Source organism: Corallococcus aberystwythensis (genome assembly GCF_003612165.1).
GTDB classification, from domain to species: Bacteria; Myxococcota; Myxococcia; order Myxococcales; family Myxococcaceae; genus Corallococcus; species Corallococcus aberystwythensis.
Genome location: NZ_RAWK01000055.1, coordinates 1 through 41,548 on the forward strand (window position 1 = coordinate 1; position 41,548 = coordinate 41,548).

A 41,548-nucleotide genomic window follows, 5' to 3' on the forward strand; every position below is an offset into this window, starting at 1 on the left:
CGGCGCAGGGCTACCAGTTCCGCGCGACGAAGGACGCCACCGGGACGCCCATCACGCTGCGCGCGGCGTTCGGGCCGGATGGCTCGGCGTTGAGGATTCCGCAGGAGATGCAGGAGCACCGCTTCCTGGCGGCGCGGCCGGTGGAGTTGCTGACGGACGTGCTGGCGGACGAGGCGGCGCGGGCGCCGGCCTTCGGGTTGGACAATGCGTTGCGGCTGCCGTTCCGCGTGGCGGCGAAGACGGGGACGAGCCGGGCGCACGTGGACAACTGGGCGGCGGGCTTCACCCGTGAGCGCACGGTGGCGGTGTGGGTGGGTAACTTCGACGGCACACCGATGCGCGGCGTGTCCGGCATCACGGGCGCGGGCCCGGTGTTCGCGCGGGTGATGGCGCTGGCGATGCGAGGCATCCGCGCCGCGCCGCTGGTGGACCGGAGCCACTTCGAGGCCGCGGAGATCTGTCCGCTGTCCGGCGAGCGCGCGGGCCCGAACTGCCCCGGGGCGATGAAGGAGGTCTACCTGCCGGGAACGGCGCCGCGCCACGACTGCAAGATGCACCGGAGCGACGGCGCGCTGGACGTGGGCCCGGCGTACCTCGCGTGGGCGCAGGCGGAGGGCCTGGCCTCCAACTCGCTGAGCAACGAGGGCGGCCCGGGGATGGAGCCCGGCTTCATCCTGCCGGCCAACGGAGACGAGTTCCTGGTGGAGCCGGAGCTGCCCGAAAGCGCCCAGGCCGTGCCGGTGCGCGTGATGGCGCCGCGGGGCGCGAAGCTGCTGGAGCTGCGCACGGACGATGGGCGCCGCATCGAGCTGCGCCCGCCCTTCGTGACGCGGCTGCCCGCGGTGGAAGGGGAGCGCCGGCTGGAGCTGTGGGCGCCCGGTGGCTCCGCGCCGCTGGCGGTGACCCGGTACCGTGTCCGATGAACGCGGCGGGCGTGGCCGTGCTCATCGCCGCGCTGGTGGCCGGCACCGGGCGCACGAGCACGTTGGATGATGCCGTGCATGTCCCGGGTGCCCAGAACCCGACAACGGCCGCCGCTCACGCCCGGTCGTCGCCCGCTGCTTCCGGACCGGCCCATCGCGCGAGCATGTCCCCCAGGCCCGCGGCCAACGCGCGTGAGGCGAAGCCGAAGCCCGCGTCCGGCACGCAGGTCGCCGTCCGGATCCTCTCCAAGCACCGGCCCGCGCGGCTGCGGTTGGAGGGCCCGCGCTCGCTGGAGGTCGTGGCGTCGGGGAACACGCTCATCGTGGAGGGCCGTCCGCGGCCCTCCGCGCTGCGGTTGGATGCGGGCCGCTGGCATGCCCGGGGCCGGGGCTTCGACCGGCGTTACGAGGCAGCGCTGTCGCTGGAGGCCCGGGACGGAGAGCTGCTCGTCGTGGCCACCTTCTCGCTGGAGGACTACGTCGCCGCTGTCACCGCGAGCGAGACCGAGGTCGACACTCCCTTCGAAGCGCTCCGCGCCCAGGCCATCACCGCGCGCAGCTACGTGCTCGCTTCCGGCAAGCGGCATGACGAGGCCCGGGCCTGCGACCTCACCCACTGTCAGGTCCTTCGCGGTGAGGGCTTCGCCCGCCACCTGCGCCGCGCCCGCGATGCCGCCCGCTCCACGGAAGGCACCGTGCTTCGCCTTCGCGGTGGAGCCATCGCCCTGACTCCCTTCCACGCAAGCTGCGGCGGACACACCGCCGAGCCCGTGGCCGTGTTCGGCGCCCCGGACCTCTCCGGTGCCGCCGCCGTGCCGGACCGCTGCCCCGCATCGCCGTGGCGCGCCGTCGTGCCTCGCGCGCTGGTGACGTCCGCCGCGACGGAGGTGCTCGGTGGCCGCGCGCAGGCGGAGGACCTGCTGCTGGACCGGGACTCCAGCGGCGCGGTGGTGCGCATCGTGGACCGCGCTTCGGGCCGCACTGCCCTCGGTGACGCGTTCTTCCGCGCGCTCGGAGCCCGCGCCGGGTGGGATCGGATCCGCAGCGCACGATTCACGATGACGCTTGGCGGTGACCAGGCCCTCCTCGAAGGGCAGGGCCACGGTCACGGCGTCGGCCTCTGTCAGGCCGGCGCGGCCCTGCTCGCACGGCAGGGATGGACCGCGGAGCAGTTGCTCGCGCACTACTTCCCGCACGCCCTCCCCGGGAAGCTCCAGGACAAGTGAACGCGGGGGCCGGGATGGCCTCCGGTTCGCAGTCGTCCGCGAAGGTGACGGCCTGCCAGGGGCTCTCCTCCGGCCTCTCCGCTAGGGCTTATCAGCACCCGGTCCGCTCCGTATCGATTGCACCAGAGCCCTCAGCCCCGCGCGGTCCGTGGGGAGGTGGCTTCGCGCACCGGCCATCCCGGTGCGGGACCCGACCGGGAGGCATCACATGGCGTTCAATCTCATCGAGGCAGTCGGCTCACAGTTCATGCAGAAGGGATTGCTCCAGAAGATCAGTGGCTCGCTGGGCGAGGACCCGCAGGCGACCACCAAGGCGTTGCCGGGCGCCATCGCCGCCGTGGCCGCGGGCGTCGCGGAGCAGGGGGGAAACGAAGCCGGCGCCCACCGCCTGCTGTCGAAGCTCAACGAGGGCGGCTTCACCGGGCCCGACGCGCCCACCCGCGCGAGCGGCGTCAGCGAGGGGCTGATGGACGAGGAGGAGCGCGGGAAGGGGATGCTGAGCGGCATCTTCGGCAACAAGCTGGGCGGCATCACCGAGGGGCTCACGCGCTTCGGCGGGATGCGCAACTCCGGCTCGGCGACGCGGCTGTTGTCCCTGGCCGCGCCCATGCTGATGGGCGTCCTGGGCAAGCAGGTGCGCGACCAGCGCATGGGGTCGTCCGGGCTGATGCAGCTGCTCAACGGCCAGCGCAACAACATCGCCGCGGCGCTGCCGGCGGGGCTGGGCGGCATCCTGGGTTTCGGCGGTGCGCGCCACGCGGTCGCGGAGGTCATCGAACCCCACCGCGAGGTGTCACAGGTCCGTGAGGTGGGCCCCATCCGGGAGGCCCACACCGTGCGCGAGACGACGTCCCGGCCGACCTACAACCGTCCGCCGGAGCGCAAGAAGAGCATCGCGGGCTGGGCCGTGCCGCTGGCGCTGCTCGCCCTGGTCGCGCTCGCGTGGGGCGCCCTGCGCGGACGCCGGGACGAGCGCCGGGCCCCGCAGGTGACCCGCACCACGCCGCCGCCCAATCAGAACCGCGTCGCGCAGGCCCCCCAGCCCATGGAGCCCGAGCCCGCGAAGCCCCCCGCGGCCCCGCCGCAGCAGGCCGTGCAGCCGCCTCCGCCCGCGACGGGCGGCTCCGGCGACGTGGAGAATGAAGGCACCGGCGGCTCCGGGACGCAGCCGGGCGAGAGCGCCAACATGGCGGCGGACTCGGGCACCGGCGGCTCCGGCGACGTGGAGAAGCAGACCGCGGGCGCGGCGAGCGCCGACATGGCGGCGGACGCGGGCACCGGGGGCTCCGGCCAGGAGAAGGCGCGCGTGAGCGACCCCAGCAGCCTGCGTGAGGCCATCGACGGCCCGGGGGCGGCGCAGGGCATCGTGCTGGAGGGTGTGGCGTTCCGCACGGGCTCGTCGCAGCTCACCTCGAAGAGCCAGCGCATGGTGGACGAGCTGGGCAACGTGCTGAAGGAGAAGTCCGAAACGCGCGTGCGCATCAAGGGCTACACGGACTCCACCGGTAACGCGGACACCAACCGCCAGCTGTCGGAGACCCGCGCGGAGAGCGTCCGCAGTGAGCTGGTGCGCGACGGCGTGCCGGAGGATCGCATCGAGGTCAGCGGCGAGGGTGACGCGGATCCCATCGCCTCCAACGACACTCCCCAGGGCCGCGTGCAGAACCGCCGCATCGAGGTGCAGGTGCTCGGTCAGTGATCCCCCGGGCACGCGGTCCCGGCGGCGTCCGGCCCTGACGCAAGGGCCGGGCGCCGCTGTCTACGTCACGGCGGACGGCTCCGGCCGGTGCAGCGGTTCACCCAGCAGGTCCGCCAGGTCGAACGCGTCCAGGAGCGCATGGCCCTGGAGGTCGTTGTTGAAGAACACCCAGGCCGTCCGCCCCGAGTCGCGCCAGGCGCGCAAATCGTCCGCGACCCGCCGGAGCGTGCGGCGTCCATAGCGGCCTTCGTAGCGCCCGGACGTGCCGTGGAAGCGCAGGTAGCGGAAGCCGCCAGTGGGGTGGGGCACCGGCGCTTCCACGAGGTCGTGCTCGCACACCGCCGCGCCGTAGGACTCCAACACCGCCAACACCTCCAGGTGGTACCAGTCCGAGTGGCGGAACTCGAAGACGTGCTGCACGCCGCCCGGCAGGTGGGCGAGGAAGCGCTCCAGCCGTTCGGGGTCCGGCTTCTTCATCGTGGGCGGCAACTGCCAGAGGATGGGCCCCAGCCGGCCGCCCAGCCGGAGCACGCGCGAGTGGAAGTGCGCCACGCCTTCCCCCACCTCCGTGAGCCGCTTCAGGTGCGTGAGGAAGCGGCTGCCCTTGCACGCGAAGCGAAACCCCCGCGGCACCTGCTCACGCCAGCCGTCCACGGCGGCCTCCGTGGGCAGGCGGTAGAACGTGGCGTTGAGCTCCACGGTGGAGAACACGCGCGCGTAGTAGGGGAGCCAGCGGCGGGCCGGCAGTCCGTCCGGATAGAAGAGCCCCTTCCAGTGCTTGTAGACGTACCCGCTGGTCCCCAGGTGGATGGCCGCCATGTGCTGGAGGATGGGCATGGCCTCCCCGCATGGCCGCGCCCTGTCCACCGCGTTACACCTCCCGGAAGTTGTCCTCGGGGCTGGCCCGCGCTAACGCGAGGCGTTAGGGCTTCACGCTTGACCCTGCTTTCACCCACCCTCTAGAAGGCCCGCGACCCATGGCGACTCCCGACCGGTTCCCCCTCCCACAGGTCTCAGACAGCACCCGGAAGCCCGAGTGGTTGAAGGTGCGCCTGCCGCATGGCGAGGGCTATGAGCGGGTGAAGGCCATCGTGAAGCGGGTGGGGCTGACCACGGTGTGCGAAGAGGCGCGCTGCCCGAACATCGCCGAGTGCTGGGGCGGAGGCACCGCCACGGTGATGCTGATGGGCGAGGTGTGCACGCGCGCCTGCCGCTTCTGCCACGTGAAGGTGGGGGCGCCCCCGCCGCTGGACCCGATGGAGCCCATCCATCTGGCGCAGGCGGTGAAGGAGATGAACCTCGAGTACATCGTCGTCACGTCGGTGAACCGCGACGACCGTCCGGACGGGGGCGCCAGCCACTTCGCGTCCGCCATCCGGGAGCTGCGCAAGGAGAGCCCGCGCACGCTCGTGGAGGTCCTCATCCCCGACTTCAAGGGCAAGGAAGAGGACCTGGCCACGGTGGCGGAGGCGAAGCCGCACGTGGTGGCGCACAACGTGGAGACGGTGGAGCGGCTGACGCCGACGGTGCGCGACCGCCGCGCCACGTACCGCCAGTCCCTGCGCGTGCTGGAGTACCTCAAGAACCGCCCGGAGAAGGTCTACACCAAGACGTCCGTCATGGTGGGCCTGGGCGAGACGGACGCGGAGCTGGAGCGCACGTTCAAGGACCTGCGCGACGTGGGCGTGGACGTGCTCACGCTGGGCCAGTACCTGCAGCCGTCGCAGTACCACCTGCGCGTGGAGCGCTTCGTGACGCCCGCGCAGTTCGAAGCGTACAAGGCGCTGGCGGAGTCCTTCGGATTCCTCTACGTGGCGTCGGGGCCGCTGGTGCGCTCCAGCTACCGCGCCGCCGAGTTCTTCATGAAGGGCCTGATGGAGCGCGAGCGCGTCGAGCGACTCGGCTGACCTGACGCACCCCTTCCCCAACCCACAGAGAGACACTCCCCCTCATGGCGACTTTCGAATTCAAGCTCCCGGATCTCGGCGAAGGCGTGGCGGAGGGCGAGCTCGTGAAGTGGCACGTCAAGGAGGGCGACCTGGTGAAGGAAGACCAGGTGCTCTGCGAGGTGATGACGGACAAGGCCACGGTCACGGTGCCCACCCCCCACGCCGGCCGCGTCGTGAAGACGCACGGCCGTGAGGGCGACATGGCGAAGGTGCACCAGCTGCTGGTGACGATGGAGCTGGAGGGGAGCGCCCCCGCGGCGCAGGCCCCGGCGTCGCATGGCGCCCCGGCGGCTCCGGCTTCGAGCCCCGCGCAGGCGGCGGCGCCCGCGGCTCCGGCTTCGGCCACGAAGGTGCTGGCCACGCCCGTCACGCGCCGCATGGCGCGCGAGCACGGCCTGGACCTGGCGGAGATCTCCGGCTCGGGGCCGCAGGGCCGCGTGACGAAGGCGGACGTGGTGGCGGCGCTGGAGGGTGGCAGCGGCGCGCCGAAGAAGAACGAAGTCGCCGCGGCTCCCGCGCCCCAGGCCGCGCGTCCGGCGGCGCCGCTGGCGGCGGGGAAGGGCGACGAGCGCATCGCGCTGCGCGGGCTGCGCAAGAAGATCGCCGAGAAGATGGTGCGCTCGAAGTTCACGATGCCGCACTTCGCGTTCGTGGAGGAGGTGGACGCCACGGACCTGGTCGCGCTGCGCACGCGGCTCAACAGCCAGCTGGCGGCGGCCGGGGACGGCACGAAGCTGACCTACCTGCCGTTCATCGTGAAGGCGACCATCGCGGCGATGAAGAAGTTCCCGCACCTCAACGCGAACTTCGACGAGGCGTCGCAGGAGCTGGTGGTGCGCGGCGAGTACAACATCGGCATCGCGGTGGCCACGCCGGACGGCCTCACGGTGGCGGTGGTGCGCAACGCGGATCAGCTCACGCTGGGCGAGCTGGCGAAGGAGATCTCCCGCCTGAGCGTCGCGGCGCGTGACCGCAAGCTGAAGATGGAGGAGCTGACGGGCGGCACCTTCACCATCACCTCGCTGGGGCAGAGCGGCGGCCTGTTCGCCACGCCCATCCTGAACCACCCCGAGGTGGGCATCCTGGGCGTTCACAAGCTGAAGAAGCGCCCGGCGGTGAAGAACGACCAGGTCGTCGTCCGGGACATGATGAACCTGTCGCTGTCCTGCGACCACCGCGTCATCGACGGCGACGTCGCGGCGAGCTTCGTGTACGAGATCATCAAGTACCTGGAAGCGCCGGACCTGTTGTTCCTCGCGATGGCGTGAGGACACGCGTCGCGGGGCTCACCTGACCGCCCCTGCTCCGGGGGGCGGCCGGGACGCGGGGGACTTCCGGAACAGCAACGCTGAAGGCGGGCATCCGCGATGGCCGACAATCCCCGTGAGTTGATCCGCGCCGCGCAGACCGCCGAGCTCCAGGGAGACCGCGCGCGAGCGGCGGAGTGCCTGGAGCAGGCCGCCGCCCTCTATCAGCGCTCCGGGCACACCTCGCGCGCCTCGCAGCTGTTGCGGCAGGCGCGGCAGCTGAAGTCCCGCGCCCCGGACGTGAGCCCCGCCTTCACCGCGGCGATGACGGGCGGTAAGGACGCGGTGGCCTTCCGCGCGGTGGGCTGGGGCGACGCGGTCTCCGACGCGTTCAACGACAAGGCCGACGCGGTGGTGCACACGCTGGAGGCCCACGAGGACCCCACCGTGCCCCGGGCCACGCCGCTTCCTCCGGAGCCTGGCCTGCCCCGGCTCGCCGGGAGGATCGCCGCCGTCGGTGCCTCGTCAGCCTCCGAAGCCGTCACCCTGCATGACGGGCCTGGGGCCACGGGCACGGCCGCTGCTTCCGAGGGGAGCGCCGGTATCGAACCAGTGACCGAGCCCGAAGCCGCGGAGCCCGCCGCTTCCGGCGACGTGGGGGCATCCAGCGATACGCCACAGGAAGTCGCCCCTGCCTCGCGGCGGCCCCAGTCCGGACGGACGCATGCCGCCGGCACGAAGCGCCCGCGCAACGCCCCTGAAGACGATGTCGTCGTCCCGGGGGGCCTGCTGCTGCCTCCCGAGGAGGACGAGCTCATCCCCGCGACCGGCCTGCTGCGTGCCTCGGGCGCCGGGGACGCCGTCATCCCCGGGGGACTCCTGCGGCCGCCGGACGAGGACACCTCGCCCGTGCATGCCGGACCGGCGCGGGGCCGCCGGCGCGAGAAGCGCATCATCGAGCGGGGACCCACCCGCGCGGATCCGGCCCTGGACGCCTGGTGCTCGTTCTGCTGCCGCCCGCGCGGTGAGGTGGGCGACCTGGTGGCGGGCCCGGCGGGCGCGTTCATCTGCAAGGGCTGTCTGGGCGAATCCCAGGGCCTCCTGGGCGACGTCGTCCCCTCGCCCCCCGTGCGCAAGCCCGTGGTGGCGGAGGAGCCTCGTGCCGGGGTCGTGGAGATGGTGGGCCACGACGAGCTGAAGACCCTGCTGGAGCGCACGCTCCAGGTGGGCGCGCGCTGCCTGCTGCTCGTGGGCCCGGAGGGCTGCGGCAAGAGCCTCTTCTTCCAGTCGCTCCAGCGGCGCGGGCAGGGCGTGCTCGCGTCCGTGGAGTCGCTGGAGTCCACCCCGGGCACGGAGCCGCTCCTCGTGGAGGACGTGGACCGCCTGGAGTCCGGAGTGCAGGCCGCGCTCGCCGCGTTCCTCGCGAGCCACCCCCAGCGCGCGGTGGTGATGAGTGCTCGGGGCGCGGTGGCGTCGCTGGGCCTGTGGGTGCGAGGGGAGGGCGGCAGCCTGCCCGTGCCCACCACCGCGGGCATGATCGAAGCCGTGCAGGGACTCGTGCCGGTGTCCCTGCTGGAGCGCGTGCAGGTGCTGCTCCCGGTGCGCCGCCCCACGGTGCCGGAGCTGGTGGAGGTGGCCCGCCGCTCGCTGGCCCTGCGCCAGCCCGCGGTCACCTTGTCAGAGGAAGTCCTGGGCGCGTTCGCCGCCGAAGCGGTCCGCTCTCCGCGCGCGGGGCATGAGCTCCAGGCGCTCCTGTCGCGCGTCTATGCAGGCAGCTGGAGCCTGGAAGCGGCGCCGACGCCCGCCGCGCCATCCCACAACCCACGAGGGGGGCGAAAGGGATCATCATGAACACGCTCACCGTCTTCCGCCTGGGCCGGGTGGAGTACGAGGACGGACTGAAGCTGATGCACCTGTTCGGCGAGGCCCGCCTGCAGGAGCTCATTGGAGACGCGCTGCTGCTCCTGGAGCACCCGCCCGTCCTCACGCTGGGCCGCGCCGCGAAGCGCGAGAACATCACCGCCACCGACGCGCGCCTCGCGGAAGAGGGCGTGGAGGTGTTCGACACCAACCGGGGCGGCGACGTCACCTACCACGGCCCCGGACAGGTGGTGGGCTACCCCATCCTCCTCTTGCCCCCGGAGCGCCGCGACGTGCGCCGCTACGTGCGCGACGTGGAGCGCGGCCTCATCCAGACGCTCGCGGGCTTCGGCCTCACCGCCGGCGCCATCCCCAAGTGGCCAGGCGTGTGGCTGGGGCTGGAGGGCTCGCCGGACGCACGGAAGATTGGCGCCATTGGCGTGCACCTGTCGCGCTGGCTCACCACGCACGGCTTCGCGCTCAACGTGAACACGAACCTGGAGCACTTCCAGCTCATCGTCCCGTGCGGCATCCGCGAGGCGGGCGTCACGTCCATGCAGCGCGAATTGGGCCACCCCGTGTCCGTCCCGGACGTGGAGGAGGCGCTCGCGCGCGAGTTCACCCAGGTCTTCGATGCGGAGCGCGTGGACGGCACGGTGGACCTGCGCACGGTGAGCGTCGCCGTGGTGCAGGGCCAGGGCCCTGAGGCGCGCGTGCTGCTGCTGCGCCGGACGCCGGAGCGCGGCGGTTTCTGGCAGACCGTCACGGGCCGCCTGGAGCCGGGTGAATCCCCCGTGGAGGCCGCCCGCCGCGAGGTGGCGGAGGAGACGGGCCTCACGCTGCCCGTCGTGGACCTGGCCTACCGCCACGCGTTCGCGCTGGGGGAAGCGCTGCCGCCGAAGCTGGTGGAGGAGCACGGCTTCGCGGTGCACGTCGCGCCGGACACGCAGGTGCGCCTGGGCCCGGAGCACGACGCCTTCGAATGGGTGGACGTGCCCACCGCCCTCGCGCGGCTGCCCTTCCGGGGCCTGCGCGAGACGGTGGCCCGGGCGCTCAATCAGCCCGGGCCCTGACGCCCGTTACAGCTGGATGACCATCGCCTCCTTGGCGGCGATGGAGTTCTTGCGGTGCTTGCGCACCTCGCGCAGCAGCTTGTCCATGCTCGCGTCATCGCGGCCCGGGTCGTGGTGGAAGAGCACCAGCTGCTTCACGTCGCTGGCGTCCGCCGCGCGCACCGCCGCCTCCCAGGTGGAGTGGCCCCAGCCCGTGCGGCCGCGGTACTCCTCCTCCGTGTACATGGAGTCGTAGATGAGCGCGTCCGCGCCTCGCGCGAAGTCGAACAGCTTCGAGTCCAGCGCGGTGCCGTGCTCCACGTCCGTCGCGTACACCAGCGAGCGCCCGCCGAAGTCCACCCGGTAGCCCACGTTGCCGCCGGGGTGGTTCAGCTCCAGCGTGCGCACCGTGGCCTTGCCCACCGGGATGTCCTCGCCCACCACCACGTCCCGGTACGCCAGGCGCGTGCGGAACACGTCCTCCGCCGTCACCGGGAAGTAGGGGTGCACCATCTGCCCGGCCAATATCTGCTTGAGCGACTTGCCGTCCCGAGGCGACCCGTACAGCGTCACGTCGTTCGCCGGAGAGAACATCGGCGAGAAGAACGGCAGGCCCTGCAGGTGGTCGTAGTGGTAGTGCGAGATGAAGATGGACGCCTTGACGGGCTTTCGCGTCGCCACCAGCGCATCCCCCAGCCCGCGCGCTCCAGAGCCCAGGTCGAAGATGAGCAGCTCATCCCCGCAGCGCACCTCCACGCACGGCGTGTTGCCGCCGTAGCGCTTCGTCGCGGGGCCGGGTGCGGGGATGGAACCGCGCACCCCCCAGAAGCGCACCTCGAAGCGCGCGGTGCTCCGCCGGGCCGGGCGCTCAGCCGGCCTTGGCTTCGGTGTCGTCGTCCTCCGCGAAGAGCTCAATCAGGTGCCCCGTACGCTCGCGCTTCGTCTTCAAATAGTCGACGTTATGCGGATTGTGCTCGGTCCGGGAAGGGATTCGGCGTCGGACCGCCACGCCTTCCTCCACCAGCCCGGCGATCTTCAGCGGATTGTTGGTGATCAGGTCCACCGAACGCACATCCAGCGACCGCAGCATTTCCGCAGCGATGTCGTACGAGCGCAAGTCGTCCGCGAAGCCGAGCTGCCGATTGGCCTCGTAGGTGTCCAGCCCCTTGGACTGCAGGGCGTAGGCCTTGATCTTGTTGCCCAGGCCGATGCCCCGGCCCTCCTGGCGCAGGTAGAGCACCACGCCCAGCCCGTTCTGGGACACGAAGTCCAGCGCCCGGTCCAACTGCTCGCGGCAGTCGCACTTGAGGCTGCCGAAGACTTCGCTCGTGAGGCACTCGGAGTGGATGCGCACCGGCACCCCCTCCATCCCCTTGGGGTCGCCCACCACCAGCGCCACGTGCTCCCGGCCGTTGCGCTTGTCGCGGAAGACGATGGTCTTCAGCACCCCACGGGCCGTGGGCACGTCCGCCTCCGAGTACCGCTCCAGGTGCTGGGTCGGCTTGCGGGTCGGCAGGACCTGGGGTGAGCGCGTGTCGGACATGGTAGGTCGTCTCCCGGTGGGGGGCTGTTACTTCTCGCCCCCCTGATTGCAAGTCAAGGTGACACCCGGACGGGTGTGGTGAAACCCGCCTGTTCAGATGCGGCGGACGTGAACTGCGTTGCTCAGGCCACCCACGAGAGGGGGAGCAGCTCGACATGGGAGCCATCAGTCAAGCTGCTGGTTTCGCGGGGGAAGTGAAGCAAATGTGTGGCTGCCGCAGCTGAACGCAGGGCCCCCGAGGTCTGAGTCCCCAGGGGTTTCGCCCACAGCTCGCCCGCCCGCCAGGTGGCCGTGACCCGTACAAAGTGGGCAAGCCCGGGGGCCTTGGAGAGGCGTCCGTCCAGGCGGCCGGTGACGCGCGCGGGCTCCACGTCCTCCAGCCCCTGGAGCCGGCGCAGGGCGGGGCGCACGAAGAGCTCGAAGGTCACCAGTGACGACGTGGGGTTTCCGGGCAGCCCCATGAACAGGGTGGCTCCCCGCTGGCCCACCACCAGCGGCTTGCCGGGCTTGATGGCCACGCGCCAGAAGCGCTGCTCGACCCCGAGCGCCTCCAGGGCGTCCTTCACGAAGTCGTGGTCCCCCACGGAGACGCCGGCGCTGGTGAGGACGACGTCGAAGCCGTCCACGCGCGCCAGGGCCTCCTGGACGGCCTCCCGGGTGTCCCGGGCGATGCCCAGGAGCGTGGGCACGCCGCCCGCGCGCCGCACCGCCAGGGCCAGGGCGGGGGCGTTGATGTCCACGATGCCGTCGCCGGGGGGCTCGTCCACCCGGCACAGCTCGTCGCCGGTGGACAGCACCGCCACGCGCGGCCGGCGGGGCACCGGCACCGTGCCCTGGCCCTGCGCCCACAGCAGGCCCAGCTCCGGGATGCCCAGCGGCGTGCCGCGCCGCAGCAGCACGTCGCCTTCCTTCGCGTCCTCGCCCCGGGGGCGGATGAAGTTCCCTGGCCCCACGGCCTCCAGGATCTCCACGGCGTCCGGCGCGGCTTCGACAGTACGGGTGCGCTCGCGCATCACCACCGCGTCCGCGCCCGGGGGCAGGGGGGCCCCGGTCATGATGCGCGCGCAGGTCCCGGAGACGACCTCCCGGGTGGGGCGCCTGCCGGCGAACACCGTCTCGCCCACCGTGAGGCGCACGGGCAGGGGGCCCGCCAGGTCCCGGGCGCGCACCGCGTAGCCGTCCATGGCGGAGTTGTCCCAGGGGGGCAGGGTGCGGCGGGCGTGGACGTCCTGGGCCAGCGCCCGGCCCAGGGCGTCATCCCCGGGCACCCATTCGGTGGGCAGCGGCGTGCACAGCTCGAGGATCCGCGCACGGGCCTCCTCCACCGGCAGCAATTCGGGGGTGTCGCTCATGCTGTTTTCCCACCCAAAGTCCGTGGGAAAATCAAGTGTTAGTTTGACAGCCCAGCTGATCATCGTTACAAGCAATCGTGATCGCGAGGCTCGCGTCCAACAGCAGGGGCGTCCCGCCAACCCGTTGATAGCACACGGGAAATTTCCAAGGAGACAGCGTCGATGGCCAAGCCCAAGTCCGGGGCGAAGAAGCCTACTCCCGCTGCAAAAGCCGGTGCGAAGCCTGCCGCGAAGAAGGACAACGCGGCCCGCCTGGATCTGATCAGGAACGCCTCGAAGAAGGTGGCGACGGCCGCGACGAAGGTCGTCAAGGCGGTGGCTGAAGGGGCGAAGGGCAAGGTCGCGGCGGCGAAGAAGGCGGTGGCGGAGAAGGTGGAGAAGGTCCCCGCGGCCGCCAAGAAGGCGGCGGCCAAGGCGGCTCCTCCCGCTCCCCCGACGCCTCCCGCGAAGCCTGGCAAGGCTGCCGCGAAGGCCGCGCCCGCGGCGCCTGCCGCCGCTGGCAAGAAGGGCGCTGGCAAGGCGGGGGGCAAGACCCCGTCGGCCATCCCCGCCGGTCCTGCCGTGGAGAAGCCGCGCCCGCGCGCGACGAAGCTTCCGCCCGTGGGCGAGCCGCTCACGAAGCGTGAGATGGAGCAGCTGCTCACCGCCGGCGAAGGCCGCGGCGTGATGGGGGAGGGCAGCCTCAAGGGCCGGCTCATCCTCAGCGGCGAGATGCCCCACCTGGTCGTCGTGGGCCGCGACAAGCGCGAGCTGACGTTCCTGTTGCAGGGACCGGATCAGGAAGTGCTGCCGGCCTACGTGGACCACAAGGTCTCCGTGAGCGGCCTCATCAAGAAGACGACCAACCACAGCGGCGTGGTGGAGGTACGCAAGTACTCCGCCAAGAAGCCGGAAGTGGAAGAGGTCGCGCCGCCGCCCTCGGACTCGGAGCCGAAGCTGCGCTACCTGTCGCCCGGCGAGGTCTCCATGGCCGTCGCCGCGGGCATGGGCGCCGGCATCAAGGGCTTCGCCAGCATCCGGGGCAACCTGGAGATGATGGGCGAGGACTTCGTGCTCGTCGTCTCCAACGGCGGCACGCGCCAGCAGGTGTCCTTCGCCATTGAAGGCAAGGCGGCCGTCAAGAGCCTGCGCAAGCACGTGGGGCAGACGCTCCAGGTGACGGGCGTGGTGGACAAGTCGTCCGGCTGGGGTGGGCGCATCACCGCGGAGATGGTGGAGCCGCGTCCGTCCGAGGCCCGCTCGGTGTCTCGCGACGAGATGGAGCTGGTCCACATCGAGGGCGAGGTGCCCACGTCCGTGGACGTGAAGCTCAACCACGGCCTCACCGTGCGCCTGCAGGAGCAGCCCGGCGCCACCTGGGCCATCGAGCCCACGCTGGCCAAGCGCGTGGGCCTGCGCGAAGCCAACTTCGAGCCGGGTCCCAACGGCAGCCCGGCCACGCGCGAGTTCTTCTTCACGCCTCGCAACCCCGGCAGCTTCGAAGTGGAGTTCTTCCTCGCCAAGGCGTTCACGCCGGGCGTGGTGGAGCGCTCCTTCAAGATCAACGTCACGGTCAAGCCCTGAGGGCTTGAGCGCACGGGCCCTCCCCGGACCGCAAGGTCACCTGGGGAGGGCGAATGGGGGCCGGGGGGTTCCCGCCCGCACCCTTCGGGCTTACCCGTTCCCTCAGCGGCCTTGCCGCATCCCCACCGTGAGCCTCTCCCAAGACCATATCCGACAGCTGCTCGCCGAAGCCGACCACCCCCTGGGCCTGAAGGAGCTCCTTCGCCTCGGGGGGCTGAACCCCGGACAGCAGACCGACCTCAAGCGCGCCCTGCGAGAACTGGTGCGCGCGGGCGTCATCGTCAAGGACGGCAAGCGCTTCCGGCTGGAAGGCCCGCGCACGCCCCGGGCGCCCGACGCCGACGTGCCCTCCCGCCGGGACCCCTCCACGCCGCCCTTCAAGAAGCGGGGCCCCACGCCTGGCAGCGGGCGTGAGGAGCGCCGGGGCGGCTTCCAGGCCGAGCGTCCGGGTTACCGGAGCGGCGGCGACTTCCGGCGCTCGCTCCAGCGCGGCTCCCGGGATGACCGCTTCGAGGAGTCCGGGCAGCCCGAGGTGGAGGGCATCCTCCACATGCACCGGGACGGCTTCGGCTTCGTGCATCCGGTGTCCGGTGAAGGGGAGAACATCTTCCTGCCGCCCGGCGAGGCGCAGCGGGCGCTCGACAACGACCGCGTCCTCGTGGAGGTGGCGGGCCGGCCGGGCCGCTTCGAGGGCCGGCTGGTGCGCGTGGTCAACCGCCGGCGTGAGCTGGCGGTGGGCACGTACGTGGCGCAGGGCCGGCACTCGCTGGTGATGACCACGGACACGAACCTGCCCGGCCCCATCCGCGTGCCGGCGACGCAGATGGCGCGCGACGGCGACCTGGTGAAGGTGCGGCTGGGCGTGGGCGCGGACCTGCTGGAGCCCGGGCAGGGGCTGTTCGGTGAAGTGGCCGGCTCGCTGGGGCGGCCGGGTGACCCGAGCGCGGAGGTGCTGGGGTCGGCCTTCGCGCATGGCTTTTCCGACGAGTTCCCGCCGGAGGTGATGGACGAGGCGGACGCGTTCGCGGTGAAGGTCACGGAGGCGGAGGCCACCGAAGGCAACCGCCGCGACCTGCGCTCGATGCCGCTCATCACCATCGACGGCGAGGACGCGCGCGACTTCGACGACGCGGTCTACGCGGAGCCGAAGGCCGGGGGCTGGCGGCTGGTGGTGGCCATCGCGGACGTGTCGCACTACGTGAAGGAGAGGAGCGCGCTGGACGCGGAGGCGCTCAACCGCGCCACGTCCGTGTACCTGCCGGACCGCGTGCTGCCCATGCTGCCGGAGCGGCTGTCCAACGGCATCTGTTCGCTGCGCCCGGACGAGGACCGCCTGTGCATGGTGGCGGACATGACGTTCGACCGTCACGGCCAGCGGAGCTCGCACGAGCTGTACCCGGCGGTGATGCGCAGCGTGGCGCGCTGCACGTACAACGAGGTGCAGGACGTCCTGGACGGCAAAGCCGTGCCGCACCGCGAGTTCCTCAAGCCCCAGTTCGAGCAGCTGATGGCGCTGGCGCGCGCGCTGATGGGCATGCGCAAGGCGCGCGGCGCCATCGACTTCGACGTTCCGGAGCACAAGGTGGTGCTGGGCGAGGATGGTGTCCCGCAGCGCATGGAGAAGCGCGAGCGCAAGGACAGCCACCGGCTCATCGAGGAGTGCATGCTGGCCGCCAACGAGGCGGTGGCCACGTACTTCCAGGACGAGGGCCTGCCCACGGTGTACCGGTTCCACGGTGAGCCGGATCCGCAGAAGCTGGCCGCGTTCTCGGTGCTGGCGGAGGCGTACGGCTTCCACCTGAACGTGGAAGACGGCGTGTCGTCCAAGGAGCTGGACGCGTTCATCACGCAGCTGGAGGGACACCCGGAGCAGCGGGCCCTGAACCAGCTCCTGCTGCGCTCCATGATGCAGGCCATCTACACGTCCACGCGCGTGGGGCACTACGGCTTGGCGGCGGAGAACTACCTGCACTTCACGTCGCCCATCCGGCGGTATCCGGACCTGCTGGTGCACCGCATCCTGAAGGCGGTGTGGGCGCGCAAGGGCAAGCGGCCGTCGGAGTCGCAGCTGGAGCGCCAGGAGTCGACCCTGGAGGGCATGGCGCAGCAGTGCTCGGAGCGCGAGCGCGCGGCCATGACGGTGGAGCGCGAGGTGGTGGCGTTCTACGCGGCCCTGATGATGAAGGACCGCGTGGGCGAGGAGTTCGACGCGACGGTGGCGGGCATCGCCGAGTTCGGCTTCTTCGTGGAGCTGGACGAGGTCCATGTCGAGGGCCTGGTGAAGGCGGAGACGCTGGGGCCGGGCTCCAAGCTGGACAAGCGCACGCACTCGCTCGTGTATTCGAATGGCCGGCGCGTGCGCGTGGGTCAGAAGCTGCGCGTGCGGCTGCTGTCCGCGAACACGACGTCGCGGAAGATCGACTTCGAGCCGCTCCAGTTCGCGGACGAGGCTCCGCTCCAGCGGGCCACCGGAGCGCGGCCGCCCATGCGCCGCCGCGAGTACGCCAACGAAGCGCCGGGCCGTCACACGGGTGGCAGGACCGGACGCCCCGAGCGCGAGGCCGCGAAGACGGGCCGCACGCCGTGGCGGAAGCCCGCGGCGAAGGAGACTTCGGACGCGGAGCAGTGGAAGTCGCTCGGCGAGGCGGAGGAGACGCCGTTCGGCGTGAAGACGTGGGCCCCGCCCTCGGCCGAGGACATCGCGACGGAGGATGCCGCGGCGCTCTCCGGGTACGGCAACGAAGCCTCGGAGGAGGAGGCGGCGGCCCGGCCGCGTCCGCGCGGACGGTTCAGCCGGGAAGGGCGCCGCGAGGAGGCCGCGCCCGCTCGCGCCACCTCCCGCTTCCTGCGTGCCCGCACGGAGGAAGCCCCCGCGCCGAAGGCGGAGCCGGCCGCTCCGGCCAAGGGCAAGCGCCGGGTGATCCGCCCCGCGCGTCCCGAGTCCGTCACTCCGGAAGAAGCCCCGGCGACGGGTGAGGACTTCACGCCGGCCTTCGACGCCGGGCGCCCGGGCGAGGAAGCTGCTTCGCGCGCGAAGGCGCCTCGCGAGGACTTCACACCCTCGTTCGACGCCGACGACAGCGCACCGGCCGCTTCCCCGCACCCGGGGTTCGACCGGATCCGTGCCCTGGCCGCGCAGCGGGGCCAGCTCTCCTCGGGGGAGGCTCCGAGCCGCGCGGGCGCGGCCAAGAAGGTCCGCAAGGCGGCCGCGGGCTCGAGTGGTGCCCGGGCGAAGCCCTCGAAGAAGGCCGCGCCGGGGAAGAAGTCCGGCGGGGCCAAGGGCGCGGGCAAGAAGCCGGGTCGTGGCGCTCCGGGCAAGCGCAAGCGTTGAACGCGGGGCCGGGCCTTCCGGCCGCGCCGCCGTTCCATTCAAGGAGGCCGTGTGGGTGCTGTGCGAATCGTGGGGTTGATGCTCGCGGTGGCGGGCGGGGTGCTGCTGTTCACCGGGCTCAATGCGCGGGACTCGATCACCGAGCGCGCCACCGAGCTCATCACCGGCCGCAACACCGAGCAGACCACGCTCTACGTCGCGGGCGGCGGCGCCGCGCTCGTGGGCGGCATCCTGCTGGCCCTCTTCGGGGGAGGACGAGGCCGGCGTTAGGCCCCGTCCCCACCGCCCGCACTACTTGTTGGAGGCCTGCGCGGCCTTGGCGCGCTTGGTCGCCTCGCCGAACTGCTTGGTGGACTCGTTGGCCTGAGCGGTCAGCTCCTCAATGCGCTTGGCGTGCGCGGCGGAGCTGGCCTTGGCGGCGGCGACGCGCTCCGCGGCCTGCGGATCCACGACGGGCTTCTTGCCCTTCTCCGGCTTGGGCGGCGTGGCGGCCTCGACGGCCTCCTGATCCGCGGCCTGCTGCAGCGACTTCTCGTGCTCGATGTACTTGAACATCACGATGCGCTTGTTGAGGTACGTGTTGGGCAGGTCCGGGTTGATGGCGATGACCTGGTCATACGTCTTCAGCGCGAGATCCAGCTCCGCGGGGTTGGCGGGAGCGGACATGGAGCGGGCGCCACCGCGCTGCGCGTGCACCTCCGCGATCCAGCCGAGCGCGTCGGTGTCCTTCGGGTTGATCTTCAGGCACTCCTGGAAGTACTGCTCCGCCTTCTCCAGCGGGCCGTTCTTCGCGTACATCGCGGCGACGTTGCGGTAGGCCTCGGCCTTGTCCTGGGGCGTCTTCGCGAAGTCCACCAGCTTCAGCGCGGCCTGCGCGGCCTGGTCCGTCTGGCCCGCCTGCAGGTGCGCGAAGGCCTTCTTCTCCCAGACCTTGTCCTGGGTCGGGTCGATCTTCAGGGACTCCTCGTACTCCTTCACCGCCTCCGCGTAGTTCTTGTCGTGGAGGAAGTTGGTGCCCTTGACCCGGTGCTCCTTGGCCTTCTCCGCCTTCTCGTCGCCACAGCCGAAGGACCCGCCCAGGGTCAGCACGCCCAGCATCAAACCCACGCTACCCAGCCGCTTCATGCCCAAAGCCTTTCGTAGAGGTTCCAGGGGCACGTCCCAGCCGGGGGCCCCGCGTGGCGCGGAATATACCCGAACTTGCCTCGGCTTCAGGAGCGGGAGCGCGCGAGCAGGGAGACGAGCAGGGGTGCGCCCAGGGCGGCTGTCACCACTCCCACGGGCAATTCACGCCCGGGGAGGATCATCCGCGCCGACGCATCGCACAACGCGAGGAAGGCGGCCCCCACCACCACGGAGCCGGGCAGCAGCACGCGGCGGCTCACCCCCAGCGTCCGGCGCACGAGGTGCGGGACGATGAGCTCCACGAACGCGATGGGGCCGCACCACGCGACGCAGGCGGCCACGCCCAGCGCCCCAAGGCCGATGGCCACCGTGCGCACGCGGCGGACGGGGACGCCCTGGGACTCCGCGTGTTCCTCGCCGGCGATGAAGACCTCCAGCGCGCGGGTGAGGGCCAGCAACCCCACGACGGTGACGGCCGCGAACGGCGTGAGGAGCAGCACGCCCGAGTAGCCCACCTGCGGCAGGTGGCCCAGGGACCAGCGCATGGCGGCCATCAGCTCCGCGGAGTCCGCGGTGAACTGCAAGCCGGTGGAGATGGCGCCCGCCGCCATGGAGCAGGCGATGCCAGCGAGCACCACGTCGTTCATCCGCACGCGGCGGCCCGCGGCGATGGCGGCCACCACCAGGCTGACGCCGAGCGCCCCCACGAAGGCCGCGGCGGTGATGAGCGGCAGCCCGCCCGGAGCGAGCCGGGCGCCCAGGATGATGGCCACCAGCGCGCCCAGGGTCGCCCCCGCCGTGGTGCCCACGGTGCTGGGCGCGGCCAGCGGGTTCGCGAAGAGGGCCTGGTACACGGCGCCCACCAGCGACAGCGTGCCGCCCACCAGCATCGCCATCAGCGTGCGGGGCACGCGCAGCTGCCAGAAGATGAAGTCCGCCGTGCCGTGGGACATCCCGGGGCCGATGAACGGCGCCACCGCGCAGGCGGCCAGGCACACCCCCAACAGGAGCCAGACCTTCATGGGGCACCTCCGCTCCGGGGCAGGCCCACGAAGATGCGGTGGCCCTCCACGGACGTGCCGTGCATGCGCACGCCGAACAGCTCTCCCAGCTGCTCCCCCAGGTCGGGCGCGTCGAGGGACCGCTCGAACGCCACGCGGCCCTGGAACAGGCCGACGACGCGAGGAGCGCGCGTGCCCGGCGCGTGGGTGTGCAGGAGCGCGTTGATGTCGTGGGTGACGCAGAGGATGCCGCGTCCCGAGCGCCACAGTTGGCCCATGTGCGTGTACAGCTCCAGTTGGTGCGCGGGGTCCAGGAAGTTGGCGGGCTCGTCCAGCAGCACCAGCGGGGTCTCCTGCGCGAGCAGTCCCGCGATCGCCACGCGCTGCCGCTCGCCGCCGGACAGCTCCGTGATGGGGCGCAGGGCGAAGGACGCAGCGCCCACTTCCGCGAGCGCCTGGTTCGCCGCCGTTTCGGAGGCGCGGCGGGATTCAGGAAAGCGGTAGCGCGCGGAGACGACCTGCTCCAGCGCGGTGATGGGCTCCGCCGCCTCCAGCCGCTGGGGCAGCCACGCGAGCCGCGCCGCGCGCTGCCGGGGGGCCAGGGCAGCCACGTCCTTCCCGTCGACGAAAACATGGCCCGAGTCCGGGCGCAGCAGGCCCAGCGCCACGCGCAGCAGCGTGGACTTGCCCGCGCCGTTGGGGCCGACGATGGCGACGAAGTCACCCGGCGCCACGTGCAGGGACACGCCGTCCAGCAGCGTCCGTCCCCGCGCCCGCACCGTCACCGCGTCCAGTGTCAGGCCCGCCGTCATCGCGGGGAGGGCAGCGTGCCCAGCGCGGCGCGAAGCCGCTCGACGACGTCGAGGATGGCGGGCCCGGTGGACTGCACGTCGGAACCGATGACCAGCCGCACCCGGTCCTCCCGCGCCGCGCGCAGGCCGGTGAGCTGCTTCCACGGAGCCAGGGCCTGCGCCTGCTGCCCCGCGTCCAGTGACGGCACGTTGAGGAGCACCAGCACCGCGTCCGGATCCAGCGCGATGACACCCTCCAGCGACAGGTTGGGGGGACCGGTGCGCTCCTCGGGGACGGCGTTGCGAGCCCCCGCGGCTTCCAGCGCGGCGCCGTGCAGCGACGCGCGCTTCATGTACCAGACCTCCGACAGCGTGCCCGCCACGTCGCCCAGCACCAGCAGCACGCGGGGAGCGTCCTTCGGCGCGGGGCGCGACAGCGTCGCGTTCAGCTCTTGCGCGAGCGCGGTGGCCTGGGGCTCGCGGCCGCTCAGGCGGCCCAGCTCCTTCACGCTGTCCACCACCTCCGGGAGCGACGTCCAGGGCAGCACCTTCAGCGGCGCGAGCGCGGAGAGCGCCTCCGCCGGGGCCTGCTTCACCTGCTGATCCACGAGCAGCGTGGGCTTGAGCTTCGCGATGGCCTCGAAGTTGGGCGCGAACGTGGTGCCCACTTTCGGCAACGCGGGCGTACCTGCGGGCAGGGCGGTGTAGTCGGACACGCCCACGACCTGCGCGCCCGCTCCCAGGGCGAACAGCGTCTCCGTGACGGAGGGGGACAGCGAGACGATCCGCCGCGCCCCGGTCTCCGGGGCGGGGGGCGCCGGACGCTGGCAGCCCGCCACGAGCGCGAGCACCACGCAGAGCAGGGAGGGGAGGCGGAAGGGACTCATGGGCGGGCCGACTTCTAGCACGCGACTCGCGGGGGAGCGTCCGGGAAGCGGCGTCCCGGGTTTCGCTTATCCTGCGGGCTCCTCACAGGGGGAATACCCGGACATGTCTTGGATGAACTGGTCTTCGCGCGCGCTCTGCGCCGCGGCGCTGTTTTGCACTTCGTCGGCCCTTGCCGCGTCGCCGTTCGCGGAAGGGATGGTTTCCATCACGTTGGATGACGGATGGAGCACGCAGTACACGCTGGCGCGGCCGGCGCTCAAGTCGCGGAGCATCCCCGCCACGTACTACCTGGTGACGGACGCCATCGCCCAGGGGTGGGGGGGCTACATGAGCCTTGCGCAGGTGCAGACGCTCAAGGCGGAGGGCAACGAAATCGCCAGCCACACGCGCACGCACGCGGACCTGCCCACGCTGACGCCCGCGCAGCTGACGTCGGAGCTGCATGACTCGCGCACGTGGCTGCAGACGAACGTGGGGGCGGCGTGCGGCAAGGACTTCGCGTCACCCTACGGCGCGTACAACGCGACGGTGATGACGGCGCTGAAGGCGGAGTACGCCAGCCACCGCACCATCAACGCGGGCCGCAACTACAAGGACACGGTCATCTACGAGCTGCGCGCCAACGACGTGTCGAGCGCGGTGACGGTGGCGCAGGTGAAGGGGTGGATCAACCAGGCCATCGCGGAGAAGAGCTGGCTCATCATCCTCTTCCACGAGTTCACCAGCGGCACGCCCACGCGCGAGACGCAGTACAAGACGACCAACTTCACCAGCATCCTCAACTACGTGAAGTCCACGGGCATCCGCACCGTGACGGTGGAGGAGGGGCTGGCGTTGACGGACGGCCTCACGGAAGCGCCGCCTTCCGTGGGCACGGTCGTCTACGACGACGCGATGGGCAGCGGCTTCCAGGACTGGAGCTGGGCGACGCACGACCTGGACCAGGCCGTCACGGTGCACGCTGGATCCACGGCCATCGGCTTCGAGCCGGACTACTGGGAGGCGCTGATGTTCCACCACACGGGCCTGGACCTGTCGCAGTACCAGTCCGTGGACCTCTGGGTGCACGGAGGCACGACGGGCGGGCAGCAGGCGCGGCTGGCGCTCTACAACGGCGGCACGCTGCTGGGCAGCATCAACCTGGAGACGGCGCTGGGGCATCCCATCGCGGCGGGCAGCTGGCAGAAGGTGTCCATCCCGCTGAGCACCCTGGGCGCGACGTCCGGCACGGTGGATGACTTCTACGTGATGGACGATTCCGGGTCGGATCAGGGCACGCTGTACGTGGACGACTTCGTGCTCGTGCCGTGATGACGACACCGGCCAGCCACCCCGCACGAGGGATGGCTGGCCCGTACGTTCGTTCGCGGATCAGCCGCCAGCGATGATCGCCGTACCGCAAGAGTACGGCGTCCCACCTGAGCCGTTCTGCCGGCAGGCCACGATCTTGACCTGTGCCCCCTCGCGGACGATGTCCACGTTGTTGCCCTTGGAGGTGTTGTACCCGGTTCCAACGTAGACGCGTGCGAAGGCCTTCCACGTTCCGTTGGCCTGCTTGACCTCGACCCAACCGACGACGCCCTCGTTGTCGGAGTCTAGGTCGTACACGGTGTAGATGTCGCCGCCGTCGTCGAAGCAGGTCCTGCCGGCGGCCTGGCCCGCGTCCGTGGTGTATGCACAACCGCTCGCCGCGAAGGCCGGGGCCGCACACAAGCCCGCCAGAACAGCGACCGCGCCCAATGCCTTACGGATGATCATGCCCTTCATCTGGAGCCTCCGGGTCTATCGGTGAATGAGCGCTGTCAGCGGCCTGAGCCCTCGCGCCCGCCATCAGAATAGAGGAGGGATTTCATTAATTCCACGGATGGCCGCTTAATCGTCTTTATGGTTGGGTATGCGTCAAAACCAGACGATTCAGCGGACGTGGGTTGCAATCGCGCGCGCCGGGGTCCTCTCCGGCGCACGCGTGAAGACAGCCGGGCCTACAGCTTGATCAGCTCCACGTCATCCATGTGGATGAAGTTGGAGCCGTTGTGGGCGGGCGACTTGCTGTGCAGGCCGAACTCCAGGTAGCCGTTGGTGACGTTGACGGCGGGCGTCTCCAAGAGCGTGTAGTTGCCGTAGGTGCCCAGGTTGGTGACGGCCGCGGCGCAGTCGCCGCAGTTCTTCACCTGGAAGCGCGCGAAGTCGAACGTGCCTCCCTTGCGGAACCAGGCGCGCAGCTTGTAGTTGCCCGACGCCAGGCCCGTCTTCGTCTGGTACGTCCAGGCTTCGTAAGGCGCCGCCGACGTCCAGTGCGTCAGGTGGAAGCTGCCCGAGTGACCGCCGTTGTACGTCTCCGAGAACGCCGCCGTCGCCGTGCCGTTCGGGCTCCAGGTGTTCCAGCCCGTCATGCCCTGCTCGAAGCCCGCGTTGGTGAGCCCCAGCGACTGCGAGCCGCCCGGCTGGTACCAGCGCACCCACTCCACCTCCATCGTCTTCCGGGCGCCCCACGGCAGGTCAATCGAGGCCGGCGCCGGGTTCCCGTACCAGACGCCTCCCAGCGCCAGGTTCAGGATGAGGTAGTGGTTCTGCTGGAACTCCGACTCGTTGTGGTTGAACGTCGCCGTGGACACGAAGTCCTTGTCCAGGCGGAACACCATGGTGTTCGCCGTCCACTCCACTTCATACGTGTGGAAGTCCTGCGACAGGTCCACGCCGCGGCTCGCGCCCGTGCCCCAGTCCGCGTTGCCGCCGTTGTGCCAGTGCACCGCCGACTTCATCCACGTGGGCTCCGTGGACTTCCACTCCAGGATGTCGATCTCTCCCGCGGCGGGCCAGCCCGCGCTCTGGATGTTCGAGCCCAGCGTCCAGAACGCCGGCCACATGCCGTAGCCCGGCGGAATCTTGATGCTCGCGACAATCTTTCCGTAGCGCCCCTCCACCTTGCCCTTGGTGTGGATGCGGCCGGAATAGAACGACCGGTACTGCCCCCCGCAGCGCGAGTCCGTGGGGTTGTCCGCCGTGCGCTCCGCCGTGAGGATCAGCTTGCCGTTGCCCACCGTCACGTTCTGCGCGCGCGGGAACTCCAGCTCACCCGTGCCGAAGTTGCAGTTGTTGGTCACCGGATCCCAGTTGCTCGTCAGCGCGGTCCACGCGCCCGTGTTCAAGGCCGTGCCCGTGAAGTCGTCCTGCCACGCGAGCGACCAGCCCGCGCCCGGGTCGTAGGAGCGCTCGCCCTGCTGCGTCTGGCCGTAGCCTTCCGCCTCCACCAGGGCGGCTTCCGGCTCCGGTGAACAGCCGGAGAGGGTGGTCAGGAGTCCTGCGGCGACAAGGCCAGCTCGAAAGGGGCGGTGCATGAATGCTCCGGGGAAGGGGGAGCATTCATATTTGCCGGCTTTAACGCGGCTTGCCAGGAAGTCTCGAAACGGCTCAACCCAGCCATTGTGGGTTCTGGACGGTCCCGTCGAAGTGGTGGCTCGTCTTGTACTTCTCGTAGGCGCCGTCCTTCGCCGCGTCCTTCGTCTTCGCGAGCAGCGCCTGGACGTCCTTCTCGCTCAGGGGCTTGAAGGTGCGCGCGGCGGTGAGGGCCTGCTGCAGGCGCTCCTGCGAATCAATGCCGGTGATGACGACGCTGACGGGCAGGGACAGGTTGTAGCGCAGGCACTCGGGCGCGGTGACGGTCTTGCTGTCGAGGATGAACGGGTCACCCATGGACTTCATGGCGAGCACCCCGATGCCCTCTTTCACGAGCACCGGCAGCACGCGCTTCTCGAAGCTGTTGAAGTGGGCGTCCATCACGTTGAGGGGCAGCTGCACGGCGTCGAAGCGGAAGCCGTGCTGCTTCGCCGTCTCCAGCATCTTCAGGTGGATGTCCGGGGACTTGTGGCCGGTGAAGCCCAGGAAGCGCGCCTTGCCGGCCTTCTGCGCGTCCTTCATGGCTTCGATGGCGCCACCCTCGGCGAAGGCCTTGTCCGGATCACTGTCGCGGATGACCTCGTGGAGCTGGAGCAGGTCCACGTGGTCCGTCTGGAGGCGCTGGAGGGATTCGTCGATCTGCTTCGCGGCGGTCTTCTTGTCGCGGCCGTCGATCTTCGTCATCAGGAAGGCCTTGGCGCGATAGCCGTCGCGCAGCGCCTTGCCCATGCGCTCCTCGCTCTTGCCGTCGTTGTAGTCCCAGCAGTTGTCCAGGAAGTTGATGCCCTGGTCCAACGCGCCCCGGATGAGCGCGAGGCTCTCCGATTCGTCCTTCTGCTTGCCGATGTGGAAGCCCCCGAGCCCCACGCAGGACACCTGCTGGCCGGTGCGGCCCAGCTTGCGGCGGGGCACGGCGGGCGCCTTCTTCGCCTTGGCGGGCGCGGCACCCAGCACGGGCGGGGCAACCATCAGAGACAGCGTCGCGGCGAGGAATTCCTTCCGGGTCATGCGCGGGCGTCCTTCCAGAGGGCAGGTGGCGTCTGGGAGGCCGACGTTGGGACCGCGCGGGGGCGGGGACAACGGGCGCGGGGGCCGAATGTGCAGGAGCCACCGCTGCGCGGTGGGTGTGCAGGGCGCGGGTGTGCCGCATAATCGACAACCGCATGCGCATCCCCCTCCTTGTGCGGCGCGTGGGTTCGCTCCTCGCGCTGATCCTGCTGGCCGCGTGCCGCATTGAATCCGCCGCGCCGTCGGGAGGCGCCGCCGTGGCGCAGGCCTCGGCCCCGTCCGGCGAGGTGTGGGTCTACACGTCGATGTACCGGCACGTGCTGGATGCGCTGGAGCCTCTGTTGAAGGAGCGGCTGCCCGGTGTGCAGGTGCACTGGTACCAGGCCGGCAGCGAAAAGGTCGCGAGCCGGCTGGAGGCGGAGCGTGCCGCGGGCGCGGTGCGCGCGGACGTGCTGGTGACGTCGGATCCGTTCCTGTACGAGCGGCTGGCGAAGGAGGGTGCGTTCCTGCGCTACGCGTCCGTGAACGCGCTGCGCATCCCTCGCACGTTGGTGGACCTGGACGCGAGGTATGCGGCGGTGCGGCTGTCCACGATGGTGCTGGTGCACCGCGTGGGCGCGGGCGAGGCGCCGAAGTCGTTCGCGGCGCTTGTGGATGGCAGCTGGAAGGGAAGGGTGGCCATCGGGGATCCGCTCACGTCGGGCACGGCCTTCACCTGGGCGGTGTTCCTGCACGCCCGTCGAGGCGAAGCGTACTTCGCGGGGCTGCGGGAGAAGGGCGCGGTGGTCGCGGGAGGCAACGCGGCGGTGCTCCAGAAGGTGGAGAGCGGCGAGGTGGACGCGGGCGTGTTGCTCCTGGAGAACGCCTTGGCGGCGAAGGTGAAGGGCAGTCCCATCAAGGTCGTCTGGCCCGAGGACGGCGCGGTGGTCATCCCAGGACCGGTGGGGCTGTTCGCATCGACTCGGAACCCGGTGGCGGCGAAGGCCCTGGTGGACGTGCTGCTGTCACCGGAGGGCCAGCGCATCATCGTGGAGAAGGGGGACATGCACGCGGTGGACCCGCGCCTGAGCGGCCCGCGTGGCGAGCCCGGCGTGGAGGGGCTGCTGGGCCGCGCGCAGGCCTGGACTCCGGAGCTGCTGGAGCAGGGCCTGTTGCATGGCGGCGACATCAAGGAAGCCTTCAGCCGGGCGTTCGCGCGATGAGCCAGGAACGCCAATGCCATGCCACCGGGAGCTTCCGCACGGATGCGGCCCGGCAGCGGGCGCGAAGCAGCGACATAGGCCCCAGGCACGCCATGCGGGCCCCTTCCCGACCGAACCGGTACCAACTGGTCCGACAGTCGGACCAGTTGCCGCACCCCGGCTGGCGCGGGCGCTCCCAGCTCCTGGTGGATGACGCGGTCAGTCCAAAGGGGATCTTCCGCAGATGTTCATCAGCCCAGGGGAGCCGCCTCGAGGGCCCAAACTGGTCCGACTGTCGGACCAGCTCGCGCAGTGGTGCCAAGTGGTCCGACCCTCAGACCGGTTCAAGCTGGGAGCCCAGGTGGTCCGACAGTCGGACCGGTTCGAGTCGCGAGCCCAATCGGCCCGACCCTCGGACCAGTTCGAACTGGGAGCCCAAGTGGTCCGACCCTCGGACCAGTCCAAGCGGTAGCTCCACGTGGTCCGACAGTCGGACCAGTTCGTGCGGGGGGGACAACCGGTCTGACGGCCCGACCAGTTCGAGCCGGGAGACCAGGTGGTCCGACGGTCGGACCAGTCCAAGCGGTAGCTCCGCGTGGTCCGACAATCAGACCAGTTCGAGCAGTGGCCCCAAGTGGTCCGACACTTGGACCGATTCGGGCAGTGGTCTTGGCTGGTCCGACACTCGGACCCGTTTGTGCGGGGAGCCCACGTGGTCCGACAGTCGGACCAGTTCGTACGGTGCGCCGCGGCAGGGGCGCCTCGGCGTGATTCGCACATTCTCATCGGCTTGGACTGAGCGCCTTTTCGAGGGTCTGGCGCAGCGTGAGCGCCGTTGCACGACCCTTGATGGAGGCGCGCGATGAGGGGCCGGTGGATTGCGTTGGCCGCCTGGCTCGCGCCGCTGCTGCTCTTCGCGGTGGTTCCGGTCGTGGCGCTCCTGGGGCGGGGCGTGGGGGCTGCGACGGGCGGATTGGGCACCGTGCTTGCGGCGGAGTCCGGGGCACTGGTGAACACGCTGGGCATCTCCCTGGGCGCGACAGCGTGGGCCCTGTTTCTGGGCGCACCGCTGGCCTTCCTCCTGTTCCGCACGGACCTGCCGTTTCGTGGCGCATTCACCGTGCTGTTCACGCTGCCCTCCGCCATCCCCGCGTTCATCTGGGGCATGGGGTGGCTGTCGCTCGCGAGTCCTCGCGCTGGCTATCTGAACCGCATGCTGGGGGCGGACGTGTTCAACCTCTATGGCGCGGCGGGCATCGCTTTCGTGGAGGGACTGTCGGGCCTGCCGCTCGTGCTGCTCGCGGGGGCCGCGGCGCTGCGGCGCGTGGATCCCGCGCTGGAGGAGGCGGCTCGCGTGTGTGGGGCTTCGCCGCTCCGGGCCTTGCTGAGCACGACGGTGCCCCTGGTGCTGCCCGCGCTGTTGTCGGGCGCGGTGATGGTGTTCCTCATGGCCGCGTCGTCCTTTGGCGTGCCGTACCTGTTGGGCGTTTCAGCATCGCCGCCCACTCGCGTGCTCACCACGCGCATCTATGAACTGGTGCTGCTGGGCAGCGAGGAGGGACTGCCACGCGCGTCGGTGCTCGCGTCGTTCCTCCTGCTGCTCACCCCGCTGGCGCTGGGGCTGACCTGGGTGTTGGGCCGGAGTGGCCGGGTGCGGTTGAGCGCGGGCAAGGGCGTGTCCTCTCGCGTGCTCGCGCTGGGGGCCTGGCGCCCCTGGTCGCTCCTGGCGGTGAGCGGGGTGGGCGGAGTCCTGGTGGTCCTGCCCCTGGCGGCCATCCTGCTGACGTCGCTGCAACGCAGCTTCGGCGCGGCGCTGACGTGGGACACGCTCACGCTGTCGCACTGGTCCGGCGTGCTTTGGGACTCGCGCACGCTCCGGGCCACGGGGCGCAGCGTGTTGCTCGCGGGCGGGGCGGGCCTGCTGGTGGTGGCGCTGGGGCTCGCGGGTGCGCTCTTGCGGCGGGCCTTCCGTCGCGGCGGAGCGGGCGTGGAGGCCATGGCGGTGTGGCCCTTCGCGGCGCCGGGCACGGTGCTGGCGCTCGCGCTGCTGGTGGCGTTCTCACGCGACTGGCGGCTGGTGGTGCTGGACCGCGTCGCGTTCGTGCTGGCGCTGGCGCATACGCCGTGGCTGCTGCTTGTGGGCTACGTGGGAAAGTACCTGGCCCTGGGCGAGCGCAACAGCTCCGAGGCCCTGGCTCAGGTGGATCCGTCCCTCGCGGAGGCGGCTCGCGTCGGCGGTGCGGGGCCCGTGCGGGCATTCGTGGACGCGACGCTGCCGTTGCTGCGGCCCGCGCTCACGGTGGCGTTCGTGCTCGCGTTCCTCGCGTGCGCCACGGAGATCACCCTGTCCGTGCTGCTGGTGCCCGCGGGCTCCGAGGTCCTGGGGACATTGTTGTTCGAGTTGCAGAGCTACGCGGACCCTGCCGCCGCGGCCGTGCTCGCGTGCGCGTTCGTGGCGCTGGTGGTGGCGGGACAGGCCGTGCTGGCGTGGGCCCGGCGTCGCGTTCCGGAGGTGCGGTGATGGCGGCCATCGTCCTGGAGGGCCTGGTCAAGGCGTATGGCGGGACGCCCGTGGTGCGCGGTCTGAGCCTGCAGGTGGGGCAGGGCGAGCTGGTGTCCCTGCTCGGGCCTTCTGGCTGTGGCAAGACGACGACGCTGCGGATGCTCGCGGGGCTGGAGCATCCGGACGCGGGCATCATCCGGCTGGGAGAGGAAGTCGTCGCCGGGCCCGGCGTGCGGGTCCCGCCCGAAAAGCGCGGCCTGGGCATGGTGTTCCAGAGCTACGCCATCTGGCCGCATCGCAGCGTCGAGGCGAACGTCGCCTATCCCCTGGTGCTGCGGAAGGTGCCCCGGCACGAGGTGGCCTCCCGCGTGCGCGAAGCCCTGCGCTGGGTGCGGCTGGACGCGTTCGCCGCGCGGATGCCGCACGAGCTGTCGGGAGGACAGTTGCAGCGCGTGGCGCTCGCTCGGGCGCTGGTGGCGGATCCGCGCGTGCTGCTGCTGGATGAGCCCCTGTCGAACCTGGACGCCGCCCTGCGCGAGGAGCTGCGCGCGGAGATCGCCGCGCTCCGGGCCCGACTGGGCACGACGCTGGTGTTCGTCACGCACGACCAGGGTGAGGCGCTGGCCCTGTCGGACCGCATCGCCGTGATGAACCGGGGCGTCATCGAACAGGTGGACACGCCGGAGCGGCTGTACCGGGAACCCGCCACGCCGTTCGTCGCGGGCTTCGTCGGGGGCGCCAACGTGCTGCGCGGAGAAGCCCGCGCGGGCACCTTCTACTGCGCGGGGACGGACACCGCGTTCGAGCTGCCCATGGAGGCGAAGGGCGGACCGGGGACGCTGGTCGTGCGTCCGGAGGACCTGGAGCTGGGGGACACCGGCACACCGCTGGTGCTCTCCGCTCGCCTGTTCCTGGGACACGCGGCGGAGTACCGCTTCCCGGTGGGAGACGCGTTCCTGCGCGTCATCGGACCGGCGCTGGAGGGCGTGCGCGCCGGGCAGACGCTCCGGGTGCGCGTGCGCAAAGCCACCGTGTTCAACGCGGGCGCTTGAGGCTCAGTACAGCGACGTCTTCAACCGGCCCGGCAGATCGCGGTCGTACTCGACGCCTTCAATGGTGCCCTGGCTCAGCGCTTCGAGGATGGAGCCGTTGCTGGGCAGCTCCGTTCGGGCGACGTGGCGGGCCGGATCCCAGAGCCCGGCGCGGATCAACGAGCGGCTGCACTGGAAGAAGACCGTCTCCACGGTGATGCGCAGGACAGAGCGCGGCAGCTTCCCCTCGAAGGTGAAGCGCTCCAGCATCGACGGCTCGATGACGATGCTCGCCCGGCCGTTGACGCGCAGGGTTTCGTTGACGCCGGGAACGAAGAACAGCAGCGCGACGCGCGGATCCGCCAGGACGTTGCGCAGCGAGTCGATGCGGTTGTTGCCCCGGCGGTCGGGCAACAGCAGCGTGTGCGCGTCCTCGATGACCACGAACCCCGCGGGGTCCCCCCGGGGCGACGCATCCAGCCCTTCAGGGCCGGTGGTGGCGAGCACCATGAACGGCGAGCGTTCGATGAAGGGCCGGTACGCCGGGTGGAGGTGGTCCACCTCCTTGAGCACGGACGACTGCCCGGGAACCCCGTACAGGCGTTCGAGCGTCTCCACATCGTTCACGGTCTTCATCTGGGATGCCTCCTGGGTGGCCATCTTCGCTTTTTAAATGCCCATGTCACACGCGGCACCCGCTGAGTCGTCCTGGGGAGGAGGGCAGGCAATCCGCCGCCCAGAACAGGGAGTTCCTAATGAAGGCCAGGATGAATCCTTTCGCGGTCGCGCCGGAAGCCGTCAACGTCATGCTGGAGCTCAGCAAGAAGGTGGAGGGCCTGGGGCTGGAGTCGAGTCTCCGGGAGCTGATCAAGATCCGCGCATCCCAGATCAACGGCTGCGCCTTCTGCATCCACATGCATACCCGCGACGCCCGTGCGCAGGGGGAGACCGAGGAGCGCATCTACCTGCTGGGCGGCTGGCGGGAGTCGCCGCTGTACACCGAGCGTGAGCGGGCCGCCCTGGGCTGGACCGAGGCCCTGACGCTCGTCTCCCAGACGCACGCCCCGGACGAGGACTATGCTGCGCTCAAGCCCCACTTCACCGAAGAGGAGATCGTGAAGCTGACCCTCATGATCGCGATCATCAACTCCTGGAACCGGTTCGCCATTGGCTTCCGGTCCATCCACCCGGTGACCTCGCGCAGTGAAGCCGCCTGACGTGAACCCCGCGGACATCTTCGACCCGCTCCGCCCCCGGCTGCTCCGCATCGCGTACCGGATGCTGGGCATCGTCGCGGAGGCGGAGGACGTGGTGCAGGAGGCGTACCTCCGTTGGCACCAGACGGACCGCGACGCCGTGCGGGACGCCGAGGCCGTGCTGGTCCGCACGGTGACGCGCCTGTGCCTGGACGTCCTGAAGTCCGCGCGCGTCCGGCGCGAGGAGTACGTGGGCACCTGGCTTCCAGAGCCCATCATCGAGACAGTGGAGGGCGATGACTTGACGCTGACCCTGATGATGGCCCTGGAGCGCCTGTCTCCGCTGGAGCGGGCCGCGTTCCTCCTGCACGACGTGTTCGGCATGGACTTCGAGGAGGTGGCGAAGGCCATCGACCGGGACCCCGCGGCGTGCCGCCAGCTCGCCAGCCGGGCACGGGCCCACGTGCAGGAGGCCCGGCCCCGCTTCCCCGTGACGGAGGCGAAGGGCCACGAGCTGGCCTCGGCGTTCCATGCCGCATCGCGGAGCGGTGACACGCACGCACTCCAGGCGCTCCTGGCCCAGGACGTCGTCCTGTACGCCGACGGTGGCGGCAAGACGAAGTCGGTGCTCAATCCCATCTACGGTCAAGAGAAGATCGTGCGCATGTTCGAGGCGTTCGTCCGACGCGCGGGCGTCAACGCGTCACAGCTCTTGCACGAAGGCACCATCGACGGCCTGCCCGCGTTCGTCACCCTGGAGGCGGATGGGACGCTGCAGACCACGGCGCTCGGCATCGAGGACGGCCGCATCGTCACGCTCTACATCACGCGCAACCCCGACAAGCTGATGGGTATCCGGCGGGCGGTGGGCGGCGAGCTGTCGTAGGGCCTCAGGTCGCGGCGAAGGACTCGCGCGCGAAGTCGACGAAGCGGAGCAGGGCGGGCGAGCCGCCGGACTTGCGCCAGGCGATGGCGGTGTTCGTCACCGGCGCGTCCTCCGGCAAATCAATGAAGGCCACCCCGGAGTGGTGCTCCGTGTCGGGCGTGTGCGGCATGGGCGCGATGCCGAAGCCCGCGGAGACGAACCAGATCTTCGTCGCGACGTTCTGCGCGTACTGGCGCACTGCGGGTTCGACGCCCACGTCGCGGAGCCGGTCGAAGAACGCCGCGTAGTAGTCAGGTGGCGCGACCCCGGGCTCCACCAGGACGAGCGGTTCATCCCGCAGGTCCTTCCACGCCACCGCCTTCCGCTTCGCGAACGGATGCCGTGAAGGCACCGCCAGCCGGAAGGGCTCCCGCCGGATGAGGTGCGAGACGACGTTCGGGGGCATCCGCTCGCGCGGGCGCAGGATGCCCACATCCAGCGTGCCCCGCTCCAGCGCGTCCAGCTGCCACGCCGACGGGTGGTTGCTCAGCTCGATGTGGACCCCCGGCACCTTCTTCTGGAAGGCCCGGAGCATCGCCGCGAACCGGGGCGTCGCGAACGACGAGATGAGCCCCAGCACCAGCACGTCCTGTTCGCCACGGGCCTGCCTGGCCGCGTGTTCCTGGAAGCGCCTGGCGCGCTCCAGCAGTTGGTGGGCTTCCGGCAGCAGCTCGCGCCCCAGCTTCGTCAGGCGCACCGCGCGGCTCTCCCGTTCGAAGAGGGCGCCGCCCAGCTCCGTTTCGAACTTGCGGATCTGCTGACTGAGCGGCGGCTGGGCAATGTGCAGCCGCTTCGCCGCTCGGGTGAAGCTGAGCTCCTCCGCGACCGCGACGAAGTACCTCAGGTGGCGCAGCTCCATGGTCCATACGCTCCAGGTCTGGGTCCAAGACCCAGGATATATTGGAAGTATGGGTGGGGGAGCGCTAGGCATGTCGCATGGAGACCCCCTCCGCCACGCTCCCCGCCGCCGTGCCGCAGGCCGCGCCGATGGACCGCCGGCTGCTGTGGACGATGACGGCGGCGACCGTGCTCGCGGTGGGCAACGTCTATTACAGCCAGCCGCTGCTGGGCGTCATTGCCCAGACCTTCGGCCTGTCCGCCTCCGCGGTGGGCTCCGTGCCGATGACGTCGCAGCTGGGCTACGTGGCGGGGCTGGTGCTGCTGACGCCGCTGGGCGACGTGCTGGAGAAGCGCGGCCTGCTGGTGATGCTGCTGGGGCTCGCGGCCGCTGCGCTCTTCGCGGCGGGGCTGGCGCCCACGTTCCCGTTGTTCCTGGCCGCCTGCGTCGCCATCGGGCTGACGTCCGTGCTGGTGCAGATCCTCATCCCCTTCGTCGCGGCGCTCAGCTCGCCGGAGGAGCGGGGCCGGAACCTGGGCGTGGTGCTCAGCGCCGCGCTGGTGGGCGTGCTGCTCTCCCGCACGCTCAGCGGCTTCGTGGCGACGCACCTGGGCTGGCGCGGGGTGTACTTCGCGGCCGGCGCGACGATGGTGGGGCTGGCGATGACGCTGCGAATGGGGCTGCCTCGCTATGAGTCCTCCACGCGGCTGTCGTACCCGCGCCTGTTGCAGTCGCTGTGGGTCCTGCTGCGGGACGTGCCGGGGCTCCGGGCCATCGCGCTCACGGGCGCGCTGATGTACGCGGCGCTCTCCGCGTTCTGGGCGTCGCTGGCGTTCTTCCTGAGCAGTGACGCGTACCACCAGGGGCCCGGGACGGCGGGCATGTTCGGCCTCATCGGGACGGTGGGGGCGCTCGCCGCGAACATCACGGGACGGCACGCGCAACGGATTGGCGCGCGGAGGATTGTCCGGGCGTGCATTGTCACGATGCTCGCGGCGTTCGGGGTCTTCGCCGCCTTCGGGACGCTGTGGGCCGGGCTCATCGCGGGCGTGGTGCTGCTGGACCTGGGAGCGCAGGCCGCCACGGTGTCCAACCAGACGGAGCTGTACCGCCTGCACCCGACCGCGCAGACGCGCCTCAACACGCTCTACAAGATGTTCTACTTCGTGGGCGGGGCCTGCGGGTCCGCGCTCTCCGCCATCGCGTGGGACCACGCGAGCTGGAAGGGCGTGTGCGCGGTGGGCGGTGGGTTCCTGGTCATCGCGTTCGTGTGGGAGCAGGTCCAGGCGCGGCGGGCCCAGGCGTCGCCTTCCGTATAGGGTGGGGCTCATGTCCCGCCGCTTCCATGCCGAGCCGTTGATCCTCGTGCTGCGCCACCTGGAGGCCTTGCTGCCCTCCGGGCCTGTCTCCATCGAGGTGCCGGATCCGGACCTGGGCCATGGGCGCTATCCCGGGGAGCGCGTCGAGGGCGGGGGCGTGCACCGGCCGCTGCGGAGCTGGTGCGACCTGGCGGAAGGGCTGTCGTGCCGCCTGCGCACGCCGCGCGCGGTGGATGCGACGCACGTCCAGCTGACGTTCGAGCCACTGGGGTCGGAGGCGTCGTGGCACGCGGGAGGAGGCACGCGCACGGGGGCGCCGCAGGAGCGCTACGGCGCCGCGTCCGACTTCGCGCGCGTGCGGAAGTTCGAGGACGCGGGCTTCCTGGTGCCGTGGCTGGAGGCGGTGGGACGGCTGGCATTGCCACCCGGCGCACGGCTCCTGGACCTGGGCGTCAACCGGGGCGATGAGCTGGCTGCCTTCGCGGACGTGGAGGGCATCCGCTTCGTCGGCGTGGATCACAGCGCGAGCGCCCTGGAGGAAGCGCGTGCGGCGTTCCCGGATGCGCGGCACACGTTCGTGCAGGCGGACCTGAACGCGCTGCCAGCGGACCTGGGACGCTTCGACGCGGTGGTGTCAGTGGGCACGTTGCAGAGCCCGGGCGTGGATGACCGGGCGCTCCTGCGCAAGCTGGTGCAGGAGCACCTGGAGCCCAAGGCCTCGCTGCTGCTGGGCTTCCCCAACTCCCGCTTCCGCGATGGCGAAGTCGTCTACGGCGCGCGCGTGCGCAACCTGCGCGAGCCGGACCTGTCGCTGCTGGTAAAGGACCTGTCCTTCTACCGCCGCTACCTGCACCAGCACGGCTTCCGCACGTTCCTGGGAGGCAAGTACGACCTGCTGCTTACGGCGGTGAGGGGGCAGGCCGGCGGCTCGGATGACGCGGCCGACTGAATCACGACCGAGTGTCGCGCTGCGAGAGGCGCGAGGCCGCGACCGGAACCACCAGCAGGCTGGCCATCCAGACATAGAAGCCGATGGCGGTCCCCCGCACGTCGGAGTTGTAGGAGTGCATCCCGAAGATCGAAGACAACCCGAGGACGCAGGCCGTACCGCCCCACCAGAGCGCCTTCCGGTCCTTCCCCATCGCGAGCATGACGAGCGACACGGCCAGCAGGGGATTGGCGAACCAACCGAAGTTCCCGGAGACCACGGCCGTAGAGCCGATGAGTAGCAGGAACGCTCCATTCACCGCCGAGTCACCCCCGCCGTGCGGCGTGCGCGTGATCAGCGCGGGCATGAAACAGGCGATCACGAACAGCCCGATGGACACCCCACAGGCGGTGAGGCGTGCGTTCGAGTCGTCGACGTCGCGGACAGGACGCGCCGGAAGGGGAGAGGCCATGCGGTGGAGGCTACTTCATCCCTGGGCCGGACCGCATGAGGGCTCAGTTCAAGCTCCCGTCCGCGGAGAGCACCCAGACGGGATCGAAGCCATCGGTGATGTAGACTCGCATGGCCGGGTTGTTACATCTCAGCCCCAGGCTCTCGCTTTGCGAGGGCGACAACTTCGCGATCTGAACGGCATGCTCGAAGACGTCCTCGGACGTCAGCCGCGGGTTCTCGCGAGCGGTCTGGCAGGCTTCTGTCGCCACGGCATGAAGCCGGTACATCGCCCGGAACTGGGAGGCCTTGCCGGAGAAGAAGAAGCACACCGGTACGGCCAGGATCAGTGCGAGCACCGACAACAGCCGGCTCGGATTGGATGCCTGTGACAGGGTAGCCATGAGCGCCAGGGCCAGGTACAGCCCCGCCATGATCCCGATCGGGTGTTCCAGGAGCGCCAGGGGAAACGGGGCGAAGGACACCGCCATCACCAGGAGCATCGAGAGGAACACCGGTACGGCCAGCATCAGCGCGAGCACCGACAACAGCCGGCTCGGCTTGAGTGCCCGTGACAGGATGGCCCCGATGGCCAGGGCGAAGGACAGCCCCGCCACGGCCACGAGCGGGCTGTTCCTGTAACCCAGCAGCGCTCGGGGAAATGGGGCGAAGGTCACCCCCGCCGCCAGGAGCATCAGCAGTGCAACGAATGGCACTGCCCGCCACAGGGTCGTTTCCTCCTTGAGTCGAAGCCACCTGGGGACCATGCCTTTGTGCGCCTCCGAGCCGGTTCGTGCCCAATGCTACTTCACCACCTTGCCGCGCAGCTTCTCCAACGTCTGCGCGGGTCTCCTCGCGCTTATGGTTCCAGCTCGCTTCGACGCATGGGCAGTCATCCGAGTCGATTCAATCGTCCTCTTCAGGCGCGTCGACGTGGTCGAGTGCAATCCGTATCTGGTCCTGGTAGTGCGGGACGACTTCAACCGCGGCAACACGGTGGAGCACCTCACGTGCTGCGCTGACGTCACCTGACTGCTTCAGTCGGTGTGACTCCACGAGCGCTCGGGACAGGCGGCGCGATCCGTCCCGGATGCGGCGGTGCATTTCCCGCACGAGGGCCGAGGCCATTCTGGGGTCGTTCAATGCCTGCTGTGTCTCTTCTTGTGTGAGTGCCACGTCTGGCGCGATACGAAGCAGCAGGTCGCGCACCTCGTCCGTCACCTGAAGCTCACCCTCTTCAGGGAGCTGGCCCCCTAGAGACCGGATCCGATCCCAGTCTCCAGGATTCATCCTCGTCCTCCTGGTCCCTGGTGGCACAGTTCGAATGGCCACTCATGCTGGCCTTTACATCGCTCCATGCATTGCAGTCGCCGGTCCATCGAGGCTTCTTCTGGCCTGCGCACAGCGTGTACGTATCAATGCAGTGCTGTCTCCAGCCTTCATCCGGTGCGTCATCGGATTCCGCGCTTGTTGCCTTCTGGCTTGAAGCCTGACGTGTGGCTGTCGCGCAGCCCATGCTGAGTCCGAGCACAGCAAACAGCCACGTTGAGGACAGGATGTTCATGGATGCCTCCCGGGTCTACTTCGCCGCCTTTTCGCGCAGCTTCTCCAGCGTCTGCGCCAGGCGGCGCGCGCGGGTCTCCTCTTTCTTCGCGTCGGTGAGCGCCTTCACGAACTCCTTGCGGTGCGTGAACGCGAGCTTCGTGAACACGTCCCGCAGCGCGGGCTCCGCGTCCAGCGCACGCTGGAGGTCCTCCGGCACCTCGATCTCCCGAGGTGCCGTGTCCCGCTCCAGCGTGATGCTCAGCATCGCGCCTTCCTCCACTCCCGCGGCCTCGCGCACCTCCTTGGTGAAGCCCAGGTAGGTGATGCCGCCGTACACCATCAACCGGCTCCGGAAGGGATGCCCGTTGACGGTGCCCACCACGGGGGGACGTGCCTCGCCGTAGGCTTCGCGGCTGTCGAACGGACAGCGCACGAACCGGCCTCCCATGTCGTTGGCCACTTCGAGCTTCGCCTTGAACTTGTGAGAGGCCATGCGCGTGACTCCGTCCTACGGCTTGACGAACTTGAACGCGAACCGGTCGCTCGTGCCCCGGCGCTCACCCGCGGCTCCCGGGCTGGAGCTCCAGTCGCGCGTGTCCTCCGGATTGCGCCAGACCTTGCTCTCCTCCTGGAACTGGAAGCCCGCGGCCTGCACCTCGTCGCGCACCAACTGCTCGTCAATGCGGTGCAGCGTCTGTCCTTCCGTGATGCCCGTGCCCGCCTTCGCGCTGGAGTCGAGGATGACGTACACGCCGCCCGGCTTGAGCGCCTGGAATACCGCCGCGTTCATCTTCGCCCGGTCCACGCCCAGCCACCCCGTGTCGTGGTAGATGATGTGGCTCACCACCGCGTCCAGCGTGCCGTTGAGCTCGGGCGGGAAGGGCGCGTCCAGCTCGCGGTCCAGGCGCACCACGTTCTGGTTCACCGGCCGCGCCAGCCGCTCCTGCCACGGCTTCTCCGCGAACCGCTCCAGCACGACCTTGGGGTTCTCTCCGTACACCTTGCCGGAAGGGCCCACCGCGCGCGCCAGCAGCTCCGTGGTGTAGCCGCCGCCCGCCATCAGCTCCGCCACCTGCATGCCGGGCTTCACGCCCACGAACTCCAGCAGGGCAGCCGGGTGCCGGCCCGTGTCCAGCTTGCGGTCCGCCTCCGTGCGGTCCGGCGCGTCCACCAGTGACTGCGCCGACACGGCCGCCGCCTGCGTCTGGGGGGAGGCCGCCGGAGCCGTGGGCGTCGAGTGGGAACAGCCCGCGAGGGCAAGGAACGAAGCCGCCATCAGTGCATTGCGCATGGGCCATCCATATCGCCGCGGCCCGGCCCTGCCTTCCGAAAAGAGGGCTGCTGTCCGCTTGCGGGACGCCGCGTGCCACGAGCGAACACCGCATGTCCGCCCCCGGGCTCCCCGGCCCGCTTGAGTGGCCATGGCGCTAGAGTTGCAATCCGCTCCGGAGCGCCGCCATGTCCCAGCTCCTCCAAGACGTCCGCCTGTCCCTGCGCCGGATGCGCCGCGAGCCCGTGTTCACCACGGTGGTCGTGGCCACGCTCGCGCTCGCCATCGGAGCCACCACCGCGGTCTTCAGCCTCGTGTACCAGGTGCTGCTCAAGCCCCTGCCGTACCCCGAACCCCAGGAGCTGCTGCGCCTGTACCAGTCCACGCCGCGGCGCGAGCGGGGCGGGGTGGCATATTCGTACCTCCAGGCGTGGCGCGAGCGCTCGGACGCGTTCCTGGGCATCGAAGGCGTCACCGCCATGGACTCCACGCTGACGGGCCCGGGCGCGGCGCAGCGGGTGCGCGCGGGGCTCGTGACCCCGGGCCTGTTGCCGCTGCTGGGCGTGCGGCCCGAACGCGGCCAGGGGTTCGGACCGGAGTCGCAGGTGCCCGGGCGCGACCGGGGTGTGCTCGTGTCGCACGCCTTCTGGTGGAGCCACTTCGCGGGACGCGCGGACGTGGTGGGCCAGACACTCATGCTGGATGGCACACTCCACGTCGTCCAGGGCGTGCTGCCCGCGTCGTTCCGCTTCTGGCCGGGCGTGGACCTGTGGAAGCCGCTGGCCCCCGTGCCTCCGGCCCCGGGCCAGGCGCCGGAGGAACTCTACGTGCGCGGCGTGGGCCGGCTGCGGCCGGGCATCCCGCTGGAGCGCGCCCGCGCGGAGCTGGAGGAACGCTCGCGCGCCTGGGCCGCGATGGTGGGCGGGAGTGAAGCCGTGCCCGGGGTGCGGCTGGTGCCGCTGCACGAACAGGTGGTGGAGACGTCGCGCGAGCAGCTGTGGCTGCTGGCCGGGGTGATGGCGCTGGTGCTGTGCGTGGCCTGCGCCAACGTGGCGAACCTGCTGCTCGCGCGCGCCAGTGCCCGGGAGCGCGAGGTGGCGGTGCGCGCGGCGCTGGGCGCGGACCGGGGCCGGCTGGTGCGCCAGTTCCTGGTGGAGAGCGCGGTGCTGGCCCTGCCTGGTGGCGCGGTGGGGCTGCTGCTGGCGCTGTGGGCCATGGACCTCCTGCGCGTGTTCGTCCCCGGGGAGGTGGTGTCGCCCGAGGAGCTCCGGCTGGAGCCGCACGTGCTCGCCATCGCGGCGGGCCTGTCCCTGACGACGAGCCTCCTCTTCGGCCTGGTGCCCGCGCTGAGAGCGTCCCGCGCGGAGGCGAAGGGCGCGCTCGGAGGCCTTCGCGGAGGGCGGGGCGCGACGGGGCCGGTGCGGGCGGTGCTGGTGGTGGCGCAGGTCGCGCTGGCGCTCGTGCCGCTGGTGGGCGCGGGCCTGATGCTGCGCACGCTCCATGCACTGCACGCCGTGGCTCCAGGCTTTGATCCGCACGGTGTCAGCGCGATGGACCTGTCGTTCCCCCGCGAGGCCTACGGGCAGGACGACACGCGCCGGCGGCGGGTGACCGAGGAGCTGCTGGCGCGGGTGCGGACGTTGCCGTCGGTGCAGGCCGCGGGGCTGGCCAGCACGCTGCCGCTGTGGAACCGCAACGGCTTCAGCGCGGTGCTGCTGCCCGGTGAGTCGGAGCAGGAGGCGCAGGCGCGCGAGCCAGTCAACTTCCGCGCGGTGAGCGACGGCTACTTCGCCACGCTGCGCATCCCGCTGAAGGGGGGCCGCGACGTGAGCGCTTCGGACGGCGCGGGCGCGGCGCCGGTGATGGTGGTCAACGAGACCTTCGCCCGGCGCTTCCTGTCGAAGGGCTCCGCGCTGGGCCAGCGCGCGCGGCTGACGCTCGACGGCGAGCCGTTCCGGGAGGTGGTGGGCGTGGTGGGCGACGTGCACCACGCGAGCCTTTCGGAGGAGCCTCGCGCGGAGGTGTACCTGCCCGTGGCCCAATTCGAGGGCATGCACATGCTCATCGCCGTGCGCGCCACCCGGAACGCGCAGGCGCTGCTGCCCGCGCTGCGCGAACAGCTTCGCGCGGTGGATCCGGGCCTGCCGCTGGTCCAAGTGCGCGACCTGGAGGACGTGGTGGAGGAGAGCCTGGGGCGCACGCGGGTGATGGGCGGCCTGCTCACGGCCATGGCGGTGCTCGCGCTGACGCTGGCGGGCGTGGGGCTGTACGGCGTGCTGGCGTACTCGGTGAGCCAGCGCACGCGCGAGCTGGGCATCCGCATGGCGCTGGGCGCGACGGACCGGCAGGTGCTGTGGCTGGTGGTGGGCCAGGGCCTGCGGCTGGCGGCGATCGGCGTGGCGGTGGGG

Annotated in this window: 36 protein-coding genes and 1 pseudogene; 19 read left to right on the plus strand and 18 right to left on the minus strand. The window is 70.7% G+C overall.

Annotated elements, in window-relative coordinates; translation table 11 throughout:
• The 3 genes and pseudogenes from D7W81_RS11310 to D7W81_RS11320 all read left to right on the plus strand — a co-directional run.
• A pseudogene (locus tag D7W81_RS11310) lies at nt 1-923 on the plus strand (penicillin-binding protein 1C); the annotation flags it as partial.
• On the plus strand, nt 920-2,149 hold the full coding sequence (locus tag D7W81_RS11315; RefSeq protein ID WP_147445435.1) for a SpoIID/LytB domain-containing protein: 1,230 nt from the start codon (nt 920-922) through the stop codon (nt 2,147-2,149). The pseudogene D7W81_RS11310 and the gene D7W81_RS11315, both read left to right, overlap by 4 nt.
• A gap of 208 nt (nt 2,150-2,357) precedes the next feature.
• Nucleotides 2,358-3,848 (plus strand): OmpA family protein, encoded by a 1,491-nt coding sequence (locus D7W81_RS11320; protein WP_120555368.1) that lies wholly within the window; start codon nt 2,358-2,360, stop codon nt 3,846-3,848.
• Between the two features lie 60 nt (nt 3,849-3,908).
• On the opposite strand, the gene D7W81_RS11325 is transcribed toward D7W81_RS11320, so the two are convergent.
• Nucleotides 3,909-4,685, minus strand: a complete 777-nt coding sequence (locus tag D7W81_RS11325; protein ID WP_244227140.1) for a DUF72 domain-containing protein — start codon at nt 4,683-4,685, stop codon at nt 3,909-3,911.
• A gap of 140 nt (nt 4,686-4,825) precedes the next feature.
• On the opposite strand from D7W81_RS11325, the gene lipA reads away from it, so the two are divergent.
• From lipA to lipB, 4 genes are all read left to right on the plus strand, one after another.
• Nucleotides 4,826-5,755 carry a lipoyl synthase gene (lipA, locus tag D7W81_RS11330; RefSeq protein ID WP_120555370.1) on the plus strand — a complete coding sequence of 310 codons (930 nt, stop codon included), beginning with the start codon at nt 4,826-4,828 and terminating at the stop codon, nt 5,753-5,755.
• A 44-nt stretch (nt 5,756-5,799) separates the two neighbouring features.
• Nucleotides 5,800-7,065 (plus strand): dihydrolipoamide acetyltransferase family protein, encoded by a 1,266-nt coding sequence (locus tag D7W81_RS11335; RefSeq protein ID WP_120555371.1) that lies wholly within the window; start codon nt 5,800-5,802, stop codon nt 7,063-7,065.
• 99 nt (nt 7,066-7,164) lie between these two features.
• A complete protein-coding gene (locus tag D7W81_RS11340; protein ID WP_120555372.1) occupies nt 7,165-8,895 on the plus strand; it encodes a ClpX C4-type zinc finger protein in 1,731 nt (576 codons plus the stop codon).
• On the plus strand, nt 8,892-9,977 hold the full coding sequence (lipB, locus tag D7W81_RS11345; RefSeq protein ID WP_120555373.1) for a lipoyl(octanoyl) transferase LipB: 1,086 nt from the start codon (nt 8,892-8,894) through the stop codon (nt 9,975-9,977). The genes D7W81_RS11340 and lipB overlap by 4 nt, the downstream gene beginning before the upstream one ends.
• Before the next feature lie 6 nt (nt 9,978-9,983).
• Here lipB and D7W81_RS11350 read toward each other — a convergent pair whose 3' ends face one another.
• The 3 genes from D7W81_RS11350 to D7W81_RS11360 all read right to left on the minus strand — a co-directional run bounded on the left by D7W81_RS11350 (nt 9,984) and on the right by D7W81_RS11360 (nt 12,851).
• A complete protein-coding gene (locus D7W81_RS11350) occupies nt 9,984-10,790 on the minus strand; it encodes an MBL fold metallo-hydrolase (protein ID WP_120555374.1) in 807 nt (268 codons plus the stop codon).
• Nucleotides 10,791-10,824: 34 nt separating this feature from the next.
• Nucleotides 10,825-11,499: a GTP cyclohydrolase II gene (ribA, locus tag D7W81_RS11355; protein WP_014396543.1), complete on the minus strand. Its 675-nt coding sequence runs from the start codon at nt 11,497-11,499 to the stop codon at nt 10,825-10,827.
• A gap of 122 nt (nt 11,500-11,621) precedes the next feature.
• Nucleotides 11,622-12,851 carry a molybdopterin molybdotransferase MoeA gene (locus tag D7W81_RS11360; protein WP_120555375.1) on the minus strand — a complete coding sequence of 410 codons (1,230 nt, stop codon included), beginning with the start codon at nt 12,849-12,851 and terminating at the stop codon, nt 11,622-11,624.
• A 162-nt stretch (nt 12,852-13,013) separates the two neighbouring features.
• Between D7W81_RS11360 and D7W81_RS11365 the strand changes: the two genes are divergently transcribed.
• The 3 genes from D7W81_RS11365 to D7W81_RS11375 all read left to right on the plus strand — a co-directional run bounded on the left by D7W81_RS11365 (nt 13,014) and on the right by D7W81_RS11375 (nt 18,015).
• Complete coding sequence (locus D7W81_RS11365) at nt 13,014-14,414, plus strand: protease inhibitor I42 family protein (RefSeq protein WP_120555376.1); 1,401 nt, start codon at nt 13,014-13,016, stop codon at nt 14,412-14,414.
• Nucleotides 14,415-14,541: 127 nt separating this feature from the next.
• Entirely contained in the window at nt 14,542-17,745 is a 3,204-nt protein-coding gene (gene rnr, locus D7W81_RS11370) for a ribonuclease R (protein WP_120555377.1), read from the plus strand.
• 51 nt (nt 17,746-17,796) lie between these two features.
• A complete protein-coding gene (locus tag D7W81_RS11375) occupies nt 17,797-18,015 on the plus strand; it encodes a DUF3185 family protein (RefSeq protein WP_208721266.1) in 219 nt (72 codons plus the stop codon).
• Between the two features lie 21 nt (nt 18,016-18,036).
• On the opposite strand, the gene D7W81_RS11380 is transcribed toward D7W81_RS11375, so the two are convergent.
• From D7W81_RS11380 to D7W81_RS11395, 4 genes are all read right to left on the minus strand, one after another.
• Nucleotides 18,037-18,870, minus strand: coding sequence for a tetratricopeptide repeat protein (locus D7W81_RS11380; RefSeq protein WP_120555379.1), 834 nt, complete (start codon nt 18,868-18,870; stop codon nt 18,037-18,039).
• Between the two features lie 86 nt (nt 18,871-18,956).
• Nucleotides 18,957-19,892: a FecCD family ABC transporter permease gene (locus D7W81_RS11385; protein WP_120555380.1), complete on the minus strand. Its 936-nt coding sequence runs from the start codon at nt 19,890-19,892 to the stop codon at nt 18,957-18,959.
• A complete protein-coding gene (locus D7W81_RS11390) occupies nt 19,889-20,683 on the minus strand; it encodes an ABC transporter ATP-binding protein (protein WP_120555381.1) in 795 nt (264 codons plus the stop codon). Before D7W81_RS11390 ends, D7W81_RS11385 begins: the two co-directional genes overlap by 4 nt.
• The gene (locus D7W81_RS11395) at nt 20,680-21,549 is read right to left on the minus strand and encodes an ABC transporter substrate-binding protein (protein WP_120555382.1); all 870 of its coding nucleotides are present in this window, start codon (nt 21,547-21,549) and stop codon (nt 20,680-20,682) included. Before D7W81_RS11395 ends, D7W81_RS11390 begins: the two co-directional genes overlap by 4 nt.
• A 196-nt stretch (nt 21,550-21,745) precedes the next feature.
• Here D7W81_RS11395 and D7W81_RS11400 point away from each other — a divergent pair, with 196 nt between their 5' ends.
• Nucleotides 21,746-22,861: a polysaccharide deacetylase family protein gene (locus D7W81_RS11400; RefSeq protein WP_244227141.1), complete on the plus strand. Its 1,116-nt coding sequence runs from the start codon at nt 21,746-21,748 to the stop codon at nt 22,859-22,861.
• A 60-nt stretch (nt 22,862-22,921) separates the two neighbouring features.
• Here D7W81_RS11400 and D7W81_RS11405 read toward each other — a convergent pair whose 3' ends face one another.
• The 3 genes from D7W81_RS11405 to D7W81_RS11415 form a co-directional block, all read right to left on the minus strand.
• Entirely contained in the window at nt 22,922-23,317 is a 396-nt protein-coding gene (locus D7W81_RS11405; protein ID WP_120555384.1) for a hypothetical protein, read from the minus strand.
• Nucleotides 23,318-23,532: 215 nt separating this feature from the next.
• Nucleotides 23,533-24,888: a glycoside hydrolase family 16 protein gene (locus D7W81_RS11410; RefSeq protein ID WP_120555385.1), complete on the minus strand. Its 1,356-nt coding sequence runs from the start codon at nt 24,886-24,888 to the stop codon at nt 23,533-23,535.
• A 73-nt stretch (nt 24,889-24,961) separates the two neighbouring features.
• Nucleotides 24,962-25,954 carry an aldo/keto reductase gene (locus D7W81_RS11415; RefSeq protein ID WP_120555386.1) on the minus strand — a complete coding sequence of 331 codons (993 nt, stop codon included), beginning with the start codon at nt 25,952-25,954 and terminating at the stop codon, nt 24,962-24,964.
• 155 nt (nt 25,955-26,109) lie between these two features.
• On the opposite strand from D7W81_RS11415, the gene D7W81_RS11420 reads away from it, so the two are divergent.
• From D7W81_RS11420 to D7W81_RS11435, 3 genes are all read left to right on the plus strand, one after another.
• The gene (locus tag D7W81_RS11420) at nt 26,110-27,156 is read left to right on the plus strand and encodes an ABC transporter substrate-binding protein (RefSeq protein WP_120555387.1); all 1,047 of its coding nucleotides are present in this window, start codon (nt 26,110-26,112) and stop codon (nt 27,154-27,156) included.
• A gap of 841 nt (nt 27,157-27,997) precedes the next feature.
• Nucleotides 27,998-29,656 carry an ABC transporter permease gene (locus D7W81_RS11430; protein ID WP_120555389.1) on the plus strand — a complete coding sequence of 553 codons (1,659 nt, stop codon included), beginning with the start codon at nt 27,998-28,000 and terminating at the stop codon, nt 29,654-29,656.
• The gene (locus tag D7W81_RS11435; RefSeq protein ID WP_167508049.1) at nt 29,656-30,690 is read left to right on the plus strand and encodes an ABC transporter ATP-binding protein; all 1,035 of its coding nucleotides are present in this window, start codon (nt 29,656-29,658) and stop codon (nt 30,688-30,690) included. Before D7W81_RS11430 ends, D7W81_RS11435 begins: the two co-directional genes overlap by 1 nt.
• A gap of 3 nt (nt 30,691-30,693) precedes the next feature.
• Here D7W81_RS11435 and D7W81_RS11440 read toward each other — a convergent pair whose 3' ends face one another.
• Nucleotides 30,694-31,305, minus strand: coding sequence for a pyridoxamine 5'-phosphate oxidase family protein (locus D7W81_RS11440; RefSeq protein WP_120555391.1), 612 nt, complete (start codon nt 31,303-31,305; stop codon nt 30,694-30,696).
• Nucleotides 31,306-31,424: 119 nt separating this feature from the next.
• Between D7W81_RS11440 and D7W81_RS11445 the strand changes: the two genes are divergently transcribed.
• Together D7W81_RS11445 and D7W81_RS11450 are read left to right on the plus strand one after the other, a co-directional pair.
• The gene (locus D7W81_RS11445; protein ID WP_120555392.1) at nt 31,425-31,886 is read left to right on the plus strand and encodes a carboxymuconolactone decarboxylase family protein; all 462 of its coding nucleotides are present in this window, start codon (nt 31,425-31,427) and stop codon (nt 31,884-31,886) included.
• A 1-nt stretch (nt 31,887) separates the two neighbouring features.
• Entirely contained in the window at nt 31,888-32,751 is an 864-nt protein-coding gene (locus D7W81_RS11450; RefSeq protein WP_120555393.1) for a sigma-70 family RNA polymerase sigma factor, read from the plus strand.
• 4 nt (nt 32,752-32,755) lie between these two features.
• Here D7W81_RS11450 and D7W81_RS11455 read toward each other — a convergent pair whose 3' ends face one another.
• Complete coding sequence (locus D7W81_RS11455; RefSeq protein WP_158621552.1) at nt 32,756-33,649, minus strand: LysR family transcriptional regulator; 894 nt, start codon at nt 33,647-33,649, stop codon at nt 32,756-32,758.
• 77 nt (nt 33,650-33,726) lie between these two features.
• Here D7W81_RS11455 and D7W81_RS11460 point away from each other — a divergent pair, with 77 nt between their 5' ends.
• Together D7W81_RS11460 and D7W81_RS11465 are read left to right on the plus strand one after the other, a co-directional pair.
• Nucleotides 33,727-34,947 (plus strand): MFS transporter, encoded by a 1,221-nt coding sequence (locus D7W81_RS11460; RefSeq protein WP_120555395.1) that lies wholly within the window; start codon nt 33,727-33,729, stop codon nt 34,945-34,947.
• A gap of 10 nt (nt 34,948-34,957) precedes the next feature.
• Nucleotides 34,958-35,896 (plus strand): class I SAM-dependent methyltransferase, encoded by a 939-nt coding sequence (locus D7W81_RS11465; RefSeq protein WP_120555396.1) that lies wholly within the window; start codon nt 34,958-34,960, stop codon nt 35,894-35,896.
• 1 nt (nt 35,897) lies between these two features.
• Here the strand turns inward: D7W81_RS11465 and D7W81_RS11470 are convergent, their stop codons facing one another.
• From D7W81_RS11470 to D7W81_RS11490, 5 genes are all read right to left on the minus strand, one after another.
• Nucleotides 35,898-36,347 (minus strand): hypothetical protein, encoded by a 450-nt coding sequence (locus D7W81_RS11470; protein ID WP_120555397.1) that lies wholly within the window; start codon nt 36,345-36,347, stop codon nt 35,898-35,900.
• A 43-nt stretch (nt 36,348-36,390) separates the two neighbouring features.
• The gene (locus D7W81_RS11475; protein ID WP_158621554.1) at nt 36,391-37,002 is read right to left on the minus strand and encodes a hypothetical protein; all 612 of its coding nucleotides are present in this window, start codon (nt 37,000-37,002) and stop codon (nt 36,391-36,393) included.
• 229 nt (nt 37,003-37,231) lie between these two features.
• The gene (locus D7W81_RS11480) at nt 37,232-37,615 is read right to left on the minus strand and encodes a DUSAM domain-containing protein (RefSeq protein WP_120555399.1); all 384 of its coding nucleotides are present in this window, start codon (nt 37,613-37,615) and stop codon (nt 37,232-37,234) included.
• A gap of 289 nt (nt 37,616-37,904) precedes the next feature.
• Nucleotides 37,905-38,363, minus strand: coding sequence for a YdeI/OmpD-associated family protein (locus D7W81_RS11485; protein WP_120555400.1), 459 nt, complete (start codon nt 38,361-38,363; stop codon nt 37,905-37,907).
• A gap of 15 nt (nt 38,364-38,378) precedes the next feature.
• Nucleotides 38,379-39,161, minus strand: a complete 783-nt coding sequence (locus tag D7W81_RS11490; RefSeq protein WP_120555401.1) for a class I SAM-dependent methyltransferase — start codon at nt 39,159-39,161, stop codon at nt 38,379-38,381.
• A 167-nt stretch (nt 39,162-39,328) separates the two neighbouring features.
• Here D7W81_RS11490 and D7W81_RS11495 point away from each other — a divergent pair.
• Nucleotides 39,329-41,548, plus strand: a 2,220-nt coding sequence (locus tag D7W81_RS11495; protein WP_147445437.1) for an ABC transporter permease, incomplete at its 3' end; no start/stop codon positions are given.

Bases quoted from the DNA above. Each gene is read 5' to 3' on its own strand.
- D7W81_RS11315 (WP_147445435.1), top strand. From the start codon at position 920: ATGAACGCGGCGGGCGTGGCCGTGCTCATCGCCGCGCTGGTGGCCGGC.
- D7W81_RS11320 (WP_120555368.1), top strand. From the start codon at position 2,358: ATGGCGTTCAATCTCATCGAGGCAGTCGGCTCACAGTTCATGCAGAAG.
- D7W81_RS11325 (WP_244227140.1), bottom strand. From the start codon at position 4,685: ATGCCCATCCTCCAGCACATGGCGGCCATCCACCTGGGGACCAGCGGG.
- lipA (WP_120555370.1), top strand. From the start codon at position 4,826: ATGGCGACTCCCGACCGGTTCCCCCTCCCACAGGTCTCAGACAGCACC.
- D7W81_RS11335 (WP_120555371.1), top strand. From the start codon at position 5,800: ATGGCGACTTTCGAATTCAAGCTCCCGGATCTCGGCGAAGGCGTGGCG.
- D7W81_RS11340 (WP_120555372.1), top strand. From the start codon at position 7,165: ATGGCCGACAATCCCCGTGAGTTGATCCGCGCCGCGCAGACCGCCGAG.
- lipB (WP_120555373.1), top strand. From the start codon at position 8,892: ATGAACACGCTCACCGTCTTCCGCCTGGGCCGGGTGGAGTACGAGGAC.
- ribA (WP_014396543.1), bottom strand. From the start codon at position 11,499: ATGTCCGACACGCGCTCACCCCAGGTCCTGCCGACCCGCAAGCCGACC.
- D7W81_RS11360 (WP_120555375.1), bottom strand. From the start codon at position 12,851: ATGAGCGACACCCCCGAATTGCTGCCGGTGGAGGAGGCCCGTGCGCGG.
- D7W81_RS11365 (WP_120555376.1), top strand. From the start codon at position 13,014: ATGGCCAAGCCCAAGTCCGGGGCGAAGAAGCCTACTCCCGCTGCAAAA.
- D7W81_RS11380 (WP_120555379.1), bottom strand. From the start codon at position 18,870: ATGAAGCGGCTGGGTAGCGTGGGTTTGATGCTGGGCGTGCTGACCCTG.
- D7W81_RS11385 (WP_120555380.1), bottom strand. From the start codon at position 19,892: ATGAAGGTCTGGCTCCTGTTGGGGGTGTGCCTGGCCGCCTGCGCGGTG.
- D7W81_RS11390 (WP_120555381.1), bottom strand. From the start codon at position 20,683: ATGACGGCGGGCCTGACACTGGACGCGGTGACGGTGCGGGCGCGGGGA.
- D7W81_RS11395 (WP_120555382.1), bottom strand. From the start codon at position 21,549: ATGAGTCCCTTCCGCCTCCCCTCCCTGCTCTGCGTGGTGCTCGCGCTC.
- D7W81_RS11400 (WP_244227141.1), top strand. From the start codon at position 21,746: ATGGTTTCCATCACGTTGGATGACGGATGGAGCACGCAGTACACGCTG.
- D7W81_RS11405 (WP_120555384.1), bottom strand. From the start codon at position 23,317: ATGAAGGGCATGATCATCCGTAAGGCATTGGGCGCGGTCGCTGTTCTG.
- D7W81_RS11410 (WP_120555385.1), bottom strand. From the start codon at position 24,888: ATGCACCGCCCCTTTCGAGCTGGCCTTGTCGCCGCAGGACTCCTGACC.
- D7W81_RS11415 (WP_120555386.1), bottom strand. From the start codon at position 25,954: ATGACCCGGAAGGAATTCCTCGCCGCGACGCTGTCTCTGATGGTTGCC.
- D7W81_RS11420 (WP_120555387.1), top strand. From the start codon at position 26,110: ATGCGCATCCCCCTCCTTGTGCGGCGCGTGGGTTCGCTCCTCGCGCTG.
- D7W81_RS11430 (WP_120555389.1), top strand. From the start codon at position 27,998: ATGAGGGGCCGGTGGATTGCGTTGGCCGCCTGGCTCGCGCCGCTGCTG.
- D7W81_RS11435 (WP_167508049.1), top strand. From the start codon at position 29,656: ATGGCGGCCATCGTCCTGGAGGGCCTGGTCAAGGCGTATGGCGGGACG.
- D7W81_RS11440 (WP_120555391.1), bottom strand. From the start codon at position 31,305: ATGAAGACCGTGAACGATGTGGAGACGCTCGAACGCCTGTACGGGGTT.
- D7W81_RS11445 (WP_120555392.1), top strand. From the start codon at position 31,425: ATGAAGGCCAGGATGAATCCTTTCGCGGTCGCGCCGGAAGCCGTCAAC.
- D7W81_RS11455 (WP_158621552.1), bottom strand. From the start codon at position 33,649: ATGGAGCTGCGCCACCTGAGGTACTTCGTCGCGGTCGCGGAGGAGCTC.
- D7W81_RS11460 (WP_120555395.1), top strand. From the start codon at position 33,727: ATGGAGACCCCCTCCGCCACGCTCCCCGCCGCCGTGCCGCAGGCCGCG.
- D7W81_RS11465 (WP_120555396.1), top strand. From the start codon at position 34,958: ATGTCCCGCCGCTTCCATGCCGAGCCGTTGATCCTCGTGCTGCGCCAC.
- D7W81_RS11470 (WP_120555397.1), bottom strand. From the start codon at position 36,347: ATGGCCTCTCCCCTTCCGGCGCGTCCTGTCCGCGACGTCGACGACTCG.
- D7W81_RS11480 (WP_120555399.1), bottom strand. From the start codon at position 37,615: ATGAATCCTGGAGACTGGGATCGGATCCGGTCTCTAGGGGGCCAGCTC.
- D7W81_RS11485 (WP_120555400.1), bottom strand. From the start codon at position 38,363: ATGGCCTCTCACAAGTTCAAGGCGAAGCTCGAAGTGGCCAACGACATG.
- D7W81_RS11490 (WP_120555401.1), bottom strand. From the start codon at position 39,161: ATGCGCAATGCACTGATGGCGGCTTCGTTCCTTGCCCTCGCGGGCTGT.